Source organism: Mycobacterium sp. (genome assembly GCF_035697385.1).
Classification (GTDB): domain Bacteria; phylum Actinomycetota; class Actinomycetes; order Mycobacteriales; family Mycobacteriaceae; genus Mycobacterium.
On the sequence record NZ_DASSCY010000146.1, the window covers coordinates 1 to 57671 of the forward strand.

General features: G+C 66.2%; 51 protein-coding genes (1 of these 51 running past the window's edge). 28 read left to right on the forward strand and 23 right to left on the reverse strand.

From position 1 onward, the window contains the following. Positions 1–119: 119 nt before the first annotated feature. Positions 120–776 (reverse strand): DUF6474 family protein, encoded by a 657-nt coding sequence (locus VFH65_RS12230; protein ID WP_353321769.1) that lies wholly within the window; start codon positions 774–776, stop codon positions 120–122. A gap of 207 nt (positions 777–983) precedes the next feature. On the opposite strand from VFH65_RS12230, the gene VFH65_RS12235 reads away from it, so the two are divergent. From VFH65_RS12235 to VFH65_RS12245, 3 genes are all read left to right on the forward strand, one after another. Continuing rightward, positions 984–2132, forward strand: a complete 1149-nt coding sequence (locus tag VFH65_RS12235) for a hypothetical protein (RefSeq protein ID WP_353321771.1) — start codon at positions 984–986, stop codon at positions 2130–2132. A 61-nt stretch (positions 2133–2193) separates the two neighbouring features. After that, positions 2194–2685, forward strand: a complete 492-nt coding sequence (locus tag VFH65_RS12240) for an ImmA/IrrE family metallo-endopeptidase (protein ID WP_353321773.1) — start codon at positions 2194–2196, stop codon at positions 2683–2685. Beyond that, a complete protein-coding gene (locus tag VFH65_RS12245) occupies positions 2682–3839 on the forward strand; it encodes a hypothetical protein (protein ID WP_353321774.1) in 1158 nt (385 codons plus the stop codon). Before VFH65_RS12240 ends, VFH65_RS12245 begins: the two co-directional genes overlap by 4 nt. Before the next feature lie 51 nt (positions 3840–3890). Here VFH65_RS12245 and VFH65_RS12250 read toward each other — a convergent pair whose 3' ends face one another. The 4 genes from VFH65_RS12250 to VFH65_RS12265 all read right to left on the reverse strand — a co-directional run bounded on the left by VFH65_RS12250 (position 3891) and on the right by VFH65_RS12265 (position 6630). Then, positions 3891–4289 carry a transcriptional regulator gene (locus VFH65_RS12250; protein ID WP_353321776.1) on the reverse strand — a complete coding sequence of 133 codons (399 nt, stop codon included), beginning with the start codon at positions 4287–4289 and terminating at the stop codon, positions 3891–3893. Positions 4290–4725: 436 nt separating this feature from the next. Further along, complete coding sequence (locus tag VFH65_RS12255) at positions 4726–5433, reverse strand: TMEM165/GDT1 family protein (RefSeq protein WP_353321778.1); 708 nt, start codon at positions 5431–5433, stop codon at positions 4726–4728. Positions 5434–5690: 257 nt separating this feature from the next. Further along, a complete protein-coding gene (locus tag VFH65_RS12260; protein WP_353321780.1) occupies positions 5691–6224 on the reverse strand; it encodes a peptidase in 534 nt (177 codons plus the stop codon). 136 nt (positions 6225–6360) lie between these two features. After that, positions 6361–6630 carry a S26 family signal peptidase gene (locus VFH65_RS12265; RefSeq protein ID WP_353321866.1) on the reverse strand — a complete coding sequence of 90 codons (270 nt, stop codon included), beginning with the start codon at positions 6628–6630 and terminating at the stop codon, positions 6361–6363. A gap of 85 nt (positions 6631–6715) precedes the next feature. Between VFH65_RS12265 and sodN the strand changes: the two genes are divergently transcribed. Then, positions 6716–7138: a superoxide dismutase, Ni gene (gene sodN, locus VFH65_RS12270; protein WP_353321782.1), complete on the forward strand. Its 423-nt coding sequence runs from the start codon at positions 6716–6718 to the stop codon at positions 7136–7138. A 65-nt stretch (positions 7139–7203) separates the two neighbouring features. Here sodN and VFH65_RS12275 read toward each other — a convergent pair whose 3' ends face one another. Continuing rightward, positions 7204–7362 carry a hypothetical protein gene (locus tag VFH65_RS12275; protein ID WP_353321784.1) on the reverse strand — a complete coding sequence of 53 codons (159 nt, stop codon included), beginning with the start codon at positions 7360–7362 and terminating at the stop codon, positions 7204–7206. A 500-nt stretch (positions 7363–7862) separates the two neighbouring features. Here VFH65_RS12275 and VFH65_RS12280 point away from each other — a divergent pair, with 500 nt between their 5' ends. The 3 genes from VFH65_RS12280 to VFH65_RS12290 are packed head-to-tail and all read left to right on the forward strand — an operon-like array spanning position 7863 to position 10068. After that, on the forward strand, positions 7863–8204 hold the full coding sequence (locus VFH65_RS12280; protein ID WP_353321786.1) for a rhodanese-like domain-containing protein: 342 nt from the start codon (positions 7863–7865) through the stop codon (positions 8202–8204). 23 nt (positions 8205–8227) lie between these two features. Beyond that, positions 8228–9235, forward strand: a complete 1008-nt coding sequence (locus VFH65_RS12285; protein WP_353321788.1) for a DUF4328 domain-containing protein — start codon at positions 8228–8230, stop codon at positions 9233–9235. A 5-nt stretch (positions 9236–9240) separates the two neighbouring features. Further along, positions 9241–10068 carry a glycerophosphodiester phosphodiesterase gene (locus tag VFH65_RS12290; protein ID WP_353321790.1) on the forward strand — a complete coding sequence of 276 codons (828 nt, stop codon included), beginning with the start codon at positions 9241–9243 and terminating at the stop codon, positions 10066–10068. Here the strand turns inward: VFH65_RS12290 and VFH65_RS12295 are convergent. The 4 genes from VFH65_RS12295 to VFH65_RS12310 form a co-directional block, all read right to left on the reverse strand. Next, on the reverse strand, positions 10065–10610 hold the full coding sequence (locus VFH65_RS12295; RefSeq protein WP_353321792.1) for a ferritin: 546 nt from the start codon (positions 10608–10610) through the stop codon (positions 10065–10067). The two genes, VFH65_RS12290 and VFH65_RS12295, sit on opposite strands and share 4 nt — an antisense overlap. Positions 10611–10737: 127 nt before the next feature. Next, entirely contained in the window at positions 10738–11940 is a 1203-nt protein-coding gene (locus VFH65_RS12300) for an LCP family protein (RefSeq protein ID WP_353321794.1), read from the reverse strand. A 30-nt stretch (positions 11941–11970) separates the two neighbouring features. After that, the gene (locus VFH65_RS12305) at positions 11971–12738 is read right to left on the reverse strand and encodes a CPBP family intramembrane glutamic endopeptidase (RefSeq protein ID WP_353321796.1); all 768 of its coding nucleotides are present in this window, start codon (positions 12736–12738) and stop codon (positions 11971–11973) included. A gap of 27 nt (positions 12739–12765) precedes the next feature. After that, positions 12766–13554 carry a DUF2470 domain-containing protein gene (locus VFH65_RS12310; RefSeq protein ID WP_353321798.1) on the reverse strand — a complete coding sequence of 263 codons (789 nt, stop codon included), beginning with the start codon at positions 13552–13554 and terminating at the stop codon, positions 12766–12768. A 113-nt stretch (positions 13555–13667) separates the two neighbouring features. Between VFH65_RS12310 and pheA the strand changes: the two genes are divergently transcribed. Both pheA and VFH65_RS12320 read left to right on the forward strand, forming a co-directional pair. Further along, positions 13668–14594, forward strand: coding sequence for a prephenate dehydratase (pheA, locus tag VFH65_RS12315; protein ID WP_353321800.1), 927 nt, complete (start codon positions 13668–13670; stop codon positions 14592–14594). After that, the gene (locus tag VFH65_RS12320; RefSeq protein WP_353321802.1) at positions 14591–15277 is read left to right on the forward strand and encodes a histidine phosphatase family protein; all 687 of its coding nucleotides are present in this window, start codon (positions 14591–14593) and stop codon (positions 15275–15277) included. The genes pheA and VFH65_RS12320 overlap by 4 nt, the downstream gene beginning before the upstream one ends. On the opposite strand, the gene VFH65_RS12325 is transcribed toward VFH65_RS12320, so the two are convergent. The 3 genes from VFH65_RS12325 to VFH65_RS12335 form a co-directional block, all read right to left on the reverse strand. Next, positions 15257–15451: a hypothetical protein gene (locus tag VFH65_RS12325; protein WP_353321804.1), complete on the reverse strand. Its 195-nt coding sequence runs from the start codon at positions 15449–15451 to the stop codon at positions 15257–15259. The genes VFH65_RS12320 and VFH65_RS12325 overlap by 21 nt on opposite strands. Before the next feature lie 191 nt (positions 15452–15642). Beyond that, the gene (locus VFH65_RS12330) at positions 15643–15996 is read right to left on the reverse strand and encodes a metallopeptidase family protein (protein WP_353321805.1); all 354 of its coding nucleotides are present in this window, start codon (positions 15994–15996) and stop codon (positions 15643–15645) included. Between the two features lie 4 nt (positions 15997–16000). Continuing rightward, a complete protein-coding gene (locus VFH65_RS12335) occupies positions 16001–17404 on the reverse strand; it encodes a septum formation family protein (RefSeq protein WP_353321807.1) in 1404 nt (467 codons plus the stop codon). Between the two features lie 126 nt (positions 17405–17530). Here VFH65_RS12335 and serS point away from each other — a divergent pair, with 126 nt between their 5' ends. Continuing rightward, positions 17531–18790: a serine--tRNA ligase gene (serS, locus tag VFH65_RS12340; RefSeq protein ID WP_353321809.1), complete on the forward strand. Its 1260-nt coding sequence runs from the start codon at positions 17531–17533 to the stop codon at positions 18788–18790. A 136-nt stretch (positions 18791–18926) separates the two neighbouring features. On the opposite strand, the gene VFH65_RS12345 is transcribed toward serS, so the two are convergent. From VFH65_RS12345 to VFH65_RS12360, 4 genes are read right to left on the reverse strand one after another with little or no spacing between them, the layout of a single operon-like run. Continuing rightward, positions 18927–19262 (reverse strand): hypothetical protein, encoded by a 336-nt coding sequence (locus VFH65_RS12345; protein WP_353321811.1) that lies wholly within the window; start codon positions 19260–19262, stop codon positions 18927–18929. Next, positions 19259–20809 carry a Rieske 2Fe-2S domain-containing protein gene (locus VFH65_RS12350; RefSeq protein ID WP_353321813.1) on the reverse strand — a complete coding sequence of 517 codons (1551 nt, stop codon included), beginning with the start codon at positions 20807–20809 and terminating at the stop codon, positions 19259–19261. Before VFH65_RS12350 ends, VFH65_RS12345 begins: the two co-directional genes overlap by 4 nt. A 40-nt stretch (positions 20810–20849) precedes the next feature. Next, a complete protein-coding gene (locus VFH65_RS12355) occupies positions 20850–21563 on the reverse strand; it encodes an AAA family ATPase (RefSeq protein ID WP_353321815.1) in 714 nt (237 codons plus the stop codon). Next, entirely contained in the window at positions 21560–22288 is a 729-nt protein-coding gene (locus VFH65_RS12360; protein WP_353321817.1) for an aminoglycoside 3'-phosphotransferase, read from the reverse strand. Before VFH65_RS12360 ends, VFH65_RS12355 begins: the two co-directional genes overlap by 4 nt. Positions 22289–22328: 40 nt before the next feature. Here VFH65_RS12360 and VFH65_RS12365 point away from each other — a divergent pair, with 40 nt between their 5' ends. From VFH65_RS12365 to VFH65_RS12375, 3 genes are read left to right on the forward strand one after another with little or no spacing between them, the layout of a single operon-like run. Continuing rightward, positions 22329–23114, forward strand: a complete 786-nt coding sequence (locus VFH65_RS12365; protein ID WP_353321819.1) for a lysophospholipid acyltransferase family protein — start codon at positions 22329–22331, stop codon at positions 23112–23114. A gap of 6 nt (positions 23115–23120) precedes the next feature. Then, complete coding sequence (locus tag VFH65_RS12370) at positions 23121–23882, forward strand: lysophospholipid acyltransferase family protein (protein ID WP_353321821.1); 762 nt, start codon at positions 23121–23123, stop codon at positions 23880–23882. Further along, positions 23879–24694: an HAD family hydrolase gene (locus VFH65_RS12375; protein WP_353321823.1), complete on the forward strand. Its 816-nt coding sequence runs from the start codon at positions 23879–23881 to the stop codon at positions 24692–24694. Before VFH65_RS12370 ends, VFH65_RS12375 begins: the two co-directional genes overlap by 4 nt. Before the next feature lie 4 nt (positions 24695–24698). On the opposite strand, the gene VFH65_RS12380 is transcribed toward VFH65_RS12375, so the two are convergent. After that, a complete protein-coding gene (locus VFH65_RS12380) occupies positions 24699–26315 on the reverse strand; it encodes an N-acetylmuramoyl-L-alanine amidase (RefSeq protein ID WP_353321825.1) in 1617 nt (538 codons plus the stop codon). A gap of 141 nt (positions 26316–26456) precedes the next feature. Then, complete coding sequence (locus tag VFH65_RS12385) at positions 26457–27437, reverse strand: hypothetical protein (protein ID WP_353321827.1); 981 nt, start codon at positions 27435–27437, stop codon at positions 26457–26459. Positions 27438–27654: 217 nt separating this feature from the next. Between VFH65_RS12385 and glf the strand changes: the two genes are divergently transcribed. The 15 genes from glf to VFH65_RS12460 all read left to right on the forward strand — a co-directional run bounded on the left by glf (position 27655) and on the right by VFH65_RS12460 (position 50718). Continuing rightward, positions 27655–28857, forward strand: a complete 1203-nt coding sequence (gene glf, locus VFH65_RS12390) for a UDP-galactopyranose mutase (RefSeq protein ID WP_353321829.1) — start codon at positions 27655–27657, stop codon at positions 28855–28857. Continuing rightward, positions 28854–30797, forward strand: coding sequence for a glycosyltransferase (locus VFH65_RS12395; protein WP_353321831.1), 1944 nt, complete (start codon positions 28854–28856; stop codon positions 30795–30797). Before glf ends, VFH65_RS12395 begins: the two co-directional genes overlap by 4 nt. Continuing rightward, positions 30790–31308 carry a phosphatase PAP2 family protein gene (locus tag VFH65_RS12400; protein ID WP_353321833.1) on the forward strand — a complete coding sequence of 173 codons (519 nt, stop codon included), beginning with the start codon at positions 30790–30792 and terminating at the stop codon, positions 31306–31308. Before VFH65_RS12395 ends, VFH65_RS12400 begins: the two co-directional genes overlap by 8 nt. A 38-nt stretch (positions 31309–31346) precedes the next feature. Then, positions 31347–32267, forward strand: a complete 921-nt coding sequence (locus VFH65_RS12405; protein WP_353321868.1) for a decaprenyl-phosphate phosphoribosyltransferase — start codon at positions 31347–31349, stop codon at positions 32265–32267. 4 nt (positions 32268–32271) lie between these two features. Beyond that, on the forward strand, positions 32272–34323 hold the full coding sequence (zomB, locus tag VFH65_RS12410; RefSeq protein ID WP_353321835.1) for a flagellar motor control protein ZomB: 2052 nt from the start codon (positions 32272–32274) through the stop codon (positions 34321–34323). Positions 34324–34457: 134 nt separating this feature from the next. Then, complete coding sequence (locus VFH65_RS12415; RefSeq protein ID WP_353321837.1) at positions 34458–35531, forward strand: alpha/beta hydrolase; 1074 nt, start codon at positions 34458–34460, stop codon at positions 35529–35531. Positions 35532–35662: 131 nt separating this feature from the next. Next, positions 35663–36724 carry an esterase family protein gene (locus VFH65_RS12420; RefSeq protein WP_353321839.1) on the forward strand — a complete coding sequence of 354 codons (1062 nt, stop codon included), beginning with the start codon at positions 35663–35665 and terminating at the stop codon, positions 36722–36724. 133 nt (positions 36725–36857) lie between these two features. Beyond that, positions 36858–37736 carry an alpha/beta hydrolase family protein gene (locus tag VFH65_RS12425; protein WP_353321840.1) on the forward strand — a complete coding sequence of 293 codons (879 nt, stop codon included), beginning with the start codon at positions 36858–36860 and terminating at the stop codon, positions 37734–37736. A 175-nt stretch (positions 37737–37911) separates the two neighbouring features. Then, the gene (locus VFH65_RS12430) at positions 37912–38289 is read left to right on the forward strand and encodes a DUF732 domain-containing protein (protein ID WP_353321842.1); all 378 of its coding nucleotides are present in this window, start codon (positions 37912–37914) and stop codon (positions 38287–38289) included. Between the two features lie 9 nt (positions 38290–38298). Then, positions 38299–39312, forward strand: a complete 1014-nt coding sequence (locus tag VFH65_RS12435) for a cutinase family protein (RefSeq protein ID WP_353321844.1) — start codon at positions 38299–38301, stop codon at positions 39310–39312. A gap of 186 nt (positions 39313–39498) precedes the next feature. Beyond that, the gene (gene fadD32 / locus VFH65_RS12440; RefSeq protein ID WP_353321846.1) at positions 39499–41388 is read left to right on the forward strand and encodes a long-chain-fatty-acid--AMP ligase FadD32; all 1890 of its coding nucleotides are present in this window, start codon (positions 39499–39501) and stop codon (positions 41386–41388) included. Positions 41389–41407: 19 nt separating this feature from the next. Next, the gene (gene pks13 / locus VFH65_RS12445; RefSeq protein ID WP_353321848.1) at positions 41408–46756 is read left to right on the forward strand and encodes a polyketide synthase Pks13; all 5349 of its coding nucleotides are present in this window, start codon (positions 41408–41410) and stop codon (positions 46754–46756) included. Beyond that, entirely contained in the window at positions 46753–48303 is a 1551-nt protein-coding gene (locus tag VFH65_RS12450) for an acyl-CoA carboxylase subunit beta (RefSeq protein ID WP_353321850.1), read from the forward strand. The genes pks13 and VFH65_RS12450 overlap by 4 nt, the downstream gene beginning before the upstream one ends. A 48-nt stretch (positions 48304–48351) precedes the next feature. Continuing rightward, positions 48352–49353, forward strand: a complete 1002-nt coding sequence (locus VFH65_RS12455; protein ID WP_353321852.1) for a DUF4331 family protein — start codon at positions 48352–48354, stop codon at positions 49351–49353. Between the two features lie 30 nt (positions 49354–49383). Beyond that, positions 49384–50718 (forward strand): serine/threonine-protein kinase, encoded by a 1335-nt coding sequence (locus VFH65_RS12460; protein ID WP_353321854.1) that lies wholly within the window; start codon positions 49384–49386, stop codon positions 50716–50718. Here the strand turns inward: VFH65_RS12460 and VFH65_RS12465 are convergent. The 4 genes from VFH65_RS12465 to VFH65_RS12480 form a co-directional block, all read right to left on the reverse strand. Beyond that, the gene (locus tag VFH65_RS12465; protein ID WP_353321856.1) at positions 50715–51620 is read right to left on the reverse strand and encodes an MBL fold metallo-hydrolase; all 906 of its coding nucleotides are present in this window, start codon (positions 51618–51620) and stop codon (positions 50715–50717) included. The genes VFH65_RS12460 and VFH65_RS12465 overlap by 4 nt on opposite strands. A gap of 9 nt (positions 51621–51629) precedes the next feature. Further along, a complete protein-coding gene (locus VFH65_RS12470) occupies positions 51630–52022 on the reverse strand; it encodes a RidA family protein (protein ID WP_353321858.1) in 393 nt (130 codons plus the stop codon). 427 nt (positions 52023–52449) lie between these two features. After that, entirely contained in the window at positions 52450–55665 is a 3216-nt protein-coding gene (locus VFH65_RS12475) for an arabinosyltransferase domain-containing protein (protein WP_353321860.1), read from the reverse strand. Further along, on the reverse strand, positions 55662–57671 hold the 3' portion of the coding sequence (locus VFH65_RS12480) for an arabinosyltransferase domain-containing protein (protein WP_353321862.1). 1263 nt of this gene lie beyond the right edge of the window; the window shows 2010 of its 3273 coding nt (coding positions 1264–3273); its start codon lies beyond the right edge, outside the window — the gene reads right to left on this strand; its stop codon occupies positions 55662–55664. Before VFH65_RS12480 ends, VFH65_RS12475 begins: the two co-directional genes overlap by 4 nt.

A 57671-nucleotide genomic window follows, 5' to 3' on the forward strand; every position in this document is an offset into this window, starting at 1 on the left:
CCCGTCGGCGCTGTGCCGCTACCGACCCCGTGCGCTGCGACGGCCAGTGCGCCGGTCAGCAGTCCTGCCGCCGTACCACGCAGCCGCGCAGCGGGATTGGGCAGGACGCGGGACACAGATCAAACCAGGCCGAGGCGCGCCATCAGATCGGCGTCGATGCCGTCGAGCTGTTCGGCGATCGCCGCGTGCGCCGCCCGGCGACGCGCGACGGGCATGTTCTCGGCGGCGGTCACCGCCGCCGCCAGATCGCGCAGCCGCTCGGTGATCGCGGCGACGAACTGCTTGGTTTCGGAGTCTTTCGGCTTCTTCTCGGCGACCAGTCGCAGAGACTGCTCGGCACCGGCGATGCGCGCCGACAACTGGGCGCCGTGCCCGGAGAACTGGCCGATCTGGGAAAGCGGAACGCCGAGCCGATCCGCGCGCCGTTCCTCGACGAAGCCACGCGCGGCGATCGAAGCGCGGTAGACGAGCGGGACCACGACCGGTGCGAGCAGTCGGGTCACCGTCAGCATCCGCCGAATCCGGGTGGGGGAGAAGAGCTTACCCTCGCGGGCCGCTTTCAATTGTGTCTCAGCAACTTTCAGCGCGGCCCGGTCGGTGTCGCGCTGCGCCCTCAGTTGCGCCTTCAACGCGCGGGTTTCGGCTTTGTGGCTGGCCTTGATGCGTCGGGCCTCGTTCTTCGCGGCAAGCTTTGCCTCGAGCTTCGCCTTGGCCTTGATGGCTCGGGCTTCGGCTTTGCGGGTGGCACGGGTTTTGCGTCGCATGAACGGGCTCATCCCGACTGCCTCCCGGTGATTCGTCGACGACGCACGTCGTTGGCTGCGATATGGCAGCCCAACACTATCGTCCTGCGCACTTGGCGTACCGGTGCGCCCCACGGGCGAGTAGGTTGATATCTACAGCAAACCGTCGAAAGTCTTTGTGCGACAATCGGCGCACCAATGAATAGTGCCAGCGGGCATTGCCGTAAGGGGTGGTGACGGGTGGGGTCGCGGGTGCAAGTCGCCACGTCGGCCTGCTTCGTGGCCTCTGGCCTGTTCATGTGTGGTCTTGGCGGCGCTCTGGCCTTTGCCGAGCCGTCGCCTGCCCCGGAGAATCCCGGTGTCGCACATACCATTGAGGTACTGGGCGGCGCCGTTATGGGCCCGCCGCCCCTTGGCCCGCGTGGCGATTCCGGTGACGGGCCGAAGAAAGATTCTGACGGCGACGACAATAACAGCAAACCCCACGAAGGTCCGGGCGACGGCGACGATCCCGGCGACGAGGATCCTGGCAACAGCGGCGAGAACGGCAACGGCGGCGAGAACGGCGGGAACCCGGGCAACGGCAATTGTGGCAACGAGGGAAGTAACGGGAACGCGCAAGGCTGCGGCGGCGGAACGGAAACCGAAACCACCGACCCGACCGAGACCACAAAAACCACGACCAGTCAGACGACGACAAGTCAGACCACGACAAGCCAGACCACGACCAGTCGGACGACAACCACACGGACAACCACCGAGACGACCGAGACCACCGAGACAACTACTGAGACGACCGAGACAACGGCGACCACTACTACTGCGACCACAACCACCAGCCCGCCCAGTCTGCCCGGCCCCGGCGGTGGTGGGGGTGGCGGCGGAGGAGGATTCGAGCCGCCATCGGGTCGCCCCGAGCCGCCGCAGATGCAGCTGCCACCCAAGGCGATGCCACCAATCGAACCAGCGGGACCGTCGGTCGTCAGCGCGCCACCCGGCTTGGCGATCGCCGCCGGTGAGCTTCCGCTGGCACCGATCACGCTGCCGGTCATCGTCGCCCCGGCTCTCGGAGCAGGAGGCGGCGCACCTGCGGGACCCGCGAACCCGGCGTTGCCCGCAGCGCCACGCGTGGGCGTGGCCGAGCCGCCCGCAGGTCGCGAACCGCTTCCGGCCAACGTTGGTAGCAACGCCGCGGTACCGGCGTCGTCCTATCGGATCGGATACGCCGAATATTTGCGGACCGCCGGAATCCCGCAGGTAGCGGCCTTGGCAGTGCCCGGCGTTGCAGGCATGCTTGTACTCACAGGTGCCGGTGGTTTGGTTGGATATCGGCAAGCAAAGGCGGGCCATGCAGTGCGCACCGGCGGCACTGCGAGGTTCGTGAACTAACAAACTGCCCGCCCTCAAGGGGGCGGACAGCGCATAGTGGACTCGTCGAAAGTGGGGTTTTATGCCTGCCAGCCGCCGCGTCACCCGCGCCGTCAGTGCGGTACTGGATCTTGCTCCGCGTCGCGGGGAGGTTTCATTGCCCCGGCTCGTCGACGCCGTCAGCGATGATCGCCAGCGCCCAATCGAGCTCAAAATGGCCGATCTGCCGCCCGGCGTCTGCGGACAGTGGCGCCAGTACGCCGACCGCGACGTGTTCCTGATACAGAAGGGCCTGCCCGCCTGGGACCGCACGCTGGCCCACGAACTCGGGCATCTGGTGCTCGGACACGAGGGCATTCCCGTGGTCCAGGCGGCCCGTGAAAAGACCGAGGTGGCCAGCTCCGACCTGATCGGTTACATGCTCAACCAACGGACCGGCTGCATGGGTCCCGCCGGTGAGGATGCCGAGCAGGAGGCCGAGGATTTCGCGGCCCTGCTCATCTACCGCCTCGGCCGGCTGCCATCCGATCGCTCCTCGATAGTCCAGGTCCGACTCGGAGAGGCATTTGGTTGATCATCTGGGTGATCGCCGGCCTGCTTGGATTGGCCACTGGCCTGCGAATCGGCTGGGCTCTGGTCAACAAGCAGTCCTTGGTGAGCACCGCGATGATCCTCGCGCTTGGCAGTCTCGGGGTGGTGGCGGCGCTCAACTGGCAGCCGTTGACGCTCTTGATCGACGAGGTCGTGCGCTGGAACAACATTTCGATGGGCCTGTCTCAGGTGGCCTTGATCGCATGCGCGGCGGGCAGCTGCGTGATGATCACGACCGTCGCGTCTGGACGTAAACAGGCCACCATCCGCAAAATTGCAATCGCCCAATACAGCGTTGCCGGTGTTATCGCGCTTGTGAGTCTGGCGACGTTCTTCAGCGCAGGCGAGCAACCCGAGATGTCGCCCGACGCGTATCTGCGGCACACCCTCAGTTCCGAAGGCAATTCGTTGCCATGGCTGCTTCCGCTGCTCTATGTACTACTGGCAATGACCTTGGTGGCGTGGGCAGGGGCGCGGTACTCCAACCGCAGCAGGCGCGGCCGCGCCCTGTTCGTCTTCACCATCGGCATCGTGCTGCTCGTGCTGGCGTCGGCGTCTTTCTTCCTGCGGGCGGTGCGCGCGACGGAGTTGGTGGGCGTCGGTGTAGCGGCGACTCTGCTCGGCTGCGCGATGCTCGTCGTGGCCGCGGGGTCACTGCTGCCCAGCGTCGAGGATTGGTTCGGCGCGCGCCGCGAACTTCGCGCCATCCAGCCGCTGCTCACCGAACTCGGCCGTCGCCACCCGGACGTCGGCATCGGCGTACGCCCGCGCGGTCCTCTGGTCTTCCGAGTGGCCGAACGGATGTCGCTGATCTCGGATGCGCTGTTCCTCGAGGCCACCGCTGCCGACTCCGCGCGGAAACGGCGGGTCGACGCCACCGGCTCCCTACCGACCCGAGACGACGATGAGGACGACGGGCCCGAACTCGAGACGCCCGGAGTATCCCCGCAAGCGCAGGCACGAGAGATCGCACAATGGATCTTCGCTGGCCGCGACGGCGCTCCGAAGCACACACAGGCGACGTTCCCCGGACTTGGCTGGCTGCGCCAACCGACGACCTATTCGGACCGCGAATGGATCCTCGAAATCGCGCAACAATACCGCCAGCTGACACGCAGCGGTGGTGAAACGGACTAAAGCCGTCAGCCCGAAAGCTTCGCCGGACGCCGCGTTGCGGCGAGCGGCGGGCTAATCGTCCAGGTGCTCCCGGCGACGAAGCTCGTCAACCTTCTGAGCGATGTCCTGCTGAGCCTCCACAGACAGCCCGACGGTGCGCGCCGCAATACGACGCACGCCCTCGTCGCGCATATTCGCGAGCCAGGTCAATTCCTTGTCCAACTTCTCGTAGTACTCGTCGTCGGTGAAGTAGGCCGGCTTGATACGGAAGAAGTTGGCAAGGGCGGTCATCGTCGCTGCGGAGGGGTTGGTGCGGTTGCCTGAACGGAGCTGAGACAGGTACGGCGCCGACATCGTGACACCTTCCGCCTTCAGCGCGGCGATCACTTCAGCCGACGTGTGCGGGCCGCGACCGGGCGGGTAAACCGTGTCGAACAGGCGGTTTAGGCGGGCGGCGAACGTCTTGCTCATCGATTTGACCTCCACATGCGTAGGCGAGCGGCTTATAGGCGGCGTATTTGCTGATCATCGTAGCGAGAGTTGTGCCAACAACCAAGTGCAAACCGCAGAAAAGTTAACCCGCCTTTTCGTTTGTCTCGACCGATACTTCGGGTTCGGCCGGTTCTGTCCGTGACCGCAGTGCCATCACATGGTGCGGCTAAGCAAATAATAACGGCTCCGTTGCTGTGGTTTTCTCAGGTGTTTCACAGCCATCGCCACACGAATCACGATGTTCACCACGGGCAACGCTGATCATGAACCGCAAAGCGGAATCCTACGTTTGCTAGCTACGCTTGGTTTTGGGCCGGTCAGACCCCCGTAAGTGTGCTCTTCGCCACGTGGCGGACCTTAGCGTGCAGGCTGGCGCCGCCACGTCAGCCGTTTGACCGACAGTAGCCAGGCCACCTCACAGCGGCTCGGTCGACGATTCAAGCGGCTCCAACGCGAGCGGATGCCGGGTGGGCCTGCGGGTGAGGCGGACGACCGCCGCCACCACCGCGACGGTTGCGACCGCTCCGGTGACCGCCAACGCAACCCAGCGCAGACCGAGCGCGCCGTCGAACAACAACCACAGCCCGAACAGCAGGAACAGGACACTGGCCATGCCGTGCAGGAAGTGCTCCGGCAACCGCTTGTGCAGAAGCGCCCCGACAGCGATGGCCACGCCGTCGGCCAGCACCATGCCCGCGGTGGCACCTATCCATACCCCGGCCCAGTTGTGATCGCTGGCCAACGTGACGGTGGCGAGCATCGTCTTGTCGCCGAGTTCGGCCAACACGAACGACGAGATCACCGCCAGCAGCACGTGTCGCGGCGCGACCACCGACTGCACTTCGTCGTCGTTGTCGCGACGCCCGTCTCGCCACGTCCAGACGGCGAACAGCAGGAAGGCGATCGCGGCGACGAATGCGATCGGCCGCTCGGGCAGTGTCAGACCAAGGAAGTGGCCGATGGTCACCGAAAGGCCGTGCACCATGAACGAGGCGATACCGACGCCGGACAGCACCACCCACCAGCGATGACGCAGCGCGTAGGTCATGGTCATCAGCTGGGACTTGTCGCCGAGTTCGGCGACGAACACCACAGAGAGACTGACGAGTGCCGCGGTGAGCATGGGGACGACCTTTCGACGCGTCGCCGACGGGCCAGGTGCTCACGGCCCGTCAGACTTCGGTCGAAGGTCTCGCCCACCGCTATTGCGGTTCGCCGGCCGGGCTCTACGCCAGTATGTCGACCCGACGATTGGGGGCTACTCCCCTTCGCTGACTACACCGACGATAGCGGCATTACGACGGGCACGCCACCGCGCGAGCCGGTTTCGGGAACCCGAATCGAGCGTTCAGGACAACGAATCAAATGCTTCGAAAACCCTTATGCGGCAAGCAGCATCGCCAATATCGCGGTATCGGGATGGCTGATGGGATCGACGCCGACCCGGCTCACCATCGACGTGACTGTCCCGTCGGCCTCTGCCTCTACCCACGCGGCGCGATGTTCCAGGCCGAGATGCGGCAACCCCGGCAGCAGTACGCAACCCGATGCGGCGCCGTTGCACTCCGGCAGCGACGGCATGGTCTCCGACGGAGGATGCAGCATCAGCAGCGCAGGCGGCTGATGCTCGGCGAAATAGCCTGGCGGCACTGCCGATTCACCGACGACAGTGCCTTCGGCGAGCACCAGCCCGACCGTTCCCGGCTCCGGCTCGTCCGGCAGCTCTTCACGAGCACCGAAAATCGTTGTGGTGGAAAGCAATCCGGGCAGTGACGCCACCCGCACGGCGACCATCAACAGCTGGGCCCATTCCTTGGTGGAGTCCGGCCAGCGGCCGGAGACCACGAATCCCTTGAGGGACCCACGCGAATGAAACGGGGCGATCTCGATCGCCCGACCGGATCCCATCTCCATCTCGCCTCCGCGCCATCGGTGTTCGGATACGTTCCCGACACGCCTGTGGGTCGATCCGCTCAGGATGCGGCAGGTCAGGGCTGGCACGCAAGTGGACACGACTGCTAACCGCGAATTAAACAAAACACGTGCTTGGTCAACGCCTTCGAACGGTCCACACCACTCGGTAGGAGCCGGCGGCTGGCACCCAACCGAACCGCCGCGAGTCGACCACACCCGGTGCGTACGGGTTGTCGGAGCAGGCCTCGAATGTTGCGTTGCGACCCGACCCGCGAACGTTGCCGACGCGCTTGACGAGCCAGCGCGAGGCCAGCATCGGGTCTTGGAACACCCGCAATTGGCCACGCCGAGGACCGCCACCGCGCAACGCAAGAAGCCCGTCACCCGGGCGCAGCGCGGGCCGCATCGAGTCCTCGACAACCGCGAATCGGCGCAGCGGCCAACGCCACTGGGGATGGTTGCGGCCCATCCCCTGAGGGTAGGTTAGGACCATGCTGCATCGACTTTTCGCCAATGCCACCCCCGCCCATGCCCACTGCGACCTGTACTGCGGCGTCTACGACCCCGCGCAGGCCAAGATCGAGGCTCTCTCGTGCCTGAAGACGCTCCAGAAGTTCCACGACTCCGACGATGACCACTTCCGCACTCGCGCAATCATCATCAAGGAGCAGCGCGCCGAAGAGGTCAAGCATCACCTGATGGTGCTGTGGGCTGACTTCTTCACCAAGGAGCACTTCGAGCAGTTCCCCAACCTGCACCAGCTGTTCTGGGATGGGGTTCATGGCGCAGGAGACGTCAAGAAATCAACCGATGTCGCCGTCGCGGAGAAGCTGCTCAAGACCATCGACGAGATCGCCGACATCTTCTGGCAGACCGAGAAGGCCAAGGGCATGGGGGTCTACCCGCCCGCCTGAGAAAAACTGACATCGTCCACGCAATGAGCCGCCGGTCAAAATGCCGGCGGCTCTTTAGTGTCGATTCAGAACAAAACGATCAGCGCGAGAATCCCCAACAGCACCAGCGCGATCACACTGGCCCGAAGACAGGCCATCAGCTGGCTGCGGGTGTAGGCGTGGGCCGAGGAGTGCCACTCAGACGGCGGCAGAGCCGACCCTGGTCCCATCGAAGGTGACGCCATCAAACGCTCCTGACCTGCACTATCAGTGACTCCTCCAGTGAGATCTATCACAAACGCCTCGTGTGACGCTGATCATAGCCCCTGGTGTGGCCACACGAAAATCGGCCTCCGCGTTGCCGTCAGCGACACCCCGTCAGCACGTCAAGGCCGGCGCCAAAGCGTCGTTCGTGTTCGCTGGCAGGCGTCCCCCGTTGGGATTACGCCCAGCTGTTGGCTCCGGGCCTGGCGACCGAGAACTTAGCGTGGCAATTCATTTCGCTCGCAGCGGTCAGACCTGTTGATCAGCGGCCTAAACGGGCCCAAGGTTATCCACAGTAATCTCCAGCGACCACACAGTTTGACCCGCTCAAACGGGGTTTTGGCCGATCATGGCCTGTGGATGAACCTGTGGAAACTGTGGATAGCCGGTCATTGCTGTCGCCACCTCGGCACCACCGGAACGCCGTTGTTCTTGCGCTGTTGGTTCGTGATCGCCGCCACGGGATGTCAGCATGAATGGCATGGATCAGGTCGAGGTCGGGCAAGCGCAGATCGCAGACGTTCCCACGGCGTTCGACAAATCCGTGGTGCTGCTCGATGTGCGCGAGGACGACGAGTGGCAGCGGGGTCATGCACCCGGCGCCCAGCACATCCCGATGGGCCAGATTCCGGCGCGCCTCGGCGAGATCGATCCCGACGCGCAGCTGTTCGTCGTGTGTCACCTCGGGGGGCGATCAGAGCGGGTGGCGCAGTATCTGGCCCGCAACGGCTATTCCCCGGTCAATGTCAGCGGCGGAATGCAGGCGTGGGCCGCCGCAGGCCGCTCCGTCATCACCGACGACGGCGGCGTGGGCGTCGTCTGAGAATCCGTCGCTAGGCTGGTCGAATGATCCAGGTGTGTTCTGCGTGCGGGACGCGGTGGAACGTGCGCGACCGCAAGCGGGTTTGGTGCCCGCGTTGCAACGGAACCCTGCTGGAGCCATCCGGTCCGTCGCCGGGTTCGGAGTGGAGTGCTCGGCCCTCCGCGTCGCCTCTCGGCGCCCCGCCAAGGGGCGTGCGACTGCCACCTGGCTATCGCTGGATCGCTGTGCGGCCGGGCATGGCTCCGCCGCCTCGCCGACAAAACCGCCCCTTGGGCCCGACGCCGCGCTATTCGGTGATTCCGCGCTGGGGCCTTTACGACCGTTTCGACACCGCCGAACCGCAGCAGGCCGTGCCGCGCCAGGGTCCTTCGATTGCGATGGTGCGCGCGACCCTTATCGCGACGATGGCGGTGCTCGGTATCGCGGCGCTTGTCCACGTCGTGCGCTACGCGTTGCTGATCGTCAACCGCAGCACGCTGTTGAACCCCTGGGTGGCGGGTGCGGCGACGTGGCTGGGCATCGCGATCAGCGTGATCGCGATGTTCACCGTCGTGGCCAGTCTGGTGGTGCTGACGAACTGGCTCATCGCCCGGCGGGCCGCGGCATTCGCGTATCGCGGTCACCAAGACCCGAGGCCGCTGTGGGCGTTGCGCGCTGGTTGTCTGGTGCCGCTGGTCAATCTCGTGTGGGCGCCCGTCTATGTCATCGAGCTGGCCGGTGTCGAGGACCGGCTGAGCTGGCTGCGCCGCCCGATCGTGGTGTGGTGGCTCGTCTGGTTCGCCAGCACCGCGGTTTCGGTGTTCTCGATCGCGACCAGCTTCACCACCGACGCCCAGGGCATCGCTGACAACACCGTCGCGACGTGCGTCGCCTATCTGCTGGCACTGGCGGCGCTGCTGTTGGCCACGAAGGTGTTCCGCGGCTTCGAGAGCCAACCCGTCGAGCGGGCCGCCAGGCGCTGGGTAATGGTTGCCGAGGAGACACGGCAGGCCGCTCCGGTTGAGTCTGAAGGCCAGAACCCGGCAGCATAGCCACTATGAATTCCGGCGACGGCGCGTTCGGCGGCCATCCTTTCGTCGTGGCGCACCGAGGCGCATCGGCGGATCGTCCGGAGCACACCCGCGCGGCATACGAGCTGGCACTGTCCGAAGGTGCCGACGGTGTCGAATGCGATGTGCGGCTGACCCGGGACGGTCATCTCGTCTGCGTACACGACCGGCGGGTGGATCGGACCTCTGACGGCAGCGGCCTCGTCAGCGAGATGACGCTGGCGCAATTGCGGGAACTGGACTTCGGGTCGTGGCATCCGAGTTGGCGCGCCGACGGTACCAACGGCGACACCGGGCTGCTGACGCTCGACGAGCTCGTTGCGCTGGTTCTGGATTGGAGCCGGCCGGTCAAGATCTTCATCGAGACCAAGCACCCTGTCCGCTACGGCGCGCTGGTGGAGAGCAAGGTGCTGGCGCTGCTACATCGCTACGGCGTCGCATCGCCGGCCTCGGCGGATCTGTCGCGCGCGGTGGTGATGTCGTTCTCGGCGGCGGCGGTGTGGCGGATCCGGCGCGCCGCACCGATGCTGCCCACCGTTCTACTCGGCGAGACCTCGCGCTATCTCGGTGGAAGCGCCGCCACCACCGTCGGCGCCACCGCTGTCGGGCCGTCGATCGCGACGCTACGCGAGCATCCTGAGCTGGTGGACCGGGCCGCCGCCCAGGGCAGGGCGTTGTACTGCTGGACCGTCGACCACTACGAGGACGTCAGGTACTGCCGCGATGTCGGCGTGGCGTGGGTGGCGACGAACCACCCCGGCCGCACCAAGGGCTGGTTGCAGAACGGTTTGACCGGAGCGGGCCGCGACGGTTAGAGCGCCCCGCCAGCAACCTTGGGAGCGGCGGGATCCGTTGCAGCCGTTGCGATTTCACGGGCGACGAAGTCCTCGAGATGGAACAGGTTGGTGCCTGCCCTTTCGGCGATGCGCACCAAGGTGGTCATCAGGGCGACCTCTTCGACCTGTTCCTTGAGGAACCACTGCATGAACTGCTCGCCGAGGTAATCGCCCTCGTCGCGCGCGACGCCGGCCAGCCTGCTGATCTGCTCGGTCACCGTGCGTTCCTGCTCAAGCGCCAGCACGAGCGCGTCGCGGGGCGTTTCGAATCCGTTGCGCACTGCGTCGACACTCGGGATCTCGACATCGATGTCGCGGTCGAGCAAATACTGCACCAGCATCATGGCGTGGTTGCGTTCCTCGATCGCCTGGGCGTAGAAGTGCTTGGCCAGCTGCGGCAGGTCCGCACCGTCGAAATAGACGGCAATCGCAAGGTATTGCTGGGACGCGCCGAATTCGCTGCGAATTTGATCGTGGAGTAGTCCATGAAATTTCGTGTCGAGCGCGTCAGCTGTGGTCATGACGGCGAGGATATAGCAGGTCAGACCGGTCTGTCAGCGAAGGTGGACCTAACGCAGGTCAGCTTATCCTAACTAAGGCGACACAATGTGACGGCGGCTACATTACGTCAATTGGGTTTGCTGCGGATCATTGCGGTTGCGCCGCGTCGAGCACCTCTTGCGGAATGGGTGTGTCCGATCGCAGCGCATCGAAGAGCTGACTGGCGGCGTCGCTGTCCCACATCACCACCGAGCCCGAGTCACTGCCGGTGAACTCTCCGATCGGCACCGTCGTGGTGGTGATATCCCCGCGCAACGTCCACGCCAGTCGCGCCAGATCCCAGATGTGATCGTCCTGATCGACGGTGAGCGCGCCGGATGCGGCGTGGGCCATCGGATACCAGCGCAGCGGGTTGAGCAGAACGGCAGGGCTGGCAGCCCGGTGCAGCAGTGCGGACATGAACTGGCGCTGGTTGATCATTCGGTCCAGATCGGCGCGCGGGGTGGCGCGGGTGCGGACGTACCCGAGTGCGTTGCGGCCGTCGAGCTTCTGGCATCCGGCGGGCAGGTCGATGCCGGCGAGCGGATCGCTGACCGGTTCGGGCGGACACATCGTCACGCCACCGACGGCGTCGACGAGAACGGCGAAGCCGTCGAACCCGATCTCGGCGTAGTGGTCGAGCCGCAGACCGGTGGCTTGTTCGACGGTCTGGGCGAGCAGCGGGGCGCCGCCGACGGCGAATGCGGCGTTGATCTTGTCGCTGCCGTAGCCCGGTATCGGAACGTACGAGTCACGCGGGATCGACACCATCGTCGCCGGTGCGCTCGAGCCGAGACCGGGGATATGCACCAGCAGGATGGTGTCGGTGCGGCCGTTGCCGACGTCGCCGCCGGTGGCGAGCTCGCTCTGCTGATCGGGGGTCAGGTGCTGGCGGCTGTCGGAGCCGACCAGCAGCCAGGTGGTGCCGGCACTCGCGGCGGGGCGCTCGGGGTAGTCGGCCAGCGCGGGGATGCGGTCAAGCGACGAATCCATCCAGACGCCGGTGGCCACCACCGCGACGACGAAGAGGAGCAGGCACGCCAGCAGGATGCGGCCCCAACGACGTTTGCGGCGTGGCTTTTTCGCCTTCGGTGGGGCAGGCCGAGGAACTGGCGGGGCAGGCCGGGGTGCCGGTGGCGGCGGCCGCTGCTGCGGCGGCCGGGGAGGTGGCGGCGGTCTGCGCGGGGGAGCGGGCGGAGTCGGCGGGTTCGGCGGCCACTGCGGCCGGTAGTTGGGATCGCGACGGATCACCTGCGATGGTTCCCGACGCGGCCGCGGGTCGGAGCCCGCCGGTGGTCGGTTGCCGTTCATCTCAACGAATCTACGTGCCAACGGGCCCGATCACTGCAGCCAGCCGAGGTGGCCGGCGACGAGCGCATAGCCGACGAACGCCACCGCGTCGATCAGCGCGTGCGCGATGATCAGCGGCCACAACCGGCCGGTGCGCAGCCACGCGTAGCCGAACACCAGGCCCATCACCAGGTTGCCAAGCCCCGCGCCGAAGCCTTGGTAAAGGTGGTACAGACCGCGCAGCACGCTCGAGAGGATCACCGCCGCGACAGGGCTGAACCGCAGTTGACGCAGCCGGGTGATGAGGAACCCGACGACGATCACTTCCTCTGCCCATCCGTTGGCGAACGCGACGAGAAGCAAGACCGGTATGCGCCACCAGGTGTCGTAGAGCTCGGCGGGTTCGACCGACGCGTTGATGCCCAACGTGCGGGCAAGCTGATACAGCGCAAGGCCGGGCAGCCCGATCAGCGCGGCAAGCCCCAGCCCGCCGAGCACATCGGGATTCATTCGCGCCCGGCCAAGGCCGATATCGCGGGGCCCGAAGCCGCTGCGCCACAACAGGTATAGGCCCAGCGACCCCCAGGCCAGCAGGTGGAACACGCTGGCGAGGTTCAGTCCGAGGTCGATCAGGTCGAACTGCGAGCGGCGCGGGTTGAGCGCCACGATCTGCCCGGCGAGCCCGAGCAACACCGACTCGATGAGGTTCAGCAGCGCGGTGTAGGCGGACAGTCCGAACGTGACCGCCAATACGACGACGATCTCGATCCGCAGCCAGCGCCGCTGCGGATCGGTCAGATCGTCGGACGGCCCGGTCACCGGAGATACGGTAGCGGGCGCGACGCCCTAGAGTCGGCGCGCGCGCAGCCCATTGAGGAACGGGCAGCCCATCAGCACGCGGATGGCTTGGCTCAGCCCCGTCACGTCGTCCACAGGGTTGGCGAAGGGCAGCCGGACATCGTGGTCGCCTTCGTCGGTTTCCACGCGAAGCTGGACGCCGTATCGATCCAGGCCCAGCGGCCGGACCCGGCCGCGGCGCAGCCCGCTCGGCAGGCGAGTGGCCAACCTGTCGACGACGTCACGGTGTGCCGACTCCATGTGTTGCAGCCAGCAGGACTCCATCGCGCAGAACGGGTCCGGTTGCGCGCCAAGCAGCGTGCCGACTCCGATCGACTCCGCTCCGGTGGAGTCGGCGACCACCACCGAATCGATCTCCAGCCTCATCAATGCGTAGCGGGTATCGCCCTCTGCACACGACGGACCCGAATTCACTTGCAGCAGAGCTGGATTCGGATCATCCGCAGCGATCAGGTCCAAAAGTCCGCTGACCTCGCCGACAGGAACGGCGTGCAGCCGCCCCCGGATCCACACCAGGGAGCGCACCGGCTCACGCAGGGGCAACGGCGCGTAGTCGGTCATCTCCAGGACGGCCTGAACTCCGGCGGTACCGGCGCTCACCACCATGCCGGCCACAACTCCGTCGACAGGGACGGTGATCGCGAACGAGCCGTCGTCGAGGAGGTGGTGCACCGGCGTGGCGGTGGGCTCGAAGCCCTCCACGGCCAGCATCGCGCCGCCGGCCCGTGCGCACGCGCTGCGGATTCGCTCGGCCGTTGTCGGTGCCGCTGCTGCCATCGAGTCGCCCTCCTTGAGATAAGGTGAGCCTAACTTAACTAGTGGCGTCGGACTCCCGCAAGGCTTACGTGCAGTGGAACGGGATTACCCAGGTGAACCGATAGGGTTGGGCTGTGACTCGCATCGCCTACCTCGGCCCCGAAGGGACCTTCACCGAGGCGGCCCTGCTGAAGATCTCGGCCGGTGGACTCGTGCCCGGCAACAACGACGCAAGCTCCATCACACCGCTGCCGGTGGACAGCGCCGCTGCCGCGCTCGCCGCGGTTCGGTCGCAGGACGCCGACTACGCGTGCGTCCCGATCGAGAACTCGATCGAGGGCTCGGTGCTGCCCACGATGGACAGCCTGGCCACCGGCACACCGCTGCAGATCTTCGCCGAACTGACGCTGGACGTATCGTTCACCATCGTCGTTCGCGGCGGTACCCCGGCGGCCGACGTCGGCACGGTGGCGGCCTTTCCTGTCGCGGCCGCACAAGTACGCAACTGGCTCGCGGAGCATCTGCCCAACGCGCACGTGGTGCCCGCCAATTCGAACGCGGCCGCGGCGCACGACGTCGCAGGCGGGCGCGCCGACGCGGGGGTGAGCACGGCGCTGGCAGCCGAACGCTGCGGTCTGACGGCGCTGGCCAGCGAGGTGGTCGATGAGCCGAATGCGCGGACGCGCTTCGTGCTGGCCGGGCCGCCAGCACCGCCGCCGGATCGCACCGGCGCCGACCGCACGTCGGTGGTGCTTCGGCTCGACAACGTCCCCGGCGCGCTCGTTTCGGCGCTCAACGAGCTGGCGATGCGCGACATCGACCTCACCCGCATCGAATCGCGGCCCACCCGAAAAGAGTTGGGCACCTATCTGTTTTTCCTCGACTGCGTCGGGCACATCGACGACGAAGCGGTCGCCGAGGCACTCAAGGCGCTGCATCGTCGTTGTGCTGATGTGCGCTATCTAGGTTCATGGCCGACGGGGTCGGCTGCCGGTGCCATACCGCCGCGGCTGGACGAGGCGTCGCGCTGGCTGACGCAACTACGGGACGGTAAGACATGAGCGGGCGTCTGGTCCTGGTCCGGCACGGGCAATCGCACGGCAACGTCGAAAGGCGCCTCGACACCCGGCCGCCTGGCGCGGCGCTGACTGACCTCGGCAGACAGCAGGCCCGCACGTTCGCCCGCAACTGGACGCACCCCATCGGCATGGTCGTCCACTCGGTGGCGCTGCGCGCGGTGCAAACCGCAGCGGAGATCGCCGACGAAATCGCCCTGGACACCCACGAATTCGACGGCATTCACGAAGTACAGGTCGGCGAGTTGGAGGACCGGAACGACGTCGAGGCGATCAAGGAGTTCAACACGATCTACCAGCGATGGCACGAGGGCAACTTCGAGCTGCCGCTGCCAGGCGGTGAGACCGCCGCCGAGGTGCTCGATCGCTACGTACCTGTGGTGACGCAGCTACGCATGCGCTACCTCGACGACCACGAGTGGACCGACGACATCGTGATGGTGAGTCACGGCGCGGCGATCCGGCTTGCCGCAGCGACACTGGCAGGCGTCGACGGCAGTTTCGCCCTCGACCACCACCTGCCGAACGCCGAGGCGGTGGTGCTGACCCCGATCACCGACGGCCGGTGGAGCTGCGTGCAATGGGGAACCCTGACGCCGCCGTTCTATCCCGAGCCGGAGGTTCATCCGGTGCAGGACGCGTTGCAGTCAGCCGACCCGATGGGCTGACACGAGTTCGGCGCAACTGCAGGCGATCGCGTCGCAGTCGATGCTGAACGCGTGCACCACCTCGGGCGTCACGCAACCCTCTTCGGTGCATTCGGACCGATAAAGAGCGTGGTGAATGACGGTGCCGTGGCAGTGCTCCAGCCCCGCCAGACAGCCGCGGCATTCACTGCTCATAGCCCTTTGATAGCACTGGGCGCCGACATCGCGTGGTTGCCGCGCCTAGCTACTTCGACCTGAAAAAGTCGCAGCTGCCAATGGGCGTGAGCCTGTGGTTGTCGAGACGTTTTGCGAGTGCAGGCCTCGGCAACTACAGGCTCAACGGCGAGCGTGCGCTCATCCCCAGCCTTTGGTCTTCGCGCAAGCGCTCATCCCCAACCCAACTCGTGCAGCCGCTCATCATCGATACCGAAGTGATGGGCTATCTCGTGGATCACCGTGATCGCGACCTCGTCGACCACCTGGTCTTCGCTGTCGCAGGCCTCGAGCAGTGCCCCTCGGTAGATCGTGATGGTGTCGGGCAGGGACCCCGCCGCGTACCACGAATCGCGCTCGGTCAGGGCGATGCCGCGATACAGCCCGAGCAGGTCCGGTTCCTCCGGATCGCGGTCCTCCACCAGGACGACGACGTTGTCGATCGCCGCCGCGAGCTCCGCAGGGATCAGGTCGAGTGCGTCAGAGACCAGCTCGTCAAACCGTTGCGGGGTCATCCGCACGGGCACGTGGCTACGGCCCTGGCGGCAGCGGGGGTGGCACCGGCTCGCCGGGCGGCGGCGGCGGAGGTGCGGCCTCGGGGGGAGGAGGCGGCGGCAGCCCGGGCGGAGGCGGCGGCAGCGGTTCGCCTGGCGGCGGTGGTGGGGGCAGCGGCTCGCCCGGTGGTGGCGGCGGAGGCGGCGGCGGCCCGCCGAGGAAGGTGTTGCCCGGCGCGGGCACTTCCTCGGTGGGGGCAGTCGAGGTCTGCGTCGACTGCTGCGGCATGTGCTGCGACTGCTGGCTCTCGTCGGTGGTCGTCTGGGTGCTGGTCACCTGCGACGAAGAGTCAACAGGCTCCTCAGGCATCGGAATCGGCGGCAGGTTCAGCCGCTCCTCTGGGATGTCAGGCGGTGCGATCGGCGGTTGACCGTTGATCAACAGCGGGCCCTTGGCCGGGTTCAGCAGTGTCGACCAGCCACCGTTGCCAAGCGTTGCGCCGATGCTGCACGACACCTGCCGGCTTCCCGCCGACCAGCTGGGCAGCGAGATGGTGCTGTAGATCAGCGTGAGCGTGGTGCTGCGCAGCTGAATGGGCGCCAGGTAGGCGTCCGTCATCTTCGTGCAGGCGTCCTTGATGAACGCGTCCTGCTCCGGCTCGGGCGGCAGGGCGTCGGGGTACTTCTCGGCGAGGTTGACCGCGCCGGTGACCTCCATCGCGTGCGGTGCCGCACAGTCGACCGGGATGTCGGTCGGCTGATTGGTCGTCGGGTCGATGCCCAGGCACGTTCCTGCGGGCCAGACCTTGGACTGGTCGATGTCGGCGACCTTGCCCTTGAACGGCAGCTGCTGGTTGTTGGCGCCCGGCAGCTGCAGGCCGCACAGCATGCGGCGCTCGCCCGATTGGCGCCATGCCTTGTCACCGGACCACAGCATGCTGATGGTGAAGCGGCTGGTGGGATCGAAGCGGGTGCCGAGGTAGCTCTTGACGGCGGCCGAGCACTGCTCCTGGCTGATCTGCTGGATGCGTGCGGCCGACGGCGGCGCGGCGTCCGGCCCGTACTCGCTGCCGGGGAACGTGCGCATGTCCACCGACTCCGCAACCTCGAAGCGGTGCTCGTCCTTGCAGTCCACGATCTCGGCGGCGTCTGGCGTGCGATCAGGCCAGTTCAGGCAGTCGCCGCTCTTGGCGTGGTTGAACGTGTCGTTGCCGCGCGGCCCGAGGGCGATCGAACTGGCGGTCAGGCCGGTACCGCCCTCGCCTTGCGGCAGGGCGGTGATCAGACCGGCGATGAGCAGGCCGCCGAGTGCGGTCAACAGCAGCGCGCGGCGCGTCGACGCGGCCTGCAAACTCTGCCACCACGCCACCCGCTCAGACGGCTGTTCGACCTCCTCGGCGAGCATCTCCTCGCGCTCGGGTGCGTCCAACATCCGCTCCATTGTGACAGGCGTGTCGGGTGCTGTGACAAGTGATGCGTTTGTAATGTTATGGGGTTGTGCCTGAGGGCCCCTCTGCTAAGCCTCCACCGCGACGTGGACCGCGGTCGTCCCAGTAGGGTTGCGGCCGTGATCGACCTCAAGCTTTTGCGCGAAAACCCGGATGTGGTGCGCGCTTCGCAACGTGCCCGCGGAGAGGATCCCGATCTTGTCGACGCGCTGCTGCAAGCCGACGCGTCGCGGCGGGCCGCGATCTCGGCGGCCGACAACCTGCGCGCCGAGCAGAAGGCCGCCAGCAAGCGGGTCGGGTCTGCGACGCCGGACGAACGGCCCGCGCTTCTGCAGCAGGCCAAGGAACTCGCCGAGAAGGTCAAGGCCGCCGAAGCCGAGCAGGCCGAAGCCGAAAAGGCTTTATCGGCAGCGCATATGGCGATCTCCAACGTTGTCATCGACGGCGTACCCGCCGGCGGCGAGGCCGACTTCACGGTGCTCGACACCGTCGGCGAACCCCACGCCATCGACAATCCCAAGGATCACCTCGAACTGGGGGAGTCGCTGGGGCTGATCGACATGGAGCGCGGCGCCAAGGTGTCGGGGTCGCGGTTCTACTTCCTCACCGGCGCGGGTGCGCTGATGCAACTGGGGCTGATGCAGCTCGCCGTGCGCGTGGCCACCCAGAACGGATTCACGCTGGTCATCCCGCCCGTCCTGGTACGGCCCGAAGTGATGGCGGGCACCGGGTTCCTCGGCGCGCACGCCGAAGAGGTGTACCGGATCGAGGGCGACGACCTCTATCTGGTCGGCACGTCCGAAGTGCCGCTGGCCGGATATCACGCCGACGAAATCCTCGATCTGTCCGACGGTCCGCGTCGCTACGCAGGCTGGTCGTCGTGCTTTCGCCGTGAAGCGGGCAGCTACGGCAAGGACACCCGCGGCATCATCCGGGTGCATCAGTTCGACAAGGTCGAGGGCTTCGTCTACTGCAAGCCAGACGAGGCCGAAGCCGAACACGAGAGGCTGCTTGGCTGGCAGCGCGAGATGCTGGCGCACATCAACGTGCCGTATCGCGTAATCGACGTTGCCGCAGGAGATTTGGGCTCTTCGGCGGCACGCAAGTTCGACTGTGAGGCGTGGGTCCCCACGCAGCAGACTTACCGTGAGCTGACCTCGACGTCGAATTGCACGACGTTTCAGGCCCGCAGGCTGTCGGTGCGCTACCGCGACGAAAACGGCAAGCCGCAGACCGCGGCCACACTCAACGGGACGCTGGCGACCACCCGCTGGCTGGTCGCGATCCTGGAGAACCACCAGCAGCCCGACGGCAGCGTGCGCGTCCCGGAAGCGTTGGTGCCCTTCGTCGGAACCGAAGTGCTGGAGCCCAAGGCGTAGCGGACGGCATCACTTCTGCGCGACGATGGAGGATGAAAACTGCGCCGAGAGTGCGGAATATGATGGATCTGGCGCGAATTCCGTCATATTCCCTACTCTCGCGATGCCATGACTCCGCACAGGCCGTCTGCTCGGCTTACTTGGCCAGCAGTTCGTCCAGCATCGCCAGGAACTCCTTCGGCCGCTGCGGGGTGAAGGCAGGCTTGGGCCGCGTATCGACTACATCCAGAGTGACCAGAGTCGACTTGATCGGGCGCCACATGTCCAGCGGCAGCCACCGTCGCAGATCCGAACTACCCCAGATGCGGAACCGATGAGTGAACAGGCCCAGCGGCTCGGCCTTGTAGCCGCGCACATTGCGTAGCGGGATCACCTTCGACGTGCCAGACGGAAAGTGATAGCGCCGCAACGTGATTGCCTCGCGGTCGAGTTGCACCATACCGTCGTCGTAGTACTGGCGCGGCGCGGTCATAGTGGCGCGCACCGCAGCTCGTGGCCCTTGGTCGTCAGGCAGCGGCCCGTCTGCAGGTTCCACTGCCAGCCGTGCAGATTGCAGGTCAGGGTGGTGCCCTCCACCACGCCGAACTTCGAAAGGTCGGCCTTCAAGTGCGGGCAGCGGCGCTGAATCTCCCAGCCGTCCAACTGGATTGACGCGGTGTCGTCGTGCGCCTCGGCGAACCAGCCGTCGGCGTAGGCGATCCGCTCGTCGGTCAGGCACTTGAAGAAGGTGTACAGGTACTCGTTGTAGCCGCCGACCCGCCACGCCTTGAATCGCGTCGACAAGAAGATGGTGTTCACCCAGTCCGGCTCATCGTCGCGTAGCACCGTCCGCACCAGCTCCGGGGCGATCTCAAAGCCGTAGCGGAACTTCTCGTCCGGAATGGGTTCGCGCACAGCACGTTTCGGGAAGTCGAGAACTATCGTTTCCGGCCCCAGCCGCAGCTCGACCGGATATCCGATGCCGTCGCAGATCTGGTCGCTCTGGATCATGATTGGCTCGAACGCCGTTCGCAGCGGCTCGAGCAGCGACTCGCCTGCCGCAGGTGCCCAGCTGGCCTTCTCGGCGGCCAGCACCGGTGCCATCCGCTCGGCATAGTCGGCGATGTAGGCCGCCTTGCCCGTGGTGAAGATGGCCTGCACCTCGTCATCGGGCAATGGGTGCGTCAGCGAATTCAGTTGTGAGCCAGTGAAATCCCCCGCCGATCCTGGCATCATCAGCAAGCCGCGATCGTGCCCGTGCGCGCGCATCTGGTCGAGGAAGACGACCTGGTCGGGGAAGATGTTGGCCGGGTCGCCGTGGTCGTCGTTGAGGTCGCGCAACTCGGAATCGAGGAAACACGGCGGGCCCGCGGACGGGATCACCCAGGTGGCGCCGACCTGCGCGATGTACTGGCGACAGCGGTCCATCTGGCGCTGGCGTTTCTGCGTGCCGAAGGCCTCCTTGGCCCTGGCGGGCATGTCGTAGACCATCGGGTACCAGATCGCGCCGGAGTACTGCAGCATGTGGACGTCGACCTGGCCGAAGTCGGCATGCAGCACGTCGAGGTCGACCGGACGCGCGTCGTTCATGTTGAAACAGACCGTCTCGCCGTCGTCGACCACCAGGCCGGAGTCTCCGATCGGACCGTCGGCCGGAGCGCGCAGCGCGATGATCATCACGTCGAGATCGCCCTTGGGGCCGCTGACGCTGTGCTTGACCGAGTCGGTGGTCTCGAAGAACCGGTGAAAGCCCAGCTTCTCCAGTTCGCGCTGCAGGTCGGGCACGGGGAAGTCGGGTAGCAGCACGACCGCGTCCTTGTTGACGTGCTCGCGCAGGTTCTTCGGGTCGAAGTGATCGCGGTGCAGATGCGATACGTACAGGTAGTCGCAGTCCCCGAGCGTGTCCCAGTCCAATGCGCTGTTATCGGGGAACGGGAACCACGATGCGAAGTACGCGGGGTTGACCCAGGGGTCGCACAAGATGCTTCCGGCCTTGGTATCGATCCGGAAACCCGCATGTCCGACGCTGGTGACCTGCACTAACGACCTTTCTTGTTATTGCTTGTTCTGCGGGCCAAGCCTAACTGGACGCGAATAGATGCCGCAGATACGCGTCCGGGGCGGTGAGAAATCGGCGCCAGTGAGAGACCATTTCCAGGTCGTCCCACCCAGCGACGTGGCGGCCGTGGTCGCCGAGTTCGAGAATCGTCGCACCCGGGTAGGCGGCGAGCAGCGGTGAATGAGTGGCCAGCAGGAACTGCGATCCGTCGGCGACCAGTGAGTCCATCAGCACCATCAGCTGCAGGCACGAGTTGAACGACAACGCGGCCTCGGGCTCGTCGAGGATGAACAGCCCGCGCTCGGTGTCGCGGGAGCTCAGGAACGCCAGGAATGATTCTCCGTGCGACCGTTCGTTGAGCGCGCCGCCGAAGACCTGATGCGGGGTGCCGCGGTCGACGTCGGTGAACAGCTGATGCATGGCCTCGGCCCGCAGGAAGCAGCCGCCGGCAGGGGGCGGGTATTCACCGTCGAGCCGCAGCGCCCAATGCAGGTCGCTGTCCTCGTCGCCGGCCCGCGGGGCCCAGTGCTTGACCGCTCCTTTCAGCCGCGCGGCCCACGTGGTGGCGACGGCCTCGAGCAGGGTGGACTTGCCCGAGCCGTTCTCGCCGACGAGGACGGTCACCGGGGCGTCGATCCGCAGCGGTTCGTCGGCAAGCTGCGCGACGACAGGAACACCGAAATACCAAGCATCCGCGGCCTTTTCGCCGTCAAGCGTGATCTGCCTGAGGATCATTCGCCAGCCTTCCAGAGGCGCAGGTAATAGTCGAGCCGGTCCTCGTCGGCGGCGACACCGTAGGCGTCGAAGAACTCGGCACGCCAGTCGCCTTCGTAGTTGTAGCCCAGCGACCATTCGGCCACCGCGAGGTCGGCCCAACGATCGGCGATGCCGAGGTCGCCGAAGTCGACGTGACCGCACCACTGGCCGTCGTCGGTGATCAGGGTGTTCGGCGCACAGGCGTCGCCGTGGCAGACCACCAGCTTGTCGACCGGAGGTGGTTCGCACAGTCCACGCCGGGCGGATTCGGGCAGGGCGGCGAGCCGGCTGGGTACCGACCAGCTGTAGGGGCACGAATCGACCGGCAGCCGGTCATGCATCTCGCGCAGGCCCATGGCGATCGCTCGCACCGCCGTCAGGGGTTCGGCAATCCAGCGCGGATCGACCGCCGAGCGCCCGGGTAGACCGGCTGTGTGCAGCCATGCCAGGGCGCCGTCTCTTCCGACATCCAGTACTACTGGCACCGTCAAATAGGTTGCGGCCCAACGCAGTTTCGCTGCCTCCCGGTACAGGTCGACCTCCGGATGTGGCGGTGCGACCTTCACGAACTCCCGGCCGTCGCCGTCGCCGGCCTGAAAGGTCAACCCCCCGATGTCGTTGGCCCACGCCGCGTACACCGGCCGCCCCGCAGCAATCCGCGTCACGACGGCGGGCATCGGCCCCGGTTCGATAGGAAAGCTCACCGGTTCAGTGTCCAGGACACGGGCACTAGGCTGGTGCACTGTGGAACCGGTTTACGGGACAGTCATCCAGCTCGCCCGCCTGGTGTGGCGCGCGCAGGGGCTGAAGTTCACCGTCACCGGCGTCGAGAACCTGCCCCGCACCGGCGGCGCCGTCATCGCCATCAACCACACCAGCTACTTCGACTTCACCTTCGCGGGTCTGCCCGCCTACAAGCAGCATCTCGGCCGCAAGGTGCGGTTCATGGCGAAGAAAGAGGTTTTCGACCACAAGATCACCGGGCCGATCATGCGCAGCCTGCGTCATATCGAGGTGGACCGTGACAGCGGTGCGGCCTCCTACGACGAGGCGTGCCGGGCGCTCAAGGACGGCGAGCTGGTCGGTGTCTACCCGGAGGCCACCATCAGCCGCAGCTTCGAGATCAAGGCGTTCAAGTCGGGGGCGGCGCGCATGGCGATCGCCGCCGATGTGCCGATCGTGCCGCACATCATCTGGGGCGCACAGCGGATCTGGACGAAGGGGCACCCCAAGAACATGTGGCGCCCGAAGGTACCGATCTCGGTGGCTGTCGGTGAGCCGATCGCCCCGACCCTGCCCGCGACGGAGCTGACCGCGCTGCTGCATTCGCGGATGCAGCACCTGTTGGAGCAGGTGCAGGACGCCTACGGTCCGCATCCGCCCGGCGAGTACTGGGTGCCGCACCGGCTTGGTGGGGGAGCGCCGTCGCTGGCCGACGCGAACCAGATGGACGCCGACGAGGCCGCCGAGAAAGCCCGAGCGAAAGCTGCAAGGGACGAGCAGGCCGGACCCGCCGGAGCGCCGGGGTAGCGCCGCATGGAGCCGGTCTTCCGCACGCTAGAGATCGCAGTCAGTCTGGCGACCAGGGCCATCGGGACCCGGATCACCTATCACGGCCTCGAGCACATCCCAGAACGCGGCGGCGCCGTGATCGCGATCAACCACACGAGTTATGTCGACTGGGCGTTTGCGGCGCTCGCGGCCTATCAGCGGCACCGCCGGCTGCGGTTCATGATCAAGACCGAAATGCAGGACGTGAAGGTCGTGAACTTCTTGATCAAGCATTCCGGGACCATTCCTGTGGACCGTGACGCCGGTGCCGGTGCCTACGCGGTTGCGGTGCAGCGACTCAGGGCAGGCGAGATCGTCGGCGTGTATCCCGAAGCCACGATCAGCCGCAGCTTCGAACTGAAGGAGTTCAAGACGGGCGCCGCTCGCATGGCTCGCGAGGCGCAGGTGCCGATCATGCCGCTGATCGTCTGGGGTGCGCAGCGGATGTGGACCAAGGATCATCCAAGAAACATGGGGCGCAAGAAGATTCCGATCACCGTCGCGGTTGGCGCGCCGGTGTATGCAACCGATTCGATCGATGGGACAAGCGCCGCGATGCGCGAAGCGATGAACACACTGTTGCGACAAGTCCAGCAGGATTACCCGCATCCGGAAGGTGCCTACTGGGTGCCGCGCCGGCTCGGTGGTTCCGCGCCGACGATGGACGAGGCGAAGGTACTGGAGGCGGCGGAGCTGGCCGAGCGCGCTCGCAAGCGGGCCGAGCGTGACGCGAAGAGTCGCCGGTGAGCTTGCCAACACTGATTGCCTCCGATGTGGACGGCACGCTGCTCGACGACGACGAGAAGGTCACTGCGCGCACCCGTGCAGCGGTCAATGCCGCCGTTGACGCCGGCGTGGTGTTCGTCCTCGCCACCGGTCGCCCGCCGCGCTGGATACACCCGGTGGTCGACGCGTTGGGTTTTGCGCCAATGGCGGTGTGCGCCAACGGCGCCGTGATCTATGACCCGTCGGCCGATCGGATTGTGTCGGCCCGCACTTTGTCGGCCGACGCACTCGGGGAGCTCGCCGAGATCGCCACCCGCGTGATTCCCGGCGCTGGCCTGGCCGTCGAGCGCGTCGGCCGCAGCGCCCACGACGCCGCAACACCGCAGTTCGTCAGCTCACCGGGATACGAGCATGCCTGGCTCAACCCCGACAACACCGAAGTGTCGGTCGAGGATCTTCTCAGCGCGCCCGCGGTGAAGCTGCTGATTCGCAAGGCAGGCGCACAAAGCTCCGAGATGGCCGCGGTGTTGGCCAAACATGTTGGGCTGCAAGGGGATATCACCTATTCCACCAACAACGGGCTGATCGAGATCGTGCCGCTGGGCATCAGCAAGGCCACCGGTGTCGAGGAGCTGGCCCGCCCCGCGGGCATCACCGCCGAGGACGTGGTGGCATTCGGCGATATGCCCAACGACATTCCGATGCTGCACTGGGCGGGACTCGGCGTGGCGATGGGAAACGCGCATCCGGAGGCGATGGCGGCCGCCGACGAGGTCACCGCGCCCAACACCGACGACGGCCTGGCCCGAGTCCTCGAACGGTGGTGGCTCTAGCCCGTTAGGTCGGGTTGATGGCCGGGGTGAACCGCTCGAGTTGGACCGGCGCGCCGTCAACCGGCGGCTTGGGCAGCTCCAGCGGGACGCCGTCGATGACCCGGGTCACGGTGCCCTTCTCGCGGTCGAAGTTCAGCGTCCCGTGCTGGAAGTTCTGCACTATCCACAGCGGCTCCTGGATCTCGCCGCTGGTCGGCAGGCCCAGCGCGCCGCGCTCGAAGCCCAGCGACCCCCACGCCTTGTAGATCTCGCCGGTGACGGGCTCGGCCCCGCTCTGCGGTGACCAGTACATGGCGCCGTTGTCGAAGGTGACGTACCGCGTCGGTCCTTCACCCGAGGCTTCCGGTGTCTTGGGTGCGCCGAGCGGGCTGTTCACCCCGCCCATCGACTCCCACCGCGCATGAATCGCGCCGCCGCGCAACGATTCCGCCAGATCCGCCGGTCCTGGCGGATCGTTGAACCTCGCCGCGATGTCCCGGATCTGACCCATGGCCGCGTACGCCGCGTTGCCCGGACACTCCGTGTTGCCGACGTCGCGGTGAGTGAAGATTGTCGGCAGCGTCGGGGTTGCGCCGAACGGAAACTTGGTGAACGAGCCGCCCGCGGAGGCCAGCACCACCGTGCCGTGGGGATTGATGCGGTCGATACCGAGGCGCCAGCCCAGCAGTCTGGCGGTGGTGCGCAACTGAATTGGTGTCGGCGGGACCACGTCGAAGTTGCCCATCATCGCCACACCCCAGGTGTCGCGGTTGAACCCGCCGGTGTGCGCTCCCTCGACCGGCCTGTCCATGCCGCCTGCCCTGCCCTCGAAGACCTGGCCGTACTTGTCGACCATCGCGTTGTAGGCGACGTCGCACCAGCCAAGGGTGCGGGTGTGGTACTCGTATATCGAGCGGACGATTCCGGCCGAATCCTGCGGGGCGTAGTCGTTGCTCCCAGCGGTGTGGTGCACGATGCCGGCCCGAATCCCTCTGTCGTACCGGGGATTTCCGCAACGCATCGATTCGTCGGCGCCCCACTGCGCGCGGTTGATGATGTGCGGCGCAACCCCTGGTGCGGTGACCGCGCTCGGCATCGGCAGGCTGTCGATCGGTGCCTGCGGCGGGCTGATCAGCACGGCGTTGATGTTCTGCGCGAACGGCTGCTCGACGTTGGCTGGCACGTACCCCAGTCCGGGCTTGGCAGGCTCGGCCGTCGACCCTTGCCCCGTCGGCGCGGCGCCGGACGGACGGGTTACTGCGATCTGGACGGTGGTGGTGCGGCCGATGAAGACCGGCTCGGTGCCGCGCGGGCCCGCGGTTTCAGGGCCGACGCCTTCCATCGTCTCGGCCTCGTACCACGGGCCCCAGGTGCCGTCGGCCTTCTTGGCGCGGATCCGCGCCGACGTGCCGGTGAGGTCTTGCGCGGTCAGCGCGACCATCGAGAAGGGGGTGTCCTGGTGGATCTCGCGGATCGTCTCGCCGCCGCCGAGGCCGGTCAGCGGCTGTTGCGCCAGTTGGGGCGCCGCGGGGGGCTGCGGCTCGTCGTCGTCGCCAGGAAGCCCGTTGATCGCCCACGGGAGCATCACAACCGTCGCCGCGATGGCGGTAAGGAGCATCGGCGCAGGACGACGGCACGGCACGGACTGATGTTACGTATGTGTCAGTTGTTACCAGTGTTTCGACACGGTAGTTGGCCCGACTAAATGGTGGGCCGAATCACCTGCAACGGCACCGCAGAGCCAACGACCGGCTTCTGCGGTGCCGTCAGGTGACAGGACTGATTACGGCAGGACCGGAGACGGCCCGGCCCGACCGGGTGTGCCCGGTCCCGTGGTGCCCGCCGCCTGCGTGATCGGCGCGGCCGGTGCTGGGGCAGCGGCGGCCGGGAGGCCCGGCACCGCGCCGGGCTTGGGCATCGCCGACATGATCGCCGGCATCACCATTCCCTTGAGCAGATCGATCGCCTGGCCGGCACCCAACTGCTCCGCCATGCTGCTCACCTCGCCGAGCAGCCCGCCGCTTCCAGTGCTGGCCGGCATCGCGGCCAGTGATGGGTCGCCGAGGATCGGGTAAGTGCCCGCCGCGGGATCCAGCCCGATGGGCGCCGAGATCGGCACCTCATTCGGCAGGCCCACGGCGCTGGAGATCGGGGTGGTGGCCAGCGCGGGGTCGGTCAGCGCAGGCGGCGTCGACAGCCCCGGCGTCGTCAGCCCCGGTGTCGTGACGCCCGGCGTGGTCAGGCCTGGTGTCGCGGCGGTCGGGCTGGTCAGCGCCGGATTGGTGAGTGCGGGGTTCGTCAGCGCCGGGTTACTCAGCGCAGGATCGGTCAGCGCCGGTCCGGTCGCGCTGAGCGGCGGAAGGGTGGCGCTCGGTGCGGTCAGTCCCGGTGTGGTCAGACCCGGCGTCGTCAGACCTGGTGCGGTCAGTCCCGGTGCGGTCAACCCTGGCGCGGTCAGGCCCGGGGTGGTGAGGCCGGGCGAGGTCAGCGACGGGGGCGTCGTCGCACCCGAACCCGTCAGCAGACCCGTCGGCATCGGCGGCATGTTGATGCCGAACTGCGACAGGCCCTGCGAAAGCGCCGACATCAGCTCATTGGGCAGGTCGGTGATCATCGCGGCTTGGACGAACTCGCGGTGCTGGGGCGCGGGCTTGCTGTTGTCGGACAACTCGGACAACGCCACTACTGCAACTGGACTTGCGACTGCCAGGGCAACGACTGCGCTCGTGGCTGTCGAGAGCCTGCGTCGACGTCGGTTCGGCACGGAAGTCTCCTCAATATATGGACTACGTCTGGTAGGTGCTCGGGAAATATCACCGTCAGCGGCTACGGACCTGGTCGTATGAAGCCCATTAGTGCCAACGTGATCGATGGTACTGATGTGACTGCTGCGTCTAGAGTGGCGATACTGAATTGTGAGCCAATTGCGACCTTGAGCCGCCTCCGTCGGATTCGGGTAGGGCGAGCGCAGTCGGATACCCTTGCTGCCGATGACAGCTCGTTTTGACCTCTTTGTCGTCGGTTCCGGTTTCTTCGGCCTGACGGTTGCCGAGCGCGTGGCGACGCAGCTGAACAAACGCGTCCTCGTAGTCGACCGACGTCCGCACATCGGTGGCAACGCCTACTCCGAGCCCGAGCCGCAGACCGGCATCGAAGTGCACAAGTACGGGGCGCACCTGTTCCACACGTCCAATCGGCGGGTGTGGGATTACGTGCGGCAGTTCACCGACTTCACCGGCTACCAGCACCGCGTCTACGCCATGCACAACGGCCAGGCCTACCAGTTCCCGATGGGCCTTGGCCTGGTGTCGCAGTTCTTCGGCAAGTACTTCACCCCCGACGAGGCCCGGCAGCTGATCTCCGAACAGGCCGCCGAGATCAAGCCCGAGGACGCACAGAACCTCGAAGAGAAGGCCATCTCGCTCATCGGCCGCCCGCTGTACGAGGCGTTCGTCAAGGGCTACACCGCCAAGCAGTGGCAGACCGACCCCACGGAGCTGCCGGCCGCCAACATCACCCGGCTGCCGGTGCGCTACACATTCGACAACCGCTACTTCAACGACACATACGAGGGTTTGCCTGCCGACGGTTACACCGCGTGGCTGAAGAACATGGCCGCCGACGACCGCATCGAGGTGCGGCTGGATACCGACTGGTTCGACGTGCGCGACGGTCTGCGTGCGGAAAGCCCCGACGCCCCGGTGGTCTACACGGGTCCCCTTGACCGCTACTTCGACTACGCTGAGGGCCGACTCGGTTGGCGCACACTGGATTTCGAGGTTGAGGTGCTCGAAACCGGCGACTTCCAAGGCACCCCCGTCATGAACTACAACGACCTCGACGTGCCCTACACCCGCATTCACGAGTTCCGGCATTTCCACCCGGAGCGGACCTACCCCACCGACAAGACGGTGGTCATGCGCGAGTACTCGCGGTTCGCCGAGAACGACGACGAGCCCTACTATCCGATCAACACCGAATCGGACCGCGCGTTGTTGGCCACGTACCGGGCCAAAGCCAAGGAAGAGACCGCGTCGGCGAAGGTCTTGTTCGGGGGACGGCTGGGCACCTACCAGTACCTCGACATGCACATGGCCATCGCCAGCGCGCTGAACATGTATGACAACACCCTCTCGCCGCACCTCCGTGACGGCGCCCCGCTCAGCGAAAGCAGTAGAGAATGAGTGACATTCCGTCCGGCGCCCTTGACGCCGGGGAATCCAAGGCGGTGAGTCTTCTCTCCCGCGTCATCCTGCCGCGTCCGGGCGAACCGCTCGACGTCCGCAAGCTCTATATAGAGGAATCGGAAACCAACGCGCGCCGCGCGCATCCGCCGAGTCGCACCACGCTGGAGATCGGCGCGGAGTCCGAGGTGTCGTTCGCAACCTACTTCAACGCGTTCCCGGCGAGCTACTGGCGGCGCTGGTCCGTTCTGGAGTCGGTGGTGCTGCGCATCGAGCTCACCGGCAGCGCCCGCGTCGACGTCTACCGGTCCAAGGCCACCGGCGCCAGGATCACCGTGGGTGGCGCCCCGCTGTCCAGTGGCGTCGAAAACGAGCCGGCCGTAATCGAATTCGAGATCGAACTGGATCCTTTCGAGGACGGCGGCTGGATCTGGTTCGACATCACCACCGAATCCAAGGTCACCGTGCACAGCGCCGGTTGGTACGCGCCGGTGCCCGCGCCGGGCCGGGCCAACGTGGCGGTCGGCATCCCGACGTTCAACAGGCCGGCCGACTGCGTCAACGCGCTGGCCGCGCTGACGTCAGATCCGTTGGTGGACAAGGTGATCAGTGCGGTCATCGTGTCCGACCAGGGCAACAACAAGGCGGTTGACCACCCCGGCTTCGCGGCGGCGGCTGCGGCACTGGGCAATCGGCTGACGATTCACAACCAGCCCAACCTCGGTGGCTCCGGCGGATACAGCCGGGTGATGTACGAGGCGCTGAAGAACACCGACTGCGAACAGATCCTGTTCATGGACGACGACATTCGCGTCGAGCCGGACTCGATCCTGCGGGCGCTGGCGCTCAACAGGTTCGCGAAGGTCCCGACGCTGGTCGGCGGTCAGATGCTCAACCTGCAGGAGCCCTCGCACCTGCATGTGATGGGCGAGATGGTCGACCAGGAGAACTTCATGTGGACCAATGCGGTCAACACGGAGTACGACCACAACTTCGCCAAATACCGGCTCAACGACGAAGACGAGTACCGGAGCAGGCTTCTGCACCGCCGCATCGACGTCGACTACAACGGCTGGTGGATGTGCATGATCCCCCGGCAGGTCGCCGAGGAACTCGGTCAGCCGCTGCCGCTGTTCATCAAATGGGACGACGCCGACTACGGGTTGCGCGCGGGTGAGCACGGCTATCCAACGGTCACACTGCCCGGCGCGGCCATCTGGCACATGGCGTGGAGCGACAAGGACGACGCGATCGACTGGCAGGCGTACTTCCACCTGCGCAACCGGTTGGTCGTCGCGGCCATGCACTGGGACGGCAACATCAGCGGACTGATCGCCAGCCACGTGAAGGCGACGATCAAACACCTTCTGTGCCTTGAGTATTCGACCGTTGCCATCCAAAACAAGGCCATGGACGACTTCCTCGCCGGCCCCGAGCACATTTTCTCGATCTTGGAGTCTGCGCTGCCGGATGTGCGCAAGATGCGTCAGGAGTTCCCCGACGCCGTCGTGCTGCCGAGTGCGACCGCGTTGCCGACGCCGTCGGACAAGCGGTGGCGCAAGAAGGTGAACATCCCGACCAACCCGCTGGCGATCTCGGTACGGCTGACCCGCGGCGTCATCCACCAACTCAAGCCGCACGACCCTGAGCACCATCGCCGTCCGCAGATCAACGTCGCAACACAGGACGCCAGGTGGTTCTCGCTGTGCAAGGTCGACGGTGTTACCGTCACCACCGCAGACGGGCGCGGTGTGGTCTACCGGCAGCGCGATCGCGCGAAAATGTTTGCCCTGCTTCGCGAGTCGCTGCAGCGCCAAGTCCTTCTCGCCCGCAAGTTCAACCGGATGCGCAAGATGTATCGCGGTGCGCTGCCGGTGCTGACGAGTAAGCAGAAGTGGGAGACGGTGTTACTCGAGTCGTCGTCGCCCGCCAATGGCTGAGACTCTGCGCGGCGAGGAAGCCGCGCTGGTCGCCGTCCAGTCGGCGCTGGCGGATCGGCCAGGAGTGGTGCCGGCCGCACGTGCCATGTCGCATTTCGGTGAGCACGCTCAGGGCTGGGTGGCCTTGTCGGCTCTCGGCGCTTTGATCCAGCCGCAGCGGCGACGGCAATGGATCGCAGTCGCGGTCGGAGCATTGGTGGCCCATGCGGGCGCCATCGCGATCAAACTGGTGGTCCGGCGTAAGCGTCCCGATCACCCCGCGGTTGCGGTGAACGTCGGCACGCCGAGTCAGCTGAGCTTCCCTTCGGCGCACGCCACCTCGACCACTGCGGCGTCGATCCTGTTGGCCCGGGCCACCGGCCTGCCGTTGCCCCTGCTGTTTGTGCCGCCAATGGCGCTGTCTCGCTTGGTGCTTGGCGTGCACTACCCCAGCGACGTGCTCACGGGTATGGCGGTCGGGGCCGCTGTCGCAAAAGTGGTTGGCTCCGTCGCCGACCGAGGAGAGTCATGAGCATTTCACGGGAGAGTCCGGCAGAGAGCGCAACGCAGATGAGCGAAGAACCGGCACCGGTCGTGGGTCCCCCCAAGAACCTCGCGACCGGACTCGTCAAGGCCCTCCGCCCCCGGCAGTGGCTGAAGAACGTCCTCGTGTTCGCCGCGCCGGTGGCCGCACTCGGCGACGCCCGCTACGCGTACGACTACCGCGAAGTCCTGATCAGGGTGCTGCTCGCGTTTGTTGTGTTCAGCCTCGCCGCGTCGGCCGTCTACCTCGTCAACGACGCCCGCGACGTGGAGGCCGACCGCCAGCACCCGACCAAACGCTTCCGCCCGATCGCGGCCGGAGTGGTTCCCGAATGGCTGGCCTACGTGCTCGCTGTGGTGCTGAGCCTGGCGTCGCTGGCCATCTCGTGGTTCGTGACACCGAACCTGGCCGTGGTGATGGCCGTCTACATCGCCATCCAGCTGGCCTACTGCTTCGGCCTCAAGCACCAGCCCGTGATCGACATCTGCATTGTCTCGTCGGGCTTCCTGATCCGGGCCATCGCTGGCGGCGTCGCCGCGGGTGTGCCCCTGTCGCAATGGTTCCTGCTGGTGATGGCGTTCGGCTCGCTGTTCATGGCCGCGGGCAAGCGGTATGCGGAGTTGCAGCTCGCCGAACGCACCGGCGCCAAGATCCGCAAGTCGCTGGAGAGCTACACCAGCTCGTATCTGCGCTTCGTCTGGACGATGTCGGCGACCGCGATGGTGCTGTGCTACGGCCTGTGGGCGTTCGAACGGGACGACACCGGCGGCACGTCATGGTTCGTGGTGTCGATGGTTCCCATCACCATCGCGATCCTGCGCTACGCCGTCGACGTCGACGGCGGCCTGGCCGGTGAGCCGGAGGAGATCGTGCTGAAGGACCGGGTGGTGCAGTTGCTGGGCCTGGTGTGGATCGGAACCCTCGGTGCAGCCGTCTTCCTCGGCTGACTGGATGAATGCGACGGTTGCGGGCCGGCAGGCCCGCTGGCCGGCATTTCGGTACGACGCCACTGTCCGGCTCAGCCTGTGGGTGAGTGTGCTGACCGTCGCCGCGATGTTCGGATGGGGTGCCTGGCAGCGGCGCTGGATCGCCGACGACGGGCTCATCGTCCTGCGAACAGTGCGAAACCTTTTGGCGGGCAACGGCCCTGTCTTCAACGCAGGCGAGCGTGTCGAGGCGAACACTTCGACGGTGTGGACCTATTTGATCTACCTCGGCGGGTTGATCGGCGGCCCTGTCCGGCTGGAGTACGTGGCGTTGGTGCTCGCGCTGGTGCTCAGCGTGGCCGGTGTGGTGCTCGCCATGTTCGGCACGGCACGGCTTTACGCGCCAAGCCTGCAGGGCCGCCGCGCGCTACTACTGCCCGCGGGTGTCCTCGTGTACATCGCGGTGCCGCCCGCCCGCGACTTCGCCACCTCCGGGCTCGAAAACGGTTTGGTGCTGGCCTATCTCGGTCTGCTGTGGTGGATGATGGTGGTGTGGGCGCAGGCTCCACGCGCCTACTCCGCCCCGGTTCGTCCGGCGGTGGCGCCGCGCTCCGGCCCGCCCGTCATCCGCAGACAGCCGATGCGGGCGCCGGCGGCGCCGGCAGAACCGCGGAACGCCGTCAACCGATTCTTCGACGGCGCACTGGCTTTCGTCGCGGGACTGAGCGTGCTGGTGCGCCCGGAGTTGGCGCTCATCGGCGGGCTAGCGCTGATCATGATGCTTGTCGCCGCCCGCGGATGGCGACGTCGCGTGTGGATCGTCGTGGCGGGTGGTCTGCTGCCCGTTGGCTACGAGATCTTCCGAATGGGTTACTACGGCCTGATTTTCCCCGGCACCGCGCTGGCCAAGGACGCCTCGGGCGCCAAATGGCCGCAAGGGTTCATCTATCTGGCCAACTTCAACCAGCCCTACCTTTTGTGGGCGCCCGCCATCTTGCTCACCGGCCTGGCGGTCACAGTGTTGATCAACCGCGGGCAGCCCTGGTGGAAGCGCCGCACCATCGCCCCGGGTTACGGGTGGTTGGCGCGCATGGTGCAAAGCCCTGCCGCCGTAGTCCTTTTCATCGTCGTGAGCGGGCTCGTGCAGGCCGTCTACTGGATTCGCCAGGGCGGCGATTTCATGCACGGCAGGGTTCTGCTGACGCCGTTGTTCTGCCTGCTGATCCCGGTGGCGGTGATACCCGTCGTCCTGCCCGACGGAACCCGCATGGCCCGCGGTGCTGGGTACTTGTTCGCCGGAGCCACCAGCGTGTTGTGGCTGGCAGTTGCCGGCTGGTCGCTGTGGGCGGCCAATTCGCCGGGCATGGGAGCCGATGCCACCCGCGTCACCTACTCCGGCATCGTCGACGAACGACGGTTCTACGCCCAGGCCACCGGCAACGCACATCCGACGACCGCCGCCGACTATCTCGACTATCCCCGAATGCGGGCGGTGCTGACCGCACTGGAGAACACTCCCGACGGCGCGCTGCTGTTGCCGTCCGGCAACTACGACCAGTGGGACGTCGTACCCGCGATACCACCGCCACCGGACGCACCGCCGGAAAGCCGCGAAAACGGCCCGCACACAGTCTTTTTCACCAACCTCGGCATGCTCGGCATGACGGTCGGACTCGACGTCCGTGTCGTCGACCAGATCGGCCTGGCCAACCCGCTGGCGGCGCACACTGCGAGGCTGGAAGACGGCCGCATCGGTCACGACAAGAACCTTTTTCCGGACTGGGCGATCGCCGAAGGGCCGTTTCTGAAGGAGCCGCCGTTCATTCCGGCCTACGTCGATCAGGACTGGGTCAAGCAGGCCGAGGCGGCGCTGAAATGCCCGGAAACCGACGCCATGCTCACCTCGATACGTGGACCGATGGGGCCACGGCGATTCTTGTCAAACCTGGTGCACGCGTTCGAGTTCACCGATTATCGGATCGACCGGGTGCCGCTGTATGAACTTGTGCGGTGCGGGCTGGAGGTGCCCCCGCCGTCGGGCACCCCTTACACTGGCTTGCCGGCAACGGGGCCGTAACCGTCAGCATTTGTTAGCTGGCCGGGATTTGTAGTTACTTGGTAACGCCGCAGCCCCATCGGGCCGATACACCAGTCGCGGGTAGCCGCCGTTCATACGGCGCCGGACACATGAACGGATGGTACGAGCAACTGATGCATAGGACATCGGCTGTAAACGCTGTGCAAATTTGGCTTCGCCGCGTGCTCGTGGTTTCGGCCGCCGTGCTGACGCTTCCGGCCCTGACGACCGTCGCAGGCACCACGCCAAGCGCCAACGCCTTCTCTCGCGAGGGATTGCCGGTCGAATACCTGGACGTCTACTCGACGTCGATGGGCCGCAACATCCGCGTGCAGTTCCAGCCCGCATACGCTCCAGCGCCCGCACCGGCACCCACCCCAGAAGGCGCACCGACACCCACGCCGGTACCGGCACCGGTCGCCACCCCCGGTGTGCAGAAGGCCGTGTACATGCTCGACGGCATGCGTGCGCGCGACGACTACAACGGCTGGGATATCGAAACCCCTGCGTTCGAGTGGTTCTACAACTCCGGGGTCGCAATGGTGATGCCCGTCGGCGGTCAGTCCAGCTTCTACTCCGACTGGTACTCGCCGTCGAGCTTCAACAACCAGGGCTACACCTATAAATGGGAAACCTTCCTGACCAACGAGCTTCCGCAGTGGCTGGCCGCCAACAAGGGCGTCTCCATGACGGGCAACGGCGTCGTCGGGCTGTCGATGTCGGGCGGGTCGGCGCTGATCCTGTCGGCGTATCACCCGGGACAGTTTTCGTACGCGGCCTCACTGTCGGGCTTTCTGAACCCGTCGGCGCTGCTCATGCAGCAGGCTATCCGGGTCGCCATGCTCGACGCAGGCAGCTACAACGTCGACAACATGTGGGGCGCACCGTGGGACGGCGCGTGGAAGCGCAACGACCCGATCAAGCAGGTGTCGAGGATCGTTGCCAACGGCACGCGGCTGTGGATCTACTGCGCGCCTGGCGGCAACAGCGCCATCAACACCAATCCCGACCCGAACCAACAGTTCAACGCCGACAGCCTCGAGGGCATGGCCATCAAGTCCAACAAGGACTTTGCCGAGGCGTACGCCAAGGCCGGTGGCCGCAACGCCACCTTCCAGTTCCCGCCTGCCGGAAACCACGCGTGGCCGTACTGGGCTTCGCAGTTGCAGGCACTGAAACCTGACCTGATTGCGACCCTCAACGGATGAGGCTCCTACCAGGGAGGACACCTTCTAAAGAGAGAGATCACAGCGGAATGTGGTTCACTACACGGGCAACGCGGCGAGGTCCGATGGACAGAATCCGCGTGCGGCATACAACAGATGGGATAGGTAGAAGCATGGGTTTCGTTGGGAGAGTGCGAGGCGCGGCGAAGGGCATGTCGCGCCGGCTCACGGTCGCGGCCATGGTGGCTGCCGTGTTGCCCGCCCTGGTCGGCGTCGTCGGAGGCTCGGCGACAGCAGGGGCTTTCTCTCGTCCGGGTCTGCCGGTCGAATACTTGATGGTTCCGTCGGCCGGTATGGGCCGCGACATCAAGGTGCAGTTCCAGAGTGGCGGCCCCAACGCACCAGGGGTCTACCTGCTTGACGGCCTGCGTGCGCAGGAAGACTTCAACGGCTGGGACATCAACACCGCCGCGTTCGAGTGGTACCTGGACTCGGGCATGGCCGTGGTCATGCCGGTCGGTGGACAGTCGAGCTTCTACAGCGACTGGTACAAGCCGGCGTGCGGCAAGGCAGGCTGCTCCACGTACAAGTGGGAGACGTTCATCTCCAGTGAGCTGCCGAGCTACCTGGCCGCGAACAAGGGCGTCGACCCCACCCGCAACGCGGCGGTCGGCCTGTCGATGGCCGGTTCGGCCGCACTGATCATGGCGATCTACCACCCGAACCAGTTCCAGTACGCGGCCTCGCTGTCCGGCTTCCTGAACCTCTCCGAGGGCTGGTGGCCGATGCTGGTCGGCATGTCGATGGGTGACGCCGGCGGCTACAAGGCTGACGACATGTGGGGCAAGACCGAAGACGCGAACAGCGCGTGGAAGCGCAACGACCCGATGGTCAACATCGGTCAGCTGGTCGCCAACGGCACCCGCATCTGGATCTACTGCGGTGACGGCAAGCCGTCCGAACTGGACGCGGGCATGAGCTCCGGCAACCTGTTCAACGCGAAGTTCCTCGAGGGCTTCACGCTTCGCACGAACAAGACGTTCCAGGAGCAGTACATCGCCGCTGGCGGTAAGAACGGCGTGTTCAACTTCCCGCAGAACGGTACTCACCAGTGGAACTACTGGGGTTCTCAGCTGCAGCAGATGAAGCCCGACATCGCTCGGGTGCTGGGTGCGGTGGCCCAGCCGTCCGCTCCGGCGGCTCCTGCCGCTGAGCCGGCCAGCTCCGGCGGCTAAGCAGTAAGACACACGGTCGACGGCGGTGATCCCTCACGGGGGGTCGCCGCCGTCAGCCGTTTCCGGCGCGCTCCGTCGCGGTGGTGTGGTTGTATACGTGCGGCGGGGAAGCCAACGACGTGAGGTGGGGTAGATGCGTGGGTTTATCCGAGCGATCCTGACCGCGGCGCTTGCCGCCGGGCTGTGGTCCGCGTCGACGGCTGTCGCCAATGCCGACGTCGAGTACCTGATGGTGCCGTCGGCGGCGATGGGCCGCGACATCCCCGTCGCTTTCCAGGCCGGCGGCCCGCACGCCGTGGTGCTGCTCGACGCGTTCAACGCCGCACCCGACGTCAGCAACTGGGTTACCGCGGGCAACGCGATGAACGCGCTTGCCGGGTCGGGCATCTCGGTGGCCGCGCCCGCCGGTGGCGCGTGGAGCATGTACACCAACTGGGAGCAGGATGGCAGCCGCCAGTGGGAGACGTTCCTTGCCGACGAGCTGCCCAACTATCTGGCGGCCAACAAGGGACTGGCGCCCAGCGGGCACGGCATCGTCGGCGCGGCACAGGGCGGCTACGGCGCGATGACCATGGCCACCTTCCATCCCGACCGGTATCGCTTCGCCGGATCACTGTCGGGATTCCTTGCCCCGGAGCGGACCGGCGTCGACGGGGCCATCACCGCGGGCCTTCAGCAGTTCGGCGGCGTCGACACCCGCAACATGTGGGGTATGCCACAGCTTGGCCGGTGGAAATGGCATTCACCGAACGTGCACGTTCAGCTGCTGGCGGACAACAACACCCGGCTGTGGGTGCACAGCCCCTCGGCTGGCGCCGGCTGCGACGCCCCCGCGATGATCGGTTACTGCGATATCGCCCAGGGCACCAACCGCGAGTTCTACCAGCACTACCGCTCGGTCGGCGGCCACAACGGGCACTTCGACTTCCCCGCGAGCGGCAACCACGACTGGGGAACCTGGAGTGGTCAGCTGGCGGCGATGTCGGGTGAATTGGTCGCCACGATCAAGTAGGCACCTCCGGTGACTTCGCGCACCTGGGGTCGGCGGCGTTAGCCGGTACCTTGGAGGAGTGCAACACGCGGTAGGGCAAGCGGCGCGTCTTGCGGCTTATTCCCTCGGGCCTGCAACCTCGCTATTGGTAGCTTCCGCCGCAGCTCTTATGACGGGATGTTCCGTCGGCGACGACATGATGTCGACCATCGGTCTTCCCGCGACCGAGACGTCAACGGCGCACGGCCAGCCCGGCGCAGAGCAGCCGGGGCCGCCGCAGCCGGGCGCCCAGTCCAACGCTTTGGTCCTGACGCCTGCGCAGCGCTCCTACCTCGATGCGCTGAAGGCCGAAGGGGTGAAGCCGTCGAGCGACCTGATCGCACTGAGCATCGGCTCCTACGTGTGTCAGTCGCGCGCAGCCAAGCAGAACGAGGCGGCGGTGTGGGACTTCGTCGTGCCGCTGGTGCGCAGCGACGTCCGCGGCACCCGCATCGCCTCGATGTCACCGTCGGCCGCTGAGGTCGACGAGGCGACCGCCGACTACATTCGCATCGCAACCGAACGACTCTGCTAGCAGGAGAACATGCAAAAGGCTTCTCGACGGAAACGTCATCGCATCCTTGCGCTCGTAGCGGCTGGGGCGATGGCGCTTGTCGTGGTGTTGATCGTGGCGATCGTGGTCGTCGTGCTGCGCCGGCCCGATACGCCGCCCAGCGCGGTGCCGCCCAGCGCGGTGCCTCCGACGGCTGCCCCCGGGGTGCCGACCAAGAAACCGCGCCCGGAGACCCAGCCGGCCGACTGCCCCGACGTGCAGCTGCTCTCCATCCCCGGCACGTGGGAGTCCTCGCCGGTGCTGGACCCGTTCAACCCGGTCCAGTTCCCGATCGCGTTGTTGCTCGGCGTCACCAATCCGATCCGCGAGCAGTTCGGAACCGACCGGCTGGAGGTGTACACGGTTCCGTACACCGCGCAGTTCCACAATCCGCTGTCGGCCGATAAGCAGATGTCCTACAACGACAGCCGCGCCGAGGGCACCCGCGCCGCCGTGAAGGCAATGACGGACATGAACAACCGTTGCCCGCTGACGAGCTACGTCCTCATCGGCTTCTCCCAGGGCGCGGTGATCGCAGGCGACATGGCCAGTGACATCGGCAACGGCCGCGGCCCGGTCGACGAGGATCTTGTGCTCGGCGTGGCATTGATCGCCGACGGACGACGCCAGGCGGGCGTCGGGCAGGACATCGGCACCAACCCGGAGGGCCAGGGCGCGGAGATCACCCTGCAGGAGGTGCCGACGCTGTCGGCCTTGGGTCTGACGATGACGGGACCGCGGCCCGGCGGGTTCGGGTTGCTCAACAACCGCACGTATGAGATCTGCGCGGCGGGCGACCTCATCTGTTCCGCGCCGGAGTCCGCTTTCAACATCACCCAGCTGCCGAAGACGCTCGAGGTGCTCAGCGGCGGCGCCGGCCAGCCCGTCCACGCGATGTACGCCACGCCGCAGTTCTGGAATCTCGACGGACAATCGGCTCCTGCGTGGACACTGAACTGGGCGCGGGGCCTGATCGATAACGCTCCGCATCCAAAACATGGCTGACATGTGACCGGACCGATTTGGCCAGCGACAAGGCGGTCCCTTAACATTAAGAGAAAACTAAGAGTGACTAGCGACGGCTGATCTGAAAGACCTGGTCAGACCTTCGTTTGAGCTTGCGCGGTCTCAGACTGCGGCGCCCCGCGGGTACGCGCGGCTCACGATGAGTGGCTTCGACAGGAGACTTAGATGGGGTTCCATAACCCGTTCCTCAAAGATGGACTGATCAAATTCCCCGACAACGGGAGCGTGGTCAAGCACGTCGAGAAATGGGCCAAGGTTCGTGGCGACAAGGTCGCCTACCGGTTCCTCGACTTCTCCGTTGAACGCGACGGCGTGGCGCGCGAGCTGAACTGGGCCGACTTCGGCGCGCGCAACCGTGCAGTCGCCGCCCGATTGCAACAGGTCACCCAGCCGGGCGACCGAGTGGCGATCCTCTGCCCGCAGAACCTCGAGTACGTCGTCGCGATGTACGGCACGCTCTACTCCGGCCGCATCGCAGTGCCGCTGTTCGACCCTTCTGAACCCGGCCACGTCGGCCGCCTGCACGCCGTGCTCGACGACTGCCAGCCGTCGGCCATCCTCACCACCACCGAGTCGGCGGAGGGTGTGCGCAAGTTCTTCCGCAGCAGGCCCGCCAAGGAACGTCCGCGCGTCATCGCCGTCGACGCGGTGCCAAACGAGGTCGGTGGCACCTGGGTGCCGGTCGACGTCACCGCCGAGACGATCGCCTATCTGCAGTACACGTCCGGATCGACTCGCATCCCCACGGGTGTGCAGATCACCCACCTCAACCTGGCCACCAACATCGTCCAGATCATCGAGGCGCTCGACGGCGAGGAGGGCGACCGCGGGGTCTCGTGGCTGCCGTTCTTCCACGACATGGGCCTTATCACGGCCATGCTGGCGCCGATGATCGGCCACTACATCACCTTCATGACCCCGGCGGCGTTCGTACGCAGGCCTGGCCGGTGGCTACGGGAAATGTCCCGCAAGCCCGACGACACCGGCGGGGTGATCTCGGTGGCGCCGAACTTCGCCTTCGACCATGCCGCCGCCCGCGGCCTGCCGAAGGACGACGAGCCGCCTCTGGATCTGTCCGTCGTCAAGTGCATCCTGAACGGCAGCGAGCCCATCTCTGCGGCCACCGTGCGCAGGTTCAACGAGGCGTTCACCCCGCACGGCTTCAAGCCGCAGGCCATCAAGCCGTCATACGGGCTGGCCGAGGCCACGCTGTTCGTGTCGACCACTCCGATGGGCGATCACCCGCGGATCATCTCCGTCGACCGTGACGCGCTGAACACCGGCACCTTCGTCGAGGTGCCCGACGATTCACCCCGTGCCGTTGCGCAGGCCGGCGCGGGCAAAGTGGGTGTCGCCGAGTGGGCCGTCATCGTCGATGCGGAGTCCGCCACGGAACTCCCCGACGGCCAGATCGGCGAAGTCTGGATCAGCGGCCAGAATATGGGCACCGGCTACTGGGGCAAGCCGGAGGAGACGGTCGAGACTTTTCAAAACATCCTCAAGTCGCGGACCAATCCGTCGCACGCCGAGGGCGCGACCGACGACGCGACGTGGGTGCGCACTGGTGACTACGGCGCCTACCACGACGGTGAGCTGTTTATCACCGGCCGAGTAAAGGATCTGGTCATCATCGACGGCCGCAACCACTATCCGCAGGACCTCGAGTACTCGGCGCAGGAGGCGACCAAGGCGCTGCGTGTCGGGTATGTGGCCGCGTTCTCGGTGCCGGCGAACCAGCTGCCGGACGACGTGTTCGCGAACGCCCACGCCGGCCTCAAGCGCGACCCCGAGGACACCTCTGAGCAGCTGGTGATCGTCGGTGAGCGGGCGCCGGGGACACACAAGCTGGACCAGGCCCCGATCGCCGACGACATCCGCGCTGCGATTGCGGTGCGTCACGGCGTCACCGTGCGTGACGTGCTGCTGACCCCCGCCGGCGCGATTCCGCGGACCTCGAGCGGCAAGATCGGCCGCCGCGCCTGCCGGGCGGCCTACCTCGATGGCAGCCTGCGCAGCGGGAAGGTCGCCAACGACTTCCCCGACGAGACAGACTGACGGTTCACTGAAACTGAAAATGACTGAGACACAGAATAATTCGCACGAGCCCGCGCAGGATGTCGCCGACGGATCGGCTCAGGAGATCGAGCAGGCGCGTACCGACCTGACGGTCAACGAGATGCGCCAGTGGCTGCGCAACTGGATCGCCAACGCCACCGGCCAGTCGCCCGACGCGATCAACGACTCCACGCCCATGGTCGAACTGGGCCTGTCGTCGCGTGACGCGGTCGCGATGGCCAGCGACATCGAGGACCTCACCGGGGTGACGCTGACGGCGACGGTCGCCTTCCGCCATCCGACCATCGAGTCGCTGGCGACGGTCATCGTCGAGGGCGAGCCCGAGGTCGACATGTCCGACAGCGGCGAGGATTGGTCGCGCACTCGCGAGGTCGACGACATCGCAATCGTGGGCATCGCCACCCGGCTCCCCGGCGATATGAACACCCCCGACGAGACGTGGCAGGCGCTGCTGGAAGGCCGCGACGCGATCACGGACCTGCCCGAGGGCCGCTGGGAGGAATTCCTCGGAGAACCGCGGATCGCCGAGCGGGTCGCCAAGGCCCGCACCCGCGGCGGATACCTCTCCGACATCAAGGGGTTTGACGCCGAGTTCTTCGCGCTGTCGAAGATGGAGGCCGACAACATCGATCCGCAGCAGCGGATGGCGCTGGAGCTGACGTGGGAGGCGCTGGAACATGCGCGCATCCCGGCGTCGAGCCTGCGCGGCGAGCGCGTCGGCGTGTACGTCGGGTCGACGAACAACGACTATCAGTTCCTTGCCGTGGCCGACCCCACGACGGCGCACCCGTACGCCATCACCGGCACCACGAGCTCGATCATCGCCAACCGGGTGTCGTACTTCTACGATTTCCGCGGCCCGTCGATGACCATCGACACCGCATGCTCGAGCTCGCTGGTCGCCGCACACCAAGGCGTGCAGGCGCTGCGGTCCGGCGAAGCCGACGTCGCACTCGTCGGCGGCGTGAATGCACTGATCACTCCGCTGGCGACCATCGGGTTCGACGAAGTCGGCGGCGTGCTGGCCTCCGACGGCCGAATCAAGTCGTTCTCGCAGGACGCCGACGGTTACGCCCGTTCCGAGGGCGGCGGCATGCTGGTGCTCAAGCGGGTCGCCGATGCCCGGCGTGACGGTGACGAGATTCTCGCGGTCATCGCGGGTAGCGCGATCAACCACGACGGCCGGTCCAACGGCATGCTGGCGCCGAACCCCGACGCACAGGCCGAGGTGCTGCGCAAGGCGTACAAGGACGCGGGGATCAACCCGCGCGATGTCGACTACATCGAAGCGCACGGCACCGGCACCATTCTTGGCGACCCGATCGAGGCCGACGCGCTGGGCCGCGTCGTCGGCAGGGGCCGTCCCGCCGACAAGCCAGCGCTGCTGGGCGCGGTGAAATCCAATGTGGGGCACCTGGAGTCGGCCGCGGGCGCCGCGAGCCTGGCCAAGATGACGCTGGCGTTGCGCAACGACAAGCTTCCGCCGTCGATCAACTATGCCGGGCCCAACCCGTACATCGACTTCGAGAACGTGCGGCTGAAGGTCGCCGACACCGTCACCGATTGGCCCCGCTACAGCGGCCACGCCATCGCCGGTGTGTCCGGCTTCGGCTTCGGCGGCGCCAACGCGCACATGGTGCTGCGTGAGGTGCTCCCTTCGGATCTCGTCGATCCAGAACCCGAATCCGAGCCCGTCGCCGAGTCCTCAAAGACGTCCGAAGCCGACGCCGTGTATGTCGGCGGCGTCCGGATGGACGAGTACGGCGAGTTCATCGAGTCCGCAGAAGATGGAGCCGAGGAACCAGGCCACGCGGTCGCCGTGGACGATGAGCCGGAACTGCCCGGCCTCACCGACGAGGCGAAGCGTCTCCTGGAGATCGCGCGTGAAGAGCTCGAGGCGTCCGAACAACCCACCCCGGTTGTGCCGCTTGCTGTTTCAGGATTCCTGACCTCACGCAAGAAGGCCACCGCCGCTGAGCTGGCCGACTGGATCGACAGCCCGGAGGGTCGGGCGTCGTCGCTGGAGTCGATCGGCCGCTCGCTGTCGCGGCGCAACCACGGCCGTTCGCGCGCGGTGGTGCTGGCCCACGACCACGACGAGGCCATCAAGGGTCTGCGCGCGGTCGCGGAGGGCAAGCAGAGCCCGAACGTATTCAGCGCGGACGGTCCGGTCACCAATGGACCCATCTGGGTGCTGGCGGGTTTCGGTGCGCAGCACCGCAAGATGGCCAAGAGCCTGTATCTGCGCGACGACACCTTCGCCGAGTGGATCAACAAGGTCGACGCGCTGGTCCAGGACGAGCGCGGCTATTCGGTGGTCGAGTTGATCCTCGACGACTCGCAGGACTACGGCATCGAGACCACCCAGACGGTGATCTTCGCTATCCAGATCGCGCTCGGTGAGCTGCTCAAGTCGCACGGCGCCAAACCCGCTGCGGTGGTTGGGCAGTCGCTGGGCGAGGCCGCCGCGGCTTACTTCGCCGGTGGCTTGTCACTGGGCGATGCCACCCGCACAATCTGCTCCCGCGCACACCTGATGGGCGAGGGCGAGGCGATGCTGTTCGGCGAGTACATCCGGCTGATGGCGCTCGTCGAATACTCCGCCGACGAGATCGAGACGGTGTTCTCGGATTTCAAAGACCTCGAGGTGTGCGTGTACGCCGCGCCGAATCAGACGGTCATCGGCGGCCCACCGGATCAGGTGGACGCGATCATCGCGCGCGCCGAATCGGAGGGGAAGTTCGCCCGCAAGTTCCAGACCAAGGGCGCCAGCCACACCCAGCAGATGGACCCACTGCTCGGTGAGCTGGCCGCCGAACTGCAGGGCATTGAGCCGCATCCGCTCACCACCGGCTATTTCTCGACCGTGCACGAGGGCAGCTACATCCGGCCCGGCGGCGAGCCGATCCACGGTGTGGACTACTGGAAGAAGGGGCTGCGGCACAGCGTCTACTTCACGCACGGCATCCACAACGCCGTCGACAACGGGCACACCACATTCCTCGAGCTGGCTCCGAACCCGGTGGCGCTCATGCAGGTCGGCCTGACGACGGCCGCGGCCGGGCTGCACGATGCGCAGTTGATCGCCACGCTCGCCCGCAAGCAGGACGAAGTCGACTCGATGATCAGCGCGATGGCGCAGCTGTACGTGTACGGTCACGATCTCGACTTCCGCACGCTCTTCCCGCGGCGATCTTCCGGGCTGGCTGGTGCGTTGGACTTCGCGAACATCCCGCCGACCCGCTTCCGGCGCAAGCCGCACTGGCTGGACGCGCGCTTCACCGGCGACGGTTCGGTGATGATTCCCGGCACGCATGTCGCGATGCCGGACGGCCGCCACGTCTGGGAATTCGCACCCAAGGGCCAGCAGGATCTCGGCGCACTGGTGAAAGCCGCTGCGGCGCAGGTCCTTCCCGACGCCAAGCTGACGGCGTTCGAGCAGCGCGCGGTGCCCGGCGAGGGCGCACGGCTGGTGACGACGCTGACGAGGCATCCCGGTGGGGCCACTGTGCAGGTGCACGCCCGCATCGACGAGTCCTTCACCCTCGTGTACGACGCGATCGTCACCCGCGGCGGTGCAGCCACCGCACTGCCAACGGCGGTCGGCGCCGGCATTGTGGTCGCGGAGGCCGTCACACCACAGCCCGTCGAGGAAGAAGACGACGCAGAGATTTTGCAGGACAACCTGACTCAGGGCGCGAACTTGGGTGCGGGCTTTGCGAAGTGGTCGCCCGATACGGGCGAGACGGTGCACGATCGCCTTGCCGCGATCGTCGGCGGCGCGATGGGCTACGAGCCCGAGGACCTGCCGTGGGAGGTGCCGCTGATCGAACTGGGCCTGGACTCGTTGATGGCGGTGCGGATCAAGAACCGCGCCGAGTACGACTTTGACCTACCGCCGATCCAGTTGACCGCGGTTCGGGACGCGAACCTGTTTGCCGTCGAGAAGCTCATCGAGTATGCGATCGAGCATCGGGACGAGGTCGAGCAACTGCACGAGCATCAGCAGACGCTGACGCCCGAACAGATCGCTGCCGAGCAGGCCGCGGTGCTCAGCGGCGCCAACCCGGCGACGGTTGCGGTCGCCGCGCCGGATCCGCAGGCCGAGCCGGAAGCCCAATCAGACATTCCGCCGCCGCCGACCGACCCCTCGGGTCCGGGCATTCCGCCGCCGCCAACGAATCCGGCCGGCCCGGAACAGACCAAGACCGCGGCCGCCGTCGCGGACGTACTGAGCCAGCAGGCCGTCACCGATGCGCTCGGTGCCGATGTGCCACCGCGTGAAGCCGCCGAACGCGTGACGTTCGCGACGTGGGCCATCGTCACCGGCAAGTCACCGGGTGGCGTCTTCAATGCCCTGCCGGAGATCGACGACGAAACCGCAGAGAAGCTGGCGCAACGGCTTTCGGAGCGCGCAGAGGGTCCCATCACCGCGGAGGACGTGAAGACTGCGCCGACCATCGAGGCGTTGGCCACCGTCGTGCGTGAGCATCTCGAGTCCGGCCAGATTGATGGTTTCGTGCGGATCCTGCGCGCACCCCAAGAAGGGGCGAACAAGAACCCGGTTTTCGTGTTCCACCCGGCAGGCGGGTCGACCGTCGTGTACGAGCCGCTGATGAAGCGGCTGCCTGCGGACATCCCGGTGTACGGCATCGAACGGGTCGAGGGCTCGATCGAGGAGCGCGCACGCGAGTACGTGCCGAAGCTGCTGGAGATGCAGGGCAATGGGCCGTTCATCTTGGCCGGCTGGTCGCTGGGCGGGGCGCTGGCTTACGCCTGCGCGGTCGGGCTAAAACGGGCCGGTGCCGATGTGCGGTTCGTCGGGCTGATCGACGCGGTGCGCCCGAGCGAGGAGATCCCCCAGACCAAGGAGGAGACCCGCGCACGCTGGGACCGCTACGCCCGCTTCGCCGAGCGGACGTTCAACGTCGAGATCCCTGAGATCCCCTACGAGGAGCTCGAGAAGCTCGACGACGAGGGCCAGGTGAAGTTTGTGCTCGACATCGTCAGCCAGAGCGGGGTGCAGATCCCTGGCGGCATCATCGAGCACCAGCGCGCGTCGTATCTGGATCAGCGAGCCATCGACACGGCGGAGATCGAGCCGTACGACGGGCATGTCACCCTGTACATGGCCGACCGCTATCACGACGATGCGATGTACTTCGAACCGCGCTACGCGACCCGCAAGCCGGACGGCGGTTGGGGCCAGTACGTGTCCGAACTGGAAGTGGTGCCCATCGGGGGCGAGCACATCCAGGCGATCGACGAGCCGTACATTGCCAAGGTCGGCGCCCACATGAGCGAGGCGATCAACCGCATCGACGCCGAGGAGAAGCAGGCGAAGTGACCAACAGAACCACCGCGGCACTGCTCGCAGAACTCCGCGAAAAGCTGGAGCTGGCAAAGGAACCCGGTGGTGAGAAGGCCATCGCCAAGCGGGAGAAGAGGGGCATACCTAGCGCCCGCGCCCGCATCTATGCGCTCGTCGATCCCGGTAGCTTCCTCGAAATCGGTGCGCTGGCCAAGACACCGGGTGATCCCGACGCGCTCTACGGCGACGGCGTGGTCACCGGGCACGCCACTATCGACGGTAGGCCGGTCGGTGTGTTCAGCCACGACCAGACGGTGTTCCAGGGCTCGGTGGGCGAGATGTTCGGCCGCAAGGTCGCCAAGCTGATGGAGTGGGTGGCGATGGTCGGTTGCCCGATCATCGGCATCAACGACTCGGCCGGGGCCCGCATCCAGGACGCGGTGACTTCGTTGGCCTGGTACGCCGAACTGGGCCGCCGCCACGAGATGCTTCGTGGCCTGGTGCCCGAGATCTCGCTGATCTTCGGCAAGTGCGCTGGGGGAGCGGTGTATTCGCCGATCCAGACGGATCTGGTGGTCGCGGTACGCGACCAGGGCTACATGTTCATCACCGGGCCGGACGTGCTCAAGGACGTCACCGGCGAAGACGTCACGATGGAGGAACTCGGCAGCGCAGATAACCAAGCGCGCTACGGCAACATCCACCAGGTCGTCGAATCCGAAGCGGCAGCTTTCCAGTACGTGCGCGACTACCTGAGCTTCCTGCCCGCCAACACATTTGACGACCCGCCGATCGTCAACCCCGGTCTGGAGCCGGAGATCACGCCGCACGATTTGGAGCTGGACTCGATCGTGCCGGACAGCGACAACATGGCCTACGACATGATGGAGATCCTGTTACGGATCTTCGACGACGGCGATGTATTCCAGGTCGGCGAGCAGCGCGGTCCGGCGATGATCACGGCGTTCGCCCGAGTGGACGGCCGCCCGGTAGGGGTGATCGCCAACCAGCCGATGCACATGTCGGGCGCGATCGACAACGAGGCGTCCGACAAGGCGTCCGCGTTCATCAGGTTCTGCGATTCGTTCAACACGCCGCTGGTGTTCGTCGTCGACACCCCCGGCGCCATGCCGGGCGTCGAGCAGGAGAAGGGTGGCATCATCAAGCGCGGCGGCCGCTTTTTCAACGCCGTCGTCGAGGCAGATGTGCCGAAGGTGACGATCACCGTGCGCAAGTCATACGGCGGTGGTTACGCCGTGATGGGATCGAAGCAGTTGACCGCCGACCTGAACTTCGCCTGGCCGACGGCCCGCATCGCGGTGATCGGCGCGGAGGGTGCCGCGCAGCTGCTAGTGAAGCGTTTCCCCGACCCGACCGCGCCCGAGGTGCAGAAGATCCGTGCCGACTTCATCGAGGGCTACAACGCCAATCTTGCGACGCCGTGGATCGCCGCCGAGCGGGGCTACATCGACGGCGTGATCCAACCGCACGAGACGCGGTTGCTGCTGCGTAAGTCAATGCGGCTGTTGCGCGACAAGCAGATCAGCCGCGTCCAGCGCAAGCACGGCCTGACACCGATCTAATTCCCGCAAACACGCACGCTCGGGCGTTGTGCAGGCTTGGATATTGACGTGTCCAACCATTTCACCGGGCTGAGCCTCGGACCGCCGCTGGGTGATCAGCGGCTGGATCTCTGCGATCTGTACGCCTTCCGATCACCCGCCGATCCCACGCGCACCGTGCTGATCCTGAACGCCAATCCGAACGCCGATGCGCTGCACCCCGATGCCATCTACCGGCTGGCCATCGATAACGACGGAGACCTCCGCAACGACATCGCGTTCAGCTACGTGTTCTCCGAACCCGTCGACGGGAAGCAGACCGTCGACGTGTTCCTGGCCACCGGAGACGACGCCGAATCCCCGGAAGCCATCGGCGACAAGATCTTCGAAGCGGTCGAGGTCTCGTTCGGGCCGGTACCCAACATCACGCAGTCGGATAGCGTCACGTTCTTCGCCGGTGCTCGCAGCGACGCATTCTTCTTCGACTACGAGGGCATCAAGAACCTATTCGACACCTCGGGCGGGCGGAACTTCACCGCACCACATCTCGGCGGGGAATCGCCATGGACAGGCGAAGATTCGAACACCACAGCCAACGTCTTCTCGACGGTGCTGGAACTCCCCACCGCCGAACTCGGTGCGAGCCCCGACATCCGCATCTGGGGCCGGTGCAGTCTGCGCCGCGACGGCAAGCTCGAACATGTGGATCGGGCCGGTCACCCGTCGGTGAGTAGCTTCTTCAACACCGACGACACCAAGCTGGAGTACAACGCGAGCGAGCCGATCCACGACCGCGAACGGTGGATCGCGCAATTCATTCACCTCATGGGACACACCGGCGGCTACTCACACGACGAAGCGATCGAGGCGATCGACAACGAAGGCACCCTGCCCGATATGTTGACCTACAACCCGTCCAAACCGGCGAAGTACCCGAATGGGCGGGTGTTCACCGATGATGTGATCGACTACCGGCTGGCGTTCCTGACCAAGGGCGACTGCCCTCCGACGGGCCTGAGCCCGCACACCGACACGCTGCGCGAATTTCCCTACCTGGGCACACCGCACTGATGGTCTTGCGCCGCTGAGTACGATGCGCGCATGCCGCTAGCCGACGGGCAGGTGATCGCCGGGTACACCATCCTGCGGTCGCTCGGTGCTGGCGGGATGGGCGAGGTGTATCTAGCCCAGCATCCCCGGCTGCCGCGCCGCGACGCGCTCAAGGTGCTGCCTGCTTCGGTGAGTACCGACGACGAGTACCGCCAACGGTTCAACCGGGAAGCAGATATCGCGGCGACGTTGTGGCACCCCCACATCGTCGAGGTCCATGACCGGGGCGAAGTCGATGGCCAGCTGTGGATCTCGATGGACTATGTCGAGGGCACCGATGCGGGGCGCCTGCTCGCCGAGCGGCACCCCTCGGGTATGCCGCCAGAGGACGTGGTGCGCATCGTGACGGCGATCGCCGACGCGCTCGACTACGCGCATACACGTGGACTGTTGCATCGCGACGTCAAACCCGCCAACCTTCTGATCGCCGACACCGGCAGTGATGGTGAACGAATCATGTTGGCGGACTTCGGAATAGCCCGCTGTATTGATGACTCCGCCGGTTTGACCGGAACGAACATGACGGTGGGAACCGTTGCCTACGCCGCGCCGGAGCAGTTGACCGGCGCAGCGATCGACGGCCGGGCCGACCAGTATGCACTGGCGGCCACCGCGTTTCAGTTGCTCACCGGTGCGCCCCCGTTCCACCACTCCAACCCCGCGGTTGTCATCAGCCAACACCTCACCGCCGTGCCACCGCCTATCGGATCCCGCCGTCCCGAGTTGTCGGGTCTCGGACCGGTCTTCGACAAGGCGCTCGCCAAGTCCCCGGATGGCCGGTACGACAAGTGCATCGATTTCGCACGGGCACTTGCACATCGAATCGGCATGCCGGAGCAGGAGGCCGGCGGCTCTGATGCGACGATGCTGGCACAGTCCGCGTCCGGGCCTAAGCACTCGAAGCAATCAGCGCCGCAGCGTCGCAAGTGGGTCGTTCCGGTCGCCGCCGCGCTCTCGCTGATCGCCGTCGCCGCAATCGTTTTCGTGGTCGTCGACCGCCTGCGTGACGATTCGGCAGAGGCCGAGCCGCAGCCGCCGGGAGCCGTCGCCCTGCCGGTGGTTGTCGTCGGCGCGGACTGCGCAACGCTGGGCGCGGCGGGCATCACCGACGGCGGGGCGCCCGCCTACTGTGCCCACCTGCCGACCGTCGACAAGACGATCTGGTCGCTGTATCCGGGCAAAATCTCCAGCCCGACAGTCACTCCCGGTGCAGGCGAAGAGGTGTATCCGTCGGAGACCGAGTCGCCTGTCCTGGTGTGCATGGAGCAGACCGGCCGGAGCAGGCTCGATTGCCATAACGACATCCTGCAGAGCAATGCAGGCTAGATCGGCGGCAACTCCAGCCAGTCGTCGACTATGAATGCGTCGCCGCGCGCGACCACCGTCGCGCCGCTGTGGCCCGGGTAGTGAGCGGGTATCACCGCGGCACGCCGGCGTGAGGTTTCGGTGAGTATCCGCTTGCGCGTCACCGCGGCCGCCGCGAAGTCCTCGTCCCACGCGCACGGATCCAGCGGGCGGTCCAGCTGGATGGGGCAGTGCGTCAGGTCCCCGACGAACACCGCGGGCTTGCCCGCGTCCAGCCACACCACAGACGATCCCGGAGTGTGCCCCGGCGCAGGGCGAAGCCACAGCGACTCGCTGAGTTGATGGTCGTCGGACCACAACTCGATCTGGTCCTCTACCGGAGAAACGCTGTCCGAGAACAGCGTTCGGACATGCCGCAGCAGTGATTCGTCATCCTCGGTCTGCGGCGCCTTGCGTTGTACCGGACCGTCCGGCTCGAAGTGCCGGTAGTCCGCCTCGGGCATCAGATAACGGGCGTTCGGAAACGTGGGCACCCATGCGTCGTCGCCGTCGCGCATGGTGTTCCAGCCGATGTGGTCGAAATGCAGGTGGGTGTTGACGACGACGTCGACGGTCTCCGGATCGACAACGCTGCGCAAGGCCGCCAGGAAGTCGGTCTGCAGATTGTCCAGCACGGCCATTCGCGGGCGGGACTTGTGGTTGCCTGCGCCGGTGTCGACCAGGACGGTAAGTCCGTCGACCTCGACCACCCAGGTCTGCAGTGCGAGGCGCCAGCCCTCGTCGTTCCAGAAGGTCGGCGTGAATTCGTTTGTTTCGCGCCATGCTTCGGCGGGCGTCTGCGGGAACACTGACAGAGGTAGGTCGTCGACCTGCCACTCGATCACGCGGGTGACGACGGCGTTGCCGAACCGGATGTGGTCCATAGCGTCAGGCTAAACGACCGCGAACGCGTCGACCTCGATCAAGTACTCGGGCCGCGACAGCGTCTGCACTCCCAACAGGGTGTCGGCTGGTTTGTGGTCGCCGAACACCGCCACGCGTGCTTCCTCGATGGCCTGCAAGTATTCGGGCCGGTAGCCGACGACGTAGATCGTGATCTTCGCAACCTGATCGGGCGCCGCACCGCCTGCGGCTAGCGCACGGCCGACGTTGGTGAACACCTGCCGTGCCTGGGCCGCCAGGTCACCTTCGCCGACAAGGTTGCCATTCTCGTCTTCGGGTTCTTGACCGGCGATGAACACCAGCCTGCTTCCCGTCGCCACGACAACATGCGAGTACGTCGGGGGCGTGGGCAGATCAGGCGGATTGATGCATTCCAGCGTCACCGATTCACCGTAGTCGGGTCGTAGCACGATCCGCGGAATAGTCAGACGATTTGGAATGTAGGCCAGCTCGCAATGTACACAGGAAGGCAGTTATTCACAGTTCACGCTCATATCGGCTTGCACTGTCCCATTGCGTTGTGCTGCCGAGTCATCATGGCCGCGATGTCGAAAAGGAAGGCGGCTATTCAGAGTGAGTGGCGTGCTGTGGATGTTGTGCCTATTGGCATTCTTTTCTGCCATCAAGTCGATCACCGCAATCGCGATTGCGTTGCATGGGGTGCCGTCTTGCGAACGAGCGGACGTGCTACGCGGCCTAGCCGGATGCATTCAGCCGAGAGGTATGTTGCGGCGCCTACCGTGCCAAGATTGCAACCAGGGTTGCGATACCTCGTGATCCACAGCCCTGACTGCAATCTCGCGAGAAGAGTTACGGCTTGATGCGGATGTGGCCCGGCGAGTACAGCCCGCTGTGCGTCGCGGTGCCAAAATCCAGAGTCGCAGGCTCGGCGTCGACGATCGTGTCGAACTTGCGCAGTGAACCCCAGTCGCGGCCCCAGTCCTGCGAGAGATACGACGCCATCACATGCGCCCTCAGCAGCAGGTCGCTGATGCCGAGCAGGCCGCCGTTGATGCCGTCCTGCCAGGTGTCGGTGTCCTTCTTCTTGGCGTTGTAGTCGGGAGTGATCCGGAACTTGGGAATCTGGGTGACGCCGTTGGCGTGCAGCATCGGCTGCTGGCACGGGAACGCCAGCCCCACCGCCCAGTCCATCAGCACCGGCTGCTCGGAGCCGACGTACTCCTGCACCGACCGCAGTTCCGGTACGCGTGGCGGCGTTACGGCCACCCAGTCGCCCTGTGTCAGCGACAGGTCCTCGACGACCAGCCGCACCGCGACCGCGTCGGCAGGAATCTGTGCACGGGGATACCGCAGGTTGCGCCACGACGGGATCGGCCCCAGGTCGAAGGGCACCAACCGGCCCGCAGGCACCGGCGCGCCGTCCGGCCCGCGCCGCGCATACTCCAATTCCACCGGCTGGCCCTCGGTTCGGCCGTTGAACACGCTGTCACCGGTGATCACCCCTGCGGCGGTGACGACCACAAGCGGGTGCGCGTCATCGGGTGCAGGCAGCTCGTACCACGCGGACGTCAGGCGGCTCTGCTGCTGCGGACCCTCGGCGTAGCTGCCCGCCATCGGAACCCGCGCTGGGTCCAGCCCGTACGGCAGCGGCACCGTCGACCCGTTGACACCCGGCGTGCGCAGCTTCGTCGGCGCGTCCCAGTCGTAGTCGGTACCCGGCGTCGGCAGCGAGATCCGAATCGTCTCGGCGACAATCTTTTCGGGCACACCACTAGGTGTAAAGCCCACCGGTCCGACGCCACCGAGTGGGCCAAGCGGACCGTAGTCGCCGGGTAGCGGAGTCAGGAAGCCGTCGTTGGTGTCGGGTTCGACGAGCACGTCGTCGGCCAGCCCGCAGCCCCCGGTGAACGACCGCAGGTTGGCCCAGGCGTTGGAGTATGTCGGGTACTGGCGCACGATGCCGGCGATCATCGAGCCCACGAACACCACCACCATGAACCCCGCGGTGAGTGGGATGGGTGCCGCGGTCAATGCCCGTGCGATCCGGCCCTCGCCATGGGTTCGGGATGTGAAGTGCAGCCACGCCGCATAGACCGCGGTGATCGCGAACAGCGCGAAAAATACTGTGCTGACGGTGATTCCGCCGATCTTGGGCATCGCGTTGTTGAACGGCACGCCGTAGCTGGAGACGTACCACCAGCCGTTGGTGGTGGCGAAGCACAACGCCAGCAGGAAGAACACCGCCGCGAGGAACGCCATCCGGTTGCGCGACCATCGCAGCACCTTCGGTGACACCAGGACCGTGGCCAGTGCCGCCATCGCTGCGCCGACGGCCGCGAACAGACCGAAGTGATGCACCCACTTGGTCGGGGTGAACATCAGGAAGAACACCGTGCCGAAGATGACGCCCATCAACCGCCACGCAGGCCCGCGCGCAACCCCGGGAATCCGCTTGCGCCGCAACATGATGAACATCGACGCGAACAACGACAAGGCGGTGATCAGGAATCCGAACCGCCGCGACAGCGAGCCGTCGACCGTCGGCAGAATCAGGTAGTAGTACCGCAGGTTCTCGGTGTACCACTCCTGATTAGGGCCGATGTCGGTGCGAATCCGGGTGGCCTCCAACACCGTGGCAAACGTCTGGTCGAAGAAGATCACCGTCAGCACCACGGTGCCTGCGGCCAGCAGCGGTGCCACCAACGGCCAGGTACCGACGATGCGGTGCCGCCGCACCAGGATTCGCAGGATGGGCCGGCCGCCGGCGAGCAGCGCCGCCACGGCGATTAGACCCGTCGGCTGGATGCCGAGTGTGAACGACGCGGCGACGATCGCCAGTGCGGCGGGTGTCAAGCGACCCGAGATGATGGCGCGTTCGATCAGCACGTAGGTGATCAGTGCACCGGTCGCGATCTGGCCCTCCGGCCGCAGACCGTTGTTGAACGGCATCCACGCCGCGAGCAGCACCAGCCCTGCCGCCCACAGCGCGGGCTTACTCGCCGCGACAGCAGGGCCCAGTCGGGGCAGCACTTCGCGAGAAAGCAACAGCCAGCACACGATTCCGCACACGAGATCGGGCAGCCGCATCCAGATGCTGGCGTCGCTCACGCTCGTCATCAGCGCCAGCAGGTTGTAGTACCAGCCGAACGGGTCCTCGGGACTGCCGAACCAGCGGAAGTAGTTCGACATGTAGCCGGCATGCCCGGCGACCCTGGCCATGCCGAGGATGTAGCCGTCGTCCGACGAGTTGGCGCCGATGACATGCCACGCAAGGAATCCACCGACCACGGTGACGTCGGTCGCGGTGAATGTGCGCCAGCGTTGCGGGATCAGCCGGTGCATCCGCCTGCCGTCGAGCCGGTCCAGCCGCCACAGCGCGAGCAGGGCGAGGACTGTCGACAGGATCGCCAGCACCATCGCGGCCAGCTTCAAAGGTGTTGGCTGGGTGGAGAATCGGGTGTCGATGACCGCAGAGACGGACAGGCCCGGCGGCGCAGGTCCGGTTAGGTCGGTGAACACCCCGACGATCGCGGGTCGCAGGTTCGGATCGGCGAACCCGGTGCGCTGTTCCTTACCCGTGGTGGGGTCGGTCAGCCCGACGAATGTCGCGAAAGTGCCTGCCTCCGAGGATGTGATCTCGATACTGGAACACCCTGGGGCACCTCCGCCGCCAATGACGCGTGACCTCGGCACACTCGCCACCACGACGTTGCGGTCGGTGATGTCAACGCGCTGGCTGGAGACGTTGACGAATAGCGACTGCAGGGCCGCCTGCTTGCCGTTCTTCGGCGCCGTACCGAGCACCATGCCGCCACGGGGCGGCATCGTCCGAATCACCTCGCACGGCACCGTCACGTTCATCGTCACCGGCGTCTGCGTAATCAGCGGCGCCGTAACGTTATTGAGTTGACCGCTCTGCGGCCATTCTAGCGTCGCGGTGGTCTGGACCACCGGCAGCAGCGGCGTCGCCACCGACAACACGAACCCGAGCAGGCCCGCGATCGTCGCCACCCATCGTGCGACCTTCACATCGCGCACCGCGTCCCGGCTGACGGTGGCCGTCATGGCAGTGCCCTGATCGGTCCACTGCGGCTCCAGCCGAACACTCGCGCCGAGCCTTGGTCGATAACGGCGTTGGGCGCCTGCGACTCCGGCACCACGCGGTCGTAGCGCTCGATCGAGCCCCAGTCGCGGTACCAGTCGTCACGCAGATATGTCGGAACCGCAGATGTGCGCAACAGCGCCTGGATGAACAGGAACGGGCCGCCGTCCTCGGCGGACTGCCACATGTTCGACGACGACACCAGCTGTTTGAAGTAGGGCATGATGCGGAACTGCGGCAGTTCGGCGACTCCGAGGTGTTCGGAGAACGGACGCTGGCACGGGAAGTTCGCGGCGGTGGCGATGTCCATCATCACCGGTGTCTGCGAGCCGAGGAACTGCTGCGCGGTCTCCAACACGGGCGCGCGGGGCGGGGTGAACGCGAACCACTGATCGGTGCTCAGGTTCGGGTCGTCGGCGACGATGCGTGCGACGTTGGCCTCCGGCGGCGCCCACGCCATCGGGAAACGCAGGTTGCGCCAAGCCTTTTGCGGGAAGATGTCGATCGGCTGCACATCACCAAGCGCCTGGTAGCTGCCGTCGGGACGGTGCACACCCCACTGAAGTTTGAGCGACTGGCCGTAGTTGAACGAGCCGTCCTCTTCGAAGTACCAGATCGCGCCCGCGGCGGTGACGGTCACCAGCGGGCGGTCGGGGGTTCTCGGCGGCAGCTGGTACCACGCTGAAGTGACCTTGGCGGCGACGGTGTTCTCGTCGTAGCTGCCCATCACCGGCGTGCGCTTGGGATCGAGACCGAACGGCAGGAAGACCCGCGACCCGTTGACGCCCTCGGGTCCGTAACCGCCGCCGGTGCCTGCCGCATAACCGATTCCGACATTCGGCTCGTTGGGGGAGCCGTCGGAGTTGACCAAACCGGGGTTGGCGGTGACCGGCTCGGCGGGCTCCAGGGTGTCGCTGACGCCGTTGGGTGTGAACCCGACCGGGTTCTCTCCGCCAAGCGGGCCGTACTCGCCGAACCGCTGGCCCGGAACCGGTTGCAGCAGACCGGCATTGGTGTCGCTTTCGACGAGCACGTCGTCGGCCATCGCGCAGCTGGTGGTAGACAGCCCAGACGTCAGCGCCGCTACGTTCGCCTTGGCGGTGGTGTAGACGGGATAGCGCTGCGCGGCGCCCTTTGCCATCGAACCCACCTCGAGGACCACCATGATGACCGCCACCACCAGCAGCGGCGTCGAGGCCAGCACCCGGTTACGCCGGGTGTTGGCCACCTCGACGTGGCCTGTGTAGTCCATCCGGTAGTGCAGCCAGCCCGCGAGCACGCCTGACACCATCGCCAGCGCAAGGAAGATGATGAGCACCGGGATTCCCGCGATCACCGGCTGCTTGTCGAACCACGGCACACCGTAGTTGCCGACGTAGAACCAGCCGTTGATACCCGAAGTCGCCCAAGCCAATACGAACAGCAGCGCGGTCACGTACAACGCGAGATTGCGGCGGCTGTGTAGGCCGACCCGCGCGAACGAGAACGCAGTGACGGCGCCAAGCGCACCGGCCAGCCCGGCGAAGGCGCCGAACTGCACCGCCCACTTCGTCGGCGTGAACGTCAGCAGCAGCAGCCCGATGGCGGTTGTCCCGATCAGCCGCCACACCGGGCCCTTCGCCATCCCGGGCACACCGCCTCGGCGCAGCAGCACCGCGAGCATCCCGAACACACACAGCAGCAGCACCAGCACGGCGAAGCGACGGGTCAGCGACGAGTCGACGCTGTCCTCGACCGTCAGGAAGTAGTAGCGCAGGAATTCCTGGTACCACGCGATGGTCGGGCCGACCACGTACTTGATGCGGGCGGACTCGGCGACGGTGGCCAGCGTCTGGTCACGGAACACGATGACGAAGATCAGCGATAGCGACGCGGCAAGCGTGGCCAACGGCGCGAGTAGTCCGTCGTCGCCCCGACGGATGCGGATGGTCCGCGCGATGGCCCGCGCGCCGACCAGCAGCGGGGCGAG

Excerpts from the sequence above, each read along its gene's own strand:
- VFH65_RS12475 (WP_353321860.1), bottom strand. The coding sequence starts at position 55,665 with ATGACGGCCACCGTCAGCCGGGACGCGGTGCGCGATGTGAAGGTCGCA.
- VFH65_RS12250 (WP_353321776.1), bottom strand. The coding sequence starts at position 4,289 with ATGAGCAAGACGTTCGCCGCCCGCCTAAACCGCCTGTTCGACACGGTT.
- VFH65_RS12300 (WP_353321794.1), bottom strand. The coding sequence starts at position 11,940 with ATGAACGGCAACCGACCACCGGCGGGCTCCGACCCGCGGCCGCGTCGG.
- fadD32 (WP_353321846.1), top strand. The coding sequence starts at position 39,499 with ATGGGGTTCCATAACCCGTTCCTCAAAGATGGACTGATCAAATTCCCC.
- VFH65_RS12240 (WP_353321773.1), top strand. The coding sequence starts at position 2,194 with ATGCCTGCCAGCCGCCGCGTCACCCGCGCCGTCAGTGCGGTACTGGAT.
- VFH65_RS12275 (WP_353321784.1), bottom strand. The coding sequence starts at position 7,362 with ATGGCGTCACCTTCGATGGGACCAGGGTCGGCTCTGCCGCCGTCTGAG.
- VFH65_RS12230 (WP_353321769.1), bottom strand. The coding sequence starts at position 776 with ATGAGCCCGTTCATGCGACGCAAAACCCGTGCCACCCGCAAAGCCGAA.
- VFH65_RS12255 (WP_353321778.1), bottom strand. The coding sequence starts at position 5,433 with ATGCTCACCGCGGCACTCGTCAGTCTCTCTGTGGTGTTCGTCGCCGAA.
- VFH65_RS12285 (WP_353321788.1), top strand. The coding sequence starts at position 8,228 with ATGATCCAGGTGTGTTCTGCGTGCGGGACGCGGTGGAACGTGCGCGAC.
- VFH65_RS12320 (WP_353321802.1), top strand. The coding sequence starts at position 14,591 with ATGAGCGGGCGTCTGGTCCTGGTCCGGCACGGGCAATCGCACGGCAAC.
- VFH65_RS12265 (WP_353321866.1), bottom strand. The coding sequence starts at position 6,630 with ATGCGGCCCGCGCTGCGCCCGGGTGACGGGCTTCTTGCGTTGCGCGGT.
- VFH65_RS12295 (WP_353321792.1), bottom strand. The coding sequence starts at position 10,610 with ATGACCACAGCTGACGCGCTCGACACGAAATTTCATGGACTACTCCAC.
- VFH65_RS12290 (WP_353321790.1), top strand. The coding sequence starts at position 9,241 with ATGAATTCCGGCGACGGCGCGTTCGGCGGCCATCCTTTCGTCGTGGCG.
- VFH65_RS12335 (WP_353321807.1), bottom strand. The coding sequence starts at position 17,404 with ATGGAGCGGATGTTGGACGCACCCGAGCGCGAGGAGATGCTCGCCGAG.
- VFH65_RS12400 (WP_353321833.1), top strand. The coding sequence starts at position 30,790 with ATGGCTGAGACTCTGCGCGGCGAGGAAGCCGCGCTGGTCGCCGTCCAG.
- VFH65_RS12395 (WP_353321831.1), top strand. The coding sequence starts at position 28,854 with ATGAGTGACATTCCGTCCGGCGCCCTTGACGCCGGGGAATCCAAGGCG.
- VFH65_RS12405 (WP_353321868.1), top strand. The coding sequence starts at position 31,347 with ATGAGCGAAGAACCGGCACCGGTCGTGGGTCCCCCCAAGAACCTCGCG.
- VFH65_RS12260 (WP_353321780.1), bottom strand. The coding sequence starts at position 6,224 with ATGGAGATGGGATCCGGTCGGGCGATCGAGATCGCCCCGTTTCATTCG.
- pks13 (WP_353321848.1), top strand. The coding sequence starts at position 41,408 with ATGACTGAGACACAGAATAATTCGCACGAGCCCGCGCAGGATGTCGCC.
- VFH65_RS12415 (WP_353321837.1), top strand. The coding sequence starts at position 34,458 with ATGCATAGGACATCGGCTGTAAACGCTGTGCAAATTTGGCTTCGCCGC.
- VFH65_RS12465 (WP_353321856.1), bottom strand. The coding sequence starts at position 51,620 with ATGGACCACATCCGGTTCGGCAACGCCGTCGTCACCCGCGTGATCGAG.
- VFH65_RS12460 (WP_353321854.1), top strand. The coding sequence starts at position 49,384 with ATGCCGCTAGCCGACGGGCAGGTGATCGCCGGGTACACCATCCTGCGG.
- VFH65_RS12425 (WP_353321840.1), top strand. The coding sequence starts at position 36,858 with ATGCGTGGGTTTATCCGAGCGATCCTGACCGCGGCGCTTGCCGCCGGG.
- VFH65_RS12355 (WP_353321815.1), bottom strand. The coding sequence starts at position 21,563 with ATGATCCTCAGGCAGATCACGCTTGACGGCGAAAAGGCCGCGGATGCT.
- sodN (WP_353321782.1), top strand. The coding sequence starts at position 6,716 with ATGCTGCATCGACTTTTCGCCAATGCCACCCCCGCCCATGCCCACTGC.
- VFH65_RS12345 (WP_353321811.1), bottom strand. The coding sequence starts at position 19,262 with ATGACCGCGCCGCGCCAGTACTACGACGACGGTATGGTGCAACTCGAC.
- VFH65_RS12325 (WP_353321804.1), bottom strand. The coding sequence starts at position 15,451 with ATGAGCAGTGAATGCCGCGGCTGTCTGGCGGGGCTGGAGCACTGCCAC.
- VFH65_RS12310 (WP_353321798.1), bottom strand. The coding sequence starts at position 13,554 with ATGGCAGCAGCGGCACCGACAACGGCCGAGCGAATCCGCAGCGCGTGC.
- VFH65_RS12430 (WP_353321842.1), top strand. The coding sequence starts at position 37,912 with ATGATGTCGACCATCGGTCTTCCCGCGACCGAGACGTCAACGGCGCAC.
- VFH65_RS12280 (WP_353321786.1), top strand. The coding sequence starts at position 7,863 with ATGGATCAGGTCGAGGTCGGGCAAGCGCAGATCGCAGACGTTCCCACG.
- VFH65_RS12370 (WP_353321821.1), top strand. The coding sequence starts at position 23,121 with ATGGAGCCGGTCTTCCGCACGCTAGAGATCGCAGTCAGTCTGGCGACC.
- VFH65_RS12420 (WP_353321839.1), top strand. The coding sequence starts at position 35,663 with ATGGGTTTCGTTGGGAGAGTGCGAGGCGCGGCGAAGGGCATGTCGCGC.
- VFH65_RS12435 (WP_353321844.1), top strand. The coding sequence starts at position 38,299 with ATGCAAAAGGCTTCTCGACGGAAACGTCATCGCATCCTTGCGCTCGTA.
- zomB (WP_353321835.1), top strand. The coding sequence starts at position 32,272 with ATGAATGCGACGGTTGCGGGCCGGCAGGCCCGCTGGCCGGCATTTCGG.